The following is a 56,163-nucleotide window of genomic DNA, read 5'->3' as shown; positions in this document are numbered from 1 at the left end:
CGCGCTGATCCCGGGCATCCGTCCGGGCAAGGCCACCGCGGATTACGTCGACGGGGTGCTGACACGGCTCACCGCCGCCGGCGCCACCTACCTGGTGCTGGTATGCCTGCTGCCTGAATTCATGCGCACCGAGCTGGGGACCTCGTTCTACTTCGGCGGAACCTCGCTGCTGATCGTGGTGATCGTGGTGATGGACTTCATCGCGCAGATCCAGGCGCACCTGATGTCGCACCAGTACGAGAGCCTGCTCAAGAAGGCCAACCTGAAAGGGTCGCGCCCGGGACTGTCCGGCCGCTGACCTGGTGTCATCGAGGCCGTCCCGGTGACCGGGGCGGCCAACCGCGGGGCAGGATGCCCGGCGGAAACAGGCGGCCGGAGGCCGCGCCGGTCCGGGGTCGACACGCCCTGGGCCTTTGATGGGCGACTCGTGCTGCGGTCTCGTGCACGGGTGGGCCGGGTGATCCGCGCGCCAGAGTAGCGCGCGGGGCAGGGCGGGAAACCGCGACTGCCGCCCCGGACCCGTCGCCGGAGCATGGGCACACTCCCCATGCCGGGCCAGAGGCGCCTTGCGCCCTTGGCTTCCAAGCCAAACGAGACCCTGTTACAATTTCTTGTTCACTCCGCCGGAATTCCCGTTCCGGCCGACCAACCAGTTGGAGATCCGCGCATGGCGCGTATTGCAGGTGTCAATTTGCCTGCCCAGAAGCATGTCTGGGTCGGGCTTCAAAGCATCTACGGCATTGGCCGTACCCGTTCCAGGCAGGTCTGCGAAGCGGCCGGCGTCGATTCGTCGACCAAGATCCGCGACCTGTCCGAGCCGGAAGTCGAGCGCCTGCGTTCGGAAGTCGGCAAGTTCATCGTCGAGGGCGACTTGCGTCGCGAGATCGGCATCGCGATCAAGCGCCTGATGGACCTGGGTTCGTATCGCGGCCTGCGCCACCGCCGCGGCCTGCCGCTGCGCGGCCAGCGCACCCGGACCAATGCACGCACCCGCAAGGGTCCGCGCAAGGCCATCAGGAAGTAAGCGAGGATATTCGAGATGGCCAAGCCAGCAGCCAAGCAAAAGAAGAAGATCAAGCGCGTCGTCACCGACGGCATCGCGCATGTCCACGCTTCGTTCAACAACACCATCGTCACCATCACCGACCGCCAGGGCAATGCGCTGTCGTGGGCGACTTCGGGCGGCGCGGGCTTCCGCGGTTCGCGCAAGTCCACCCCGTTCGCCGCCCAGGTCGCCGCCGAGAAGGCCGGCAAGGCCGCGCTGGACTACGGCGTGAAATCGCTGGAAGTCCGCATCAAGGGTCCGGGTCCGGGCCGCGAGTCGGCCGTGCGTTCGTTGAACAACGTCGGCTACAAGATCACCAACATCATCGACGTGACGCCCATCCCGCACAACGGGTGCCGTCCGCCGAAGAAGCGCCGCGTCTAAGCGCACAGGAGCAGAAGAACAATGGCTCGTTATATCGGTCCCACCTGCAAGCTCGCGCGCCGCGAAGGCGCCGACCTGTCGCTCAAGTCCCCGGCCCGTGCGCTCGATTCCAAGTGCAAGCTGGAGCAGAAGCCCGGCCAGCACGGCCCCAACGTGCGTCGCGGCAAGCTGTCCGACTACGCCACCCAGCTGCGCGAGAAGCAGAAGGTCAAGCGTATCTACGGCCTGCTGGAGCGCCAGTTCCGCAACTACTACAAGAAGGCGTCCAACAAGAAGGGCAACACGGGTGAAAACCTGCTGCAGCTCCTCGAGACGCGCCTGGACAACGTGGTCTACCGCATGGGTTTCGCGGTGACGCGTCCGTCGGCCCGCCAGCTGGTCTCGCACCGCGGCGTCACCGTCAACGGCAAGCCGGTCAACCTGCCGTCCTACCAGGTCAAGGCAGGCGATGCCATCGCCTTGTCCGAGAAGGCGCAGAAGCAGCTCCGCGTGCAGGAGTCGTTGAACGTCGCGCAGACGATGGACCTGACCCCGTCGTGGGTCGAAGTCGACCAGAAGAAGTTCAGCGGCGTGTTCAAGGCGGTCCCCGACCGCGGTGACCTGCCGGCCGACATCAACGAAGCGCTGATCGTCGAGCTGTACTCGAAGTAGGCCTGACGGCGGCTTCGAGGTTCCGGCAACACCCAGGACACCCCCATCCACGGCCCGCGCCACCCCGCGGGCCACCCCTTGGCGACAAGGGGCTCCAAGCGCCCAGAGCCGCCGCGTCGACGGGCGCGGCGGACCAGCAGGAGAAGCAACGAACCATGACCGTTACCGCCAACCAAGTCCTGCGCCCCCGCGGCCCCCAGATCGAACGCCTCGCCGGCAACCGTGCCAAGGTCGTGATCGAGCCGCTCGAGCGCGGCTATGGCCACACCCTCGGCAACGCGCTGCGCCGCGTGCTGCTGTCGTCGATCCCGGGTTTCGCGATCACCGAGGTCGAGATCGACGGCGTGCTGCACGAGTACAGCACCATCGAAGGCCTGCAGGAAGACGTGCTCGAGGTGCTGCTCAACCTCAAGGACGTCGCCATCCGCATGGGCACGGGCGACAACTCGACGCTCAGCCTGAGCAAGCAGGGCCCGGGCGTCGTCACCGCCGCCGACATCAAGACCGACCACAACGTCGAGATCCTCAACGGCGACCATGTGATCTGCAACCTCACCAAGGACATGGCGATCAACATGCGCCTGAAGATCGAGCGCGGTTTCGGCTACCAGCCGGCCGCCGCCCGTCGTCGTCCCGATGAGGAAAACCGCGCGATCGGCCGGCTGATGCTGGACGCGTCGTTCTCGCCGGTGCGCCGCGTGGCGTACGACGTCGAGGCCGCCCGCGTCGAGCAGCGTACAGACCTCGACAAGCTGGTGCTCGACATCGAGACCAACGGTACCATCGACGCCGAGGAAGCCGTTCGCACCGCCGCCGACATCCTCACCGAACAGCTGTCGGTGTTCGGCGACTTCACCCACCGCGAGCGTGGTGGCCAGAAGGCGCAGGCCCCGGGCGTCGACCCGATCCTGCTGCGTCCGATCGACGACCTCGAGCTGACCGTGCGTTCGGCCAACTGCCTCAAGGCCGAGAGCATCTACTACATCGGCGACCTGATCCAGAAGACCGAAGTCGAGCTGCTGAAGACCCCGAACCTCGGCAAGAAGTCGCTAACCGAGATCAAGGAAGTCCTCGCGCAGCGCGGCCTGGCACTGGGCATGAAGCTGGAAAACTGGCCGCCGGCCGGTGTCTCCAACCACGGCATGCTTGGGTGAGGTAGCGCGGCTGCGAGCCATTGGCTCGCGCGCTGCCGAACGCCCGGGCAGGATGACCGGGCAGGGCTTTCCGGAGCCCGAGCTGTTTCGCCATGGATGGCAGCGACAAGCCTTGCAGCACAGCTTCAGCAGTCAGCAACACACGCCGACGGACCTGAAGGTCCGCGGCATCCCCGGCCCAGGGAATGGGCCGGACAGGGCCAGCGCAGTCCGACCGCCCTTGATCGAAGGGCACACGCCGGGAAGGCGACAGCGAACCACAGCCGCCACATCATTCAACATCAGGAACCAAGACCATGCGCCACCAGAAAGCCGGCCGCAAATTCAGCCGCACCAGCGCCCATCGCCAGGCGATGTTCACCAACATGGCCGCGTCGCTGATCAAGCACGAGCTGATCAAGACCACGCTGCCGAAGGCCAAGGAACTGCGCCGTGTCGCCGAGCCTCTGATCACACTGGCCAAGGTCGACAGCGTCGCCAACCGCCGCCTCGCCTTCTCGCGCCTGCGTGACAAGGAAGCCGTTGGCACGCTGTTCACCACGATCGGCCCGCGCTACCAGGCGCGCCCGGGTGGCTACCTGCGCATCCTCAAGTGCGGCTTCCGCAATGGCGACAACGCGCCGATGGCGTATGTCGAACTGGTCGATCGCCCGCAGGCGGCCGCCGAGTAATCCAGACGTCGCACCTGCTTCCACGCAGGCGTCCCGACGCACGCAGACCCCGGCCGATGGCCGGGGTTTCTGTTTGTGGCGACGACGCGGGATAATCCACGGATGTCCCGCCACGTCGATGCCGATGAATCCCTTGCGCTGGTCCTTCCGTAGCCGCTTCCTCGCGGGCGCCGCGACCTGCTTCGCGCTGGTCGGCTTTGCCATCTATTCGCAGCTGCAGTGGGGGCTGGAGCCATGCCCGCTGTGCATCTTCCAGCGCATCGCATTCGTGGCGCTGGGCGTCGTGTTCCTGGTCGGTGGCGTCTTCGCACCGTCGGGCCGCGGTGGGCGTGGCACCTGGGGCGTGCTGGCCTTCATTGCAGCCGCAGTCGGCATGGGCATCGCCGCGCGCCACGTCTGGATCCAGCTGTTCCCGCCGGATATCCCGTCCTGTGGCGCGCCGCTGTCGTTCCTGCGCGAAACGATGGGCACGCCCGACCTGATCCGCAAGGTACTCACAGGCACCGGCGATTGCGGCCTTGTCGACTGGACGTTCCTTGGCCTGTCGATGCCGGCGTGGAGCCTGGTGTGGTTCATCCTGCTGGGGGCGTGGGCACTGCTGGCGGGTTTCGGCAAGCGCCGCTGAGGATCGTTGCAGCCGAAATTGACGCGACGCAACAACCTGTCATCATGGCCCGGCAAACATGATGGCAACACGATGAACCAGCCCGACCGCAGCCTCCGTCCCGTCACCGTCGCGTCCGAATGGGCGCCGGACAGCTGGCGCGCGCGTCCGGCGCTGCAAATGCCCGCGTATCCGGACGACGCGGCGCTGGCCGAGGTGCAGGATGAGTTGCGCGCGTTGCCGCCACTGGTCACGTCGTGGGAAATCATGGCGCTCAAGCAGCAGCTGGCCGAGGCGCAGGAAGGCAAGCGCTTCCTGCTGCAGGGCGGCGACTGCGCGGAGAACTTCAGCGACTGTTCGTCGGAGGTGATCTCCAACCGGCTCAAGGTCTTGCTGCAGATGAGCCTGGTGCTGGTGCACGGGCTGCGCATCCCGGTGATCCGTGTCGGTCGTTTCGCCGGCCAGTACGCCAAGCCGCGCTCGGCCGATACCGAGGTGCGCGGCGACGTCACGCTGCCCAGCTACCGCGGTGATATCGTCAACCGCCCGGAGTTCACCGCCGACGCCCGCATTCCCGATCCGCGGCGCATGATCAAGGCGCATGCGCGTTCGGCGATGACGATGAATTTCGTTCGCTCGCTGATCGACGGCGGCTTCGCGGACCTGCACCATCCCGAGTACTGGGGCCTGGACTGGGTGGGCGATTCGCCGCTGGCCGAGGAATACCAGCGCATGGTGTCAGGCCTGGGCGACGCAGTGCGCTTCATGGAAACCCTGGTCGGTTCGCAGATCCACGACCTCAAGCGCGTGGATTTCTACACGTCCCACGAAGCGCTGCTGCTGCCCTACGAGGAAGCGCAGACCCGGCAGGTGCCGCGGCAGTGGGGCTGGTTCAACCTCAGCACGCACTTCCCGTGGATCGGCATGCGCACTGCGGCGCTGGATGGCGCGCACACCGAGTACTTCCGCGGCATCCGCAACCCGGTCGCGGTGAAGGTGGGGCCGTCGGTGACCCCCGACCAGTTGCTGCGACTGATCGACGTGTTGAATCCGGACGACGAGCCGGGCCGGCTGGGCCTGATCCATCGCATGGGCGCCGCGCACGTAGCCGACAAGCTGCCGCCGCTGCTCGACGCGGTGAAGCGTGAAGGCCGCCGCGTGCTGTGGATCTGCGATGCCATGCACGGCAACACCGAGTCGACCAGCAACGGCTACAAGACGCGCCGCTTCCACAACATCCGTAGCGAGATCGAACAGTCGTTCGACATCCACGCGGCGGCCGGCACGCGCCTGGGTGGCGTGCACCTGGAACTGACCGGCGAGGATGTCACCGAATGCACCGGCGGCGCGCGGGAACTCACCGATACCGACCTGGAGCGTGCGTATCGTTCGACGGTCGACCCGCGGCTCAACTACGAACAGTCGCTGGAGATCGCGATGGCCATCGTGCGCAAGCAGTCGCAGACCGGGGTTACTGCTTTGCGCTAGAGCGGTTCTGGTTAGGCTGCCTACGCACCGTCATTCCGGTTTGCGCCCCCTGGTTCGGAACGGACTCTCGATCCGCGCCATACCAAAGGCTTCCGCCTTTCGGTGGGTCACTTTTCACTTTTCGAATGGCGAAGCCGTTTTAGGGCAAGAGCGTTCCGCCCTGAAGGGCGGGTTACTTTCTTTGCTGGCACGCTGCGAAGCGAACGGCGAAGCCGGTCAAGAAAGTAACCAAAGAAATGCCTTTCCCCGACGGAGCTCACCGGTCGAGTCTGTCTCGACGGGATTTTTCGACAGGATATCCATGTCCTGTCGAAAAACGGCTGGCGTCCTGCCTGCCGCCCTCCGGGTCTTCCAGTAGCGTTGCTGCTCTACGTAGACCCACTGTCCAACAGCCGTCATCCCGGCGAAAGCCGGGACCCGGCGTCTTTCGCTTGTTGTGACGGAAGAGGCACTAGGTCCCGGCTTGCGCCGGAGTGATGGCTTCGGAGCCGTTACCGTCTGCGCCGTGCGATGTCGCGCGCCAGGATGGCGACGATCAGCAGGTTCAGCAGCAGCACGCCCCAGGTCAGCCAGTCGGGGTGGCGCCACAACGCATACAGTTCGAACGGGATGTAGGCCGCTGCGCCAAGGCAGCCCAGCCATGAGGCCCACACCCGGTGGTGCCAAAGTCCCCAGGCCTCGACCAGTCGCATCAGCCCATAGAGCACGATGACCAGGATGGCGACGTCCACGGTCTCCGTGGTGATCCGGTCCAGCAGGGACGGGCGTGCGCCGTCGGCATCCATCACATGCAGTGCCGCCATCGCATTGCCAACCGATGCCCGCAGCGACGCCGGGCCGACGATGGCGAGTGCCGTGGCGGCAGCCAGGGCGAGCAGCCCTTTTGCGGCCTCGAACAGCGCGATGGCGCGGATGCTGCGCGCGCCATCATTGACGACCGTCGTGGCCATGTCCTGCAACCCCGATCGGTGGGGTGGGATCAGGCCGCGCGGCTGGCGCGCTTGCGATCGCTTTCGGTCAGCAGCTTCTTGCGCAGCCGGATTTCCTTCGGCGTGATTTCGACCAGCTCGTCGTCGTCGATGAAGTCCAGCGCCTGCTCCAGCGAGAACTTGATCGCCGGGGTCAGCGCGATGGCGTCATCCTTGCCCGACGCACGCATGTTGGTCAGCGGCTTGGTCTTGATCGCGTTGACGGTCAGGTCGTTGTCCTTGGAGTGGATGCCGACCAGCTGGCCTTCGTACACATTGTCGCCTTCGGCGGCGAACAGCTTGCCGCGCTCCTGCAGCGGGCCCAGCGAGTACGCCGGCGTGGCGCCAGGCGCATTGGCGATCATCACACCGTTCTGGCGCTTGGCGATGGCGCCCTGTTCCTTCGGGCCGTAGTGGTCGAACACGTGGAACAGCAGGCCCGAACCCTGGGTCAGCGTCTTGAATTCGTTCTGGAAGCCGATCAGGCCCCGCGCCGGGATCATGTAATCCAGGCGCACGCGACCCTTGCCGTCGGGCTCCATGTTCTTGAGCTGGCCCTTGCGGATGCCCAGCTTCTCCATCACGCCGCCCTGGTGCACTTCCTCGACGTCGACGACGAGTTGTTCGATCGGCTCCATCAGCTGGCCGTCGATCTCCTTGATGATCACTTCCGGTCGCGATACCGCCAGTTCGAAGCCCTCGCGGCGCATGTTCTCGATCAGCACCGACAGGTGGAGCTCGCCGCGGCCGGAGACCAGGAACTTGTCGGCGTCCTCCAGCTGTTCGACCTTCAGCGCGACGTTGTGCACGGTTTCGCGCTCCAGCCGGTCCTTGATCTGGCGGCTGGTCAGGAACTTGCCGCCCGACAGGTCCTTGTTGCCGGCGAACGGCGAGTTGTTGACCTGGAAGGTCATCGAGATGGTGGGCTCGTCGACGGTCAGCGCCGGCAGCGCCTCGGGTGTGTCCAGCGCGCACACGGTGTCGGAGATGGTGAGTTCCTGGATGCCGGAGATGGCGACGATGTCGCCGGCTTCCGCGCTGTCCTGCTCGATGCGCTCCAGGCCCATGAAGCCCAGCACCTGCAGCACCTTGCCCTGGCGCTTCTTGCCCTCGCGGTCGATCACCGCGACCGGCATGTTCTTCTTCAGCGTGCCGCGCTGGATGCGGCCGATGCCGATCACGCCGACGAAGCTGTTGTAGTCCAGCTGGCTGATGCGCATCTGGAACGGACCGTCGGGGTCCACCTCGGGCTTGGGCGCGTGCTGCATGATCGCTTCGTACAGCGGGGTCATGTCGCCGTCGCGCACGTTCTCGTCAAGCGAGGCATAACCGTTGATCGCGGATGTGTACACGATCGGGAAGTCCATCTGCTCCGGCGTGGCGCCGAGGCGGTCGAACAGGTCCCAGACCTGCTCGACCACCCATTCCGGACGCGCGCCGGGACGGTCGATCTTGTTCACCACCACGATCGGCCTGAAGCCCATCGCGAACGCCTTCTGGGTCACGAAGCGCGTCTGCGGCATCGGGCCGTCCATCGCGTCCACCAGGATCAGCACCGTATCCACCATCGACAGCACGCGCTCCACCTCGCCGCCGAAGTCGGCGTGGCCGGGGGTATCGACGATGTTGATGCGGTTGCCTTGCCAGGTGATGGCGGTGTTCTTGGCCAGGATGGTGATGCCGCGCTCCTTTTCCTGGTCGTTGCTGTCCATCACGCGCTCGGCGAGGACGGTGCGCTCGTTCAGGGTGCCGGACTGCTTCAGCAGGCAATCGACGAGGGTGGTCTTGCCATGGTCGACGTGGGCGACGATGGCGATGTTGCGGAGGCGTTCGATGGACATGTGCACGGGGCTCGTGGAGGCCGCACCCGGTGCCGGAGGGGCAGGGCGCGGGGAAGCCGGAAGGGAAGCCCGCTATTATAGCCGGTCTACCGGCCCATCCGGGCACCTGGAGCTGAATCGCATGAGCCTGTTCGCCACTTTCGATACCACCCGCGGCCCCATCAAGGTCGAGCTGTTCGCCGACAAGGCGCCGCTGACGGTGGCCAACTTCGTCAACCTGGCCCGCCATGGCTTCTACGACGGGCTGGCGTTCCATCGCGTGATCGCCGACTTCATGATCCAGGGCGGCTGCCCGGAGGGCTCCGGCCGCGGTGGCCCGGGCTACCGCTTCGAGGACGAGACCAGCAATGGCGTCAAGCACGACCGCGGCGTGCTGTCGATGGCCAATGCCGGGCCCAACACCAACGGCAGCCAGTTCTTCATCACCCACATCAAGACCGACTGGCTGGACGGCAAGCACACCGTGTTCGGCAAGGTGGTGGAAGGCCTGGATGCGGTGGATGCCGTGCAGCAGGGCGATGCGATCAATTCGGTGCGCATCGAGGGTGATGCCGACGCCGCCCTTGCGGCGAAGGCCGACCGCGTCGCGGAGTGGAACCGCATCCTCGCGGCCTGATTGGCGCCCCTGGCGTGCGCGGCCGGGACGCCCGGCCGCGCACCGGCGCTGTGTTAAAATCGCCGCTCTTTTCCGGCCCTGCGCCGGACCCCCACACGCCGCCACGAGAGGTTCCGCGATGCCGCAACTCGCCCGCCGCATGGGCCGTGCCAAGCCCAGCGCCATCATGCTCGTCGCCGAAAAGGCGAAGCAGCTCAAGGCCGAGGGCCGCGACATCATCAGCTTCTCGATCGGCGTGCCGAACTTCCTGCCGGGCGCGCATGTGTACGAAGCGGCACGCGCTGCGCTGGACAAGGACTCCGGGCAGTACGGCAGCAACCGCGGCGCCGACGCGATGCTCGATGCCTTCCTCAAGCACGTGGAAGGCATCGGCCTGACCGGGTACGCCCGTGCCAACTGCGCCAGCGGCATCGGCGCCAAGCACGTGATCTACAACCTGTGCGAGGCGCTGCTGGACGAAGGCGACGGCTTCGCGTTCGCCACGCCGTACTGGACCAGCTACATCGACATCGGCGAAATCCTCGACGCCGACATCCAGTTGCTGCCGTGCCCGCCCGAACAGGACTACAAGCTCACGCCCGAGCAGCTCGACGCCGCGCTGGCGAAGAAGCCCAAGGTGTTCCTGTTCAACAACCCGTCCAACCCGACGGGCATGGTGTACACCAAGGACGAGATCGCCGCGCTGGCCGACGTGGTCGCGAAGCACCCGGACACGTGGATCATCACCGACGACATTTACAACCGCATGGTGTTCGATGGCGTCGGTTACCACAACTTCCTGCACGCGCGCCCCGAGTTGCGCGACCGCGTGATCTTCGTCGACTCGCTGTCGAAGACCTACGGCATGCCGGGCTGGCGCGTGGGCTTCATGGCCGGCCCGGAGGCAGTGGCCAAGGCGGTCACCACGCTCAACTCCAACCACATCACCAACATCCCCGAAGTGACCACCGCGGCCGCGGTCGCCGCGCTGACCGGCCCGCAGGACGTGCCCGAGCAGAAGAACGCCGAGTTCCAGGCCAAGCGCGACCAGGTGATGGCGGTGCTGGCGCAGATCCCGGGCGTGGTCTGCCCGAAGCCGCAGGGCGCGTTCTACGTGTTCCCCGACATCAGCGTGGCCTTCGGCAAGACGCATGGACCCACCGGCGCGAAGATCGCCAACGACGTGGACCTGTGCAATGCGTTGCTCGACGCCAAGGGCGTGGCCTGCGTGCCAGGCTCGGCGTTCGGCGAGCCGCGTGCGCTGCGGATCAGCTACACCTGCCCGACCGCGCAGCTGGCGCCGGGCATGGAACGCATCCGCGAGTTCTTCTCGGAACTGGGCTGAGCCCCGGCGATGCGTGCGCTGGTGTTGCTGGTGCTGCTCGCGCTGGTTGGCGGGTTCCTGCACCTGCGCGGACAGGCCGCGCCGGAACTGCATCCGGATGATCCACGCCATGCCACCGGCGACGATCGCATCGTGATGCTGGCCGCGGAATGGTGCGGCTATTGCCGCAAGCAGCAGAAGGATTTCGAACTGGCCAACGTGCGCTATCGCATCCTGGACGTTGACACGCCGGAAGGCGACCGCGCGATGCAGGCGATCGGCGCGCGCGGCGTTCCTACCACCGTCATCGGCCAGGACGTGGTGCGTGGCTACGACACCGCGGCGCTTTCGGAAAAACTGACCCCGCTGGGCTATCGCGTGTACTGAAGCGCGATGGCCCGGCACTCCCACGTTGCATGAGGAAAGATCGATGAAAGCTCCCGTACGAGTTGCCGTGACCGGCGCCGCAGGCCAGATCGGCTACGCCCTGTTGTTCCGCATCGCCTCGGGCGAAATGCTGGGCAAGGACCAGCCGGTGATCCTGCAACTGCTGGAACTGCCGCTGGACAAGGCCCAGGCCGCGCTGAAGGGCGTGATGATGGAGCTGGAGGATTGCGCGTTCCCGCTGCTGGCCGGCATGGTCGGCACCGACGATCCGGAAGTCGCGTTCAAGGACGCCGACGTGGCCCTGCTGGTCGGCGCGCGTCCGCGCGGCCCGGGCATGGAGCGCAAGGACCTGCTGCTGGAGAACGCCAAGATCTTCACCGCCCAGGGCGCGGCGCTGAACAAGGTGGCCAGCCGCGACGTGAAGGTGCTGGTGGTCGGCAACCCGGCCAACACCAATGCCTACATCGCGATGAAGTCGGCGCCGGACCTGCCGGCGAAGAACTTCACCGCCATGCTGCGCCTCGACCACAACCGCGCGCTGAGCCAGCTGGCCAACAAGGCCGGCGTGGCCGTGGGCGACATCGAGAAGCTGATCGTGTGGGGCAACCACAGCCCGACGATGTACCCCGACTACCGCTTCGCCACCGTGGGTGGCGCATCGCTCAAGGACCGCATCGGCGACGACGACTGGAACGCGAACGACTTCATCCCGAAGGTCGGCAAGCGCGGCGCGGCGATCATCGAGGCGCGCGGGCTGTCGTCGGCCGCGTCGGCCGCCAATGCCGCCATCGACCACGTGCGCGACTGGGTGCTGGGCAGCGACGGCAAGTGGGTGACGATGGGCATTCCGTCGGATGGTTCCTACGGCATTCCCGAAGGCGTGATCTTCGGCTTCCCGGTGATCACGAAGGACGGCGAATACACGATGGTCAAGGACTTGCCGGTCGACGATTTCAGCCAGAAGGCCATCGACAAGACGCTCGCCGAGCTGGAGGAAGAGCGCAGCGGCGTGTCGCACCTGCTCGGTTGATCGACGCGACGCGCATGATGAACGAAAAGGCCGGGATTCCCGGCCTTTTCTGTATCTGTAACGAAGTGTGGCGGGCGCCGCTCAGGGGCGCGGGTGCGCGGGATCGACGTCTCGCTTGAGCGTCCACACGATGTCGCGGCCTTCCGGATCGCGGCTGAGGTGGAAGTGCGCCGGCGCGCCGGTGACGATGCGCTTGTGCGCGATGCGGCCCTCGGCATCGGCGATGGGCACGAGGTAGAGGCCGCTGGCGTCGATGCTGTGGCGGGATGGACTGTCGGCCAGGTCGCCGACATCGCTGATCGTGCCGCCCTGTTCCGCCAGTGGATGGCGGAAGCCGACCATCACGTCCGCGCGCACCGGGGGCAGTCGATCCGACACCACGGTGCCGCCACGGATCGCAAGATCCGGCCAGACCGCGCCGTTTTCCGGCAGTTCGCGGTACACGCCGTGCGGTACGCCGGCGTGGCTGCCGCTGGCGATGCTGTCCAGGCCCGCGAGCATGGCGATGAAGGTGTGCTTGCGTAGCAACTGCTTCTGCGGATCGCCCTCGATGCCGCCGGCTTCCAGCAGCACCGTGCTGCTGCCCCAGTGCGTGGTCATGTCGCCGAACCCGCGCGGGTTGAAGGTTTCGTCCCAGCGCGCCAGGTGGCCAGACAGCGACGGTTCCAGCGCCGCACGGATCATGCCGGCGACTTCCATCGCGCGGCCACGTACCTCGTTCACGTCGTTCGCTTCGTTGTAGGCCGGTGCCAGCAGCGCCACGGCGACGCCGCGTTCGGAGTCGCCTGCGCGATACCCGGGCCGCTGGTCGTGCAGGTTGAAGCCGAAATCCGGTGCCAACGCGTCATGCAGGGCCTTGAGTGCCTGACCTTCGGGCGTGGCGAGGTCCCGCGCATCGCGGTTGACGTCCACGCCCTGCGCGTTGCGGCGCTGGAAGCGCGCGGCACCATCCGGATTCACGATCGGGAAGAAGTGCAGGGTGGTACGTTCGCGCAGGCGCTGCACGATGGGGTGGCGCGGGTGTTCGCCGAGGAAGCGGAACAGGTCGGCCAGCGCCATCGTCGCGGTGCTTTCATCACCGTGCATCTGCGACCACAGCAGCACGCGGGTCTTGCCGCGGCCCCAGGACACGTGGCGCAGCGGGCGCTCCTCGGCACTGCGGCCGATCTCGCGCATGGCGAAGCCGTTGCGCGACGACAGCAGGGGTGTGGCGATTTGCCACCAGTGTTCCGGTGCGAACGTGCGGTCTTCGAGGCCTGCGACCCGGAGGTCCGCATCGTACAGCGCTTCAACCTCGGCCAGCCACGCGGGCGCGGCGGGCACCGGAGTGGGTGTCGATGTCGTGGCGTGGGCGTCGTTGGCCGTGGCGGGCATGGACAGGGACAGCGCGAGGAAGGCGGCAAGCAGGAGGGTGGCGTGCATTGTGGCGGTTGTCATCCGTGGTTGTCGTGCAGGGTCGGCAGGGGTCGGCATGAAGTCAACCGATCGCGGATGTGGCTGCATCGCCTGCCTCCGGATCCGATGGCGTCTCCGGGGGCGTGCCGATGTAGCGCGCGCGTGGGCGGATCAGGCGTCCGAGTTCCTGCTGCTCCAGTGCGTGCGCCAGCCAGCCGGCCAGACGTCCGGCGGCGAACATCACCAGCGCGTGCGAGCCGGGCAGGCCGTGCACGAAGCACAGCGCCGCAAGCATCAAATCGATGTTCGGCCGTTGCCCGCTGGCATCGAAAGCGCCTTCGATCATCTCCTCGAGGCCGCGCATCGCGGCGGCATTCTGCGTCGCGCGCAGCATCGCCAGCAATTCGGTGGCGCGCGGGTCGCCATCGGGATACAGCGCGTGGCCGAAGCCCGGCAGGTCGTCGCCGCGACGCCAGCGTTCGGCGATGTGCTGCGCGGGCGAGGGGGCGTCGAGGGCATCGACGATCAGCGCGTGCGCACGCGCCGTCGCGCCGCCATGGCGCGGGCCGGACAATGCCGCCAGGCCCGTGCATGCGGTGGCGTGCAGGTGTGCGCCAGTGGACGCGACCACGCGCGCGGCGAAGGCGGAGACGTTCAGTTCGTGGTCGGCGCAGACGACCAACGCGGCGCGGACCAGGTCGGCGAAGCCGGCATCGCCGGGGCGCCAGCGCCGCGCCAGTACCTGGTGCACGGGGGCGTCGCTTGGCGTGGCGCCGACCAGCAGCGCTGCGTTCTGGCGCAACAAGGTTGCCGCCACGTCGCGCCGTACCGCGGGCGAGGCGTTGAAGGAATGGCGCACGTCCAACGCCAGCAGCGGGATCGACGCCATCGCGCGTTCGAGCGGTGGCAACTGCGTGTTGCCGGCCACGGCACGGACAGTCCCGGGCCACTCATCGGACACGGCGCTCGCGAATGGGTCGTCGCCGCCGCAGTCCCACAGCAGCCTCGCAGTGTCCTCCAGCGTCGCGCCTTCGCGCACCAGCGCCGTTGCCGAGCGGCCGCGGTACCACGGGCCATCGGGGCGGATCAGCGAGATCCGCGTTTCCATCACCGGCAGCCCGCGATCCAGGCTTTGCGCTGCGCCGCGCGCGGCCCCGCGGCCGGCACGCTTGCGCTGCACCAGCTTGTCGATGTCGGTGCGGCGATACACGCGGCTGCGGTGGTCGGCGCCCGGGCGTGACTGCACCAGCCCACGGCTCACGTAGGCGTAAAGGGTGGCCGGGCTGACGCCGAGCCGCTCGCAGGCATCGTTGGCGGGGATGAACTCGTCTTGCATGGCGACATATTGATTCAATCCATCAAGATTGATCAACAGGTCCGCCGGTGCGACATTAACCTCCGACCCCGGCGGAAGCGGCAGGATGCCCTGCCGACCCGCACGGGCAGGAGCCAAGCGACATGAGCCGTTCTTCCGCTGGCGCTGCCTTCCGCGCCGCCCTCGCCGCCGAATCGCCGCTGCAGGTGGTGGGCGCCATCAATGCCAACCATGCGTTGCTCGCCCGGCGTGCCGGCTACCGGGCGATCTACCTGTCCGGCGGCGGTGTCGCCGCGGGCTCGCTGGGCCTGCCGGACCTCGGCATCAACACGCTGGAAGACGTGCTGGTCGACGTGCGTCGCATCACCGACGTCTGCGACCTGCCGCTGCTGGTCGACATCGACACCGGCTTCGGACCGAGCGCATTCAACATCGAGCGCACGGTGAAGTCGCTGATCAAGGCCGGTGCCGCGGCCTGCCACATCGAAGACCAGGTGGGCGCCAAGCGCTGCGGCCATCGCCCGGGCAAGGAGATCGTGACCCAGGGCGAGATGGTCGATCGTGTCAAGGCTGCCGCCGATGCGAAGACCGACGCCGATTTTTTCCTGATTGCGCGCACCGATGCGATCCAGGTCGAAGGCGTGGACGCCGCGATCGAGCGCGCGATCGCCTGCGTCGAGGCCGGTGCCGACGGCATCTTCGCCGAGGCCGCCTACGACCTGCCCACCTACCGGCGTTTCGTCGACGCGGTGAAGGTGCCGGTGCTGGCCAACATCACCGAGTTCGGCAAGACGCCGCTGTTCACCCGCGATGAACTTGCCTCGGTGGGCGTGGCGATCCAGCTGTATCCGCTGTCGGCGTTCCGCGCGATGAACAAGGCGGCGGAGAACGTGTACGAAGCGATCCGCCGCGATGGCCACCAGCAGAATGTGGTCGACACCATGCAGACGCGCGAGGAACTGTACGAGCGCATCGGCTACCACGCCTTCGAACAGAAGCTCGACGCGTTGTTCGTGAAGGAATGAGGGAGCCTTGCCGCCCGTGCAGCGACCCGGACTGGTCGGCCGGCGGGCCGGACAGGGCGGTTGCCCCGTCCGGTGCCCTCCGGCGCGTGCTGGCGCGGCCTTGCGACCGCTTCATGCCAATCAACGCAGCCCGGCCGCCAGCGCGGCCATCGTTCCACGCGATTGCCTGATGCGGGCCCGAGGCGGCCCGCCCGACGTTTTCCAGGAGAACCACCCATGACCGAAACCACGCCCGCCACGCCCTTCAAGCCGAAGAAGTCGGTTGCCCTGTCCGGCACCGCCGCCGGCAACACCGCGCTGTGCACCGTCGGCCGCACCGGCAACGACCTGCACTACCGCGGCTACGACATCCTCGACTTCGCCACCACCAGCGAGTTCGAGGAGATCGCTCACCTGCTGGTGCACGGCAAGCTGCCCAACCGCGCCGAACTGGCCGCGTACAAGGCGAAGCTGAAGTCGCTGCGCGGCATCCCGGCGGCGGTCAAGGCCGCGCTGGAGGAACTGCCGCCGTCGGCGCACCCGATGGACGTGATGCGTACTGGCGTGTCGGTCCTGGGCTGCGTGTCGCCGGAAAAGGACGACCACAACCATCCCGGCGCGCGCGACATCGCCGACAAGCTGATGGCGTCGCTGGGCTCGATGCTGCTGTACTGGTACCACTGGAGTCACAACGGCCGCGCCATCGACGTGGAGACCGACGACGACTCCATCGGCGGCCACTTCCTGCACCTGCTGCATGGCGAACCGCCGCGCGAGAGCTGGGTGCGCGCCATGCATACCTCGCTGATCCTGTATGCCGAGCATGAATTCAATGCGTCCACGTTCACCGCGCGCGTGATCGCCGGTACCGGCAGCGACATGCATTCCTGCATCACCGGCGCCATCGGCGCGCTGCGCGGCCCCAAGCACGGCGGCGCCAACGAAGTCGCGTTCGAGGTGCAGAAACGCTACGACACGCCGGACGAGGCCGAAGCCGACATCAAGGCGCGGGTGGAGCGGAAGGAAGTGGTGATCGGCTTCGGCCATCCCGTGTACACCACCGGCGATCCGCGCAACGAGGTGATCAAGCAGGTGTCGAAGGACCTGTCGACCGAGCAGTCGAACATGAAGATGTACGCCATCGCCGAACGCCTGGAGTCGGTGATGTGGGACATCAAGAAGATGTTCCCCAACCTCGACTGGTTCAGCGCCGTCAGCTACCACATGATGGGCGTGCCGACGGCGATGTTCACGCCGCTGTTCGTGATTGCGCGGACCAGCGGCTGGAGTGCGCACGTCATCGAGCAGCGCATCGACGGCAAGATCATCCGTCCCAGCGCGAACTACACCGGGCCTGAAAACCTGGCGTTCGTTCCGATCGACCAGCGCGACTGACCTGCTTCACTCCCTCCCCCGCGAGCGGGGAGGGCCGGGGTGGGGGCCAGCCATCGCGTCGCTACACAACGCGCGCTGCGCGCGCGTCGCCATCCCAACCTTCCCCCCGCGTGCGGGGGAAGGGGCTTACTCCCTATTTCCGAGTCGCCAGCCATGAACAGCCAGCACCGCAAGCCGCTCCCCGGTACCGATCTCGACTGGTTCGACGCGCGTGCCGCCGTCGAAGCGCTGCGCCCGGGCGCGTGGGCCACGTTGCCGTATACCGCGCGCGTGCACGCCGAGAACATCGTGCGTCGCGCCGACGCGGCGAAAGTCGACGACTACCTCGGCCAGCTGGTCGAGCGTCGCCGCGACCTCGACTTCCCGTGGTTCCCTGCGCGCGTGGTCTGCCACGACATCCTGGGCCAGACGGCGCTGGTGGACCTCGCGGGGTTGCGCGATGCCATCGCCGCACAGGGAGGCGACCCGGCGCAGGTGAACCCGGTGGTGCCGGTGCAGCTGATCGTCGACCATTCGCTGGCGGTGGAATGCGGGGGCTACGACCCGGACGCGTTCACCCGGAACCGCGCGATCGAGGACCGGCGCAATGCCGATCGCTTCCACTTCATCGACTGGACCAGGCAGTCGTTCAAGAACGTCGACGTGATCCCGCCGGGCAACGGGATCATGCACCAGATCAACCTCGAGAAGATGTCGCCCGTGGTGTACGTGCAGGACGGGGTGGCGTTTCCCGATACCTGCGTCGGCACCGACAGCCACACGCCGCATGTCGATGCGCTGGGCGTGGTCGCCATCGGCGTGGGTGGGCTGGAGGCGGAGAACGTGATGCTGGGCCGCGCCTCGTGGATGCGCACGCCGGAAATGGTGGGCGTGGAGTTGTCGGGCAAGCCGGCGCCCGGCATCACCGCCACCGACATCGTGCTCGCGCTGACCGAGTTCCTGCGCGAGTCGAAGGTGGTGGGTGCCTACCTCGAATTCCGTGGCGAGGGCGCGGCGGCGTTGACCATCGGCGACCGCGCCACCATCTCGAACATGGCGCCGGAATACGGCGCCACCGCGGCGATGTTCTTCATCGACGACAACACGCTGGACTACCTGCGCCTGACCGGCCGCACCGACGAGCAGGTGGCGCTGGTCGAGACCTATGCGAAGGCCGCGGGCCTGTGGGCGGACGACCTGGCCGATGCGCAGTACGAGCGCACGCTGCATTTCGACCTGTCCACCGTGGTGCGCAACATGGCCGGGCCGTCGAACCCGCATCGCCGCCTGCCGACCAGCGCACTGGCCGAGCGCGGCATCGCCGATGCCGCCAAGCTGCAGGCGGGCAGGGACGAGCAGGCGCAGGGGCTGATGCCCGATGGCGCGGTGATCATCGCCGCCATCACCTCCTGCACCAACACCTCGAATCCGCGCAACGTCATCGCCGCCGGCCTCTTGGCGCGCAACGCAGTGGCCAAAGGCCTGGTGCGCAAGCCGTGGGTGAAGACCTCGCTGGCGCCGGGCTCGAAGGCGGTGCAGTTGTACCTGGAGGAATCGGGCCTGCTGCCGGACCTCGAACAGCTCGGCTTCGGCATCGTCGCCTTCGCCTGCACCACCTGCAACGGCATGAGCGGCGCGCTCGACCCGAAGATCCAGCAGGAGATCATCGAACGCGACCTGTACGCGACCGCCGTGCTGTCGGGCAACCGCAATTTCGACGGCCGCATCCATCCCTACGCCAAGCAGGCCTTCCTGGCGTCGCCGCCGCTGGTCATCGCGTATGCCATCGCGGGCACCGTGCGCTTCGACATCGAGAAGGATGCGCTGGGCTTCGATGCCGAGGGCAACCCGATCACGCTGAAGGATCTCTGGCCGGGCGATGAAGAGATCGACGCGGTGGTCAAGGCCAGCGTGAAGCCCGAGCAGTTCCGCCAGGTGTACGGCCCGATGTTCCAGCTGCGGGTGGAGTCCGGCGAACCGGTCGCGCCGCTGTACGACTGGCGCCCGCAGAGCACCTACATCCGTCGGCCGCCGTACTGGGAAGGCGCGCTGGCCGGGGAGCGCACGCTGCGCGGCCTGCGGCCGCTCGCGGTGCTGGGCGACAACATCACCACCGACCACCTGTCGCCTTCCAACGCGATCCTCGCGTCCAGTGCCGCGGGCGAATACCTGGCGAAGATGGGCCTGCCGGAAGAAGACTTCAATTCCTACGCCACCCATCGCGGCGACCACCTCACCGCGCAGCGCGCCACCTTCGCCAACCCGAAGCTGGTCAATGAAATGGCGGTGGTGGACTGCGCAGTGAAGCAGGGCTCGCTGGCGCGCATCGAGCCGGAAGGCAGGGTAGTGCGCATGTGGGAGGCCATCGAAACCTACATGGAGCGCAAGCAGCCGTTGATCATCATCGCCGGTGCCGATTACGGGCAGGGTAGTTCACGCGACTGGGCGGCCAAGGGCGTGCGCCTTGCAGGCGTGGAAGCCATCGTCGCCGAGGGTTTCGAACGCATCCACCGCACCAACCTGGTCGGCATGGGCGTGCTGCCGCTGGAGTTCAAGCCCGGCACCACGCGGCTGACGCTGGGCATCGACGGCACCGAGACCTTCGACGTGGTCGGCGAGCGCCACCCGCGCGCCGAACTGACGCTGGTGGTCCATCGCCGGAATGGCGAAGTGGTGGAGGTGCCGGTGACCTGCCGGCTGGATTCGGACGAGGATGTTTCGATCTACGAAGCGGGAGGCGTGCTGCAGCGTTTCGCACAGGACTTCCTGGAAACGTCGAAAGCGGCCTGAGCCGTTCGTCGTATCGGTACACCCAACCCGAAGGAGACCGATCATGTCCGACAATACCGCCCCCGGCACCGTCCGCCTGCACCGCGTGCTGCGCGCGCCGCCTGAGCGTGTCTATCGCGCCTTCCTGGACCCGGACGCGATGGTGAAGTGGCTGCCGCCGCACGGCTTCACCGGCAAGGTCCACGCGATGGATGCCCGCGTTGGCGGCGGCTACAGGATGTCGTTCACCAATTTCAGCACCGGGTCCAGCCATGCCTTCGGCGGCACCTACGTGGAGCTGGTGGACAACGAATTGCTGCGCTACACCGACCAGTTCGACAATCCCGGATTGCCGGGCCAGATGCAGGTGACGATTGCGTTGAAGAAGAGCGTTGCCGGCACTGAACTCAACGTGGTGCAGGAGGGTATTCCCGCCGCGATCCCGGTGGATTTCTGTTACCAGGGCTGGCAGGAGTCGCTCGAGCTGTTGGCAAGGCTGGTAGAGCCGGAAATCCCCGATGGAGCGTGAGTTCGGGTGATGGCGTCGAGAGAGTCGATGAGGGAGTCCGCGCGCGGGAACCGCACGAACGCAGCAGCGGCGCCACGTCTGCTGCTGATGGCCTTGCCTCCGCCGACATGGGTGGAGGGCACGCTGCGTCGCCTTGTCCAGTTGGAGGTGCCGCAGCGACTCGGAAGTCGCCTGTTCGTGCCGGAGAACTGGCATCAATCCTTCTCCGAGCGCATCTACTCGCCCAGTGCGCGGGACAAGGATGCCTTGTCGAAGCTGGGCAAGACGCTTTCCGCGCACGCATGCACCCTGCATTTCAACCGCGTGGAGGGGCCGCGTGCCGGGGCGGACAGGGCGCATTGCACCCTGCGTGCACGCGGAGTCCCCAAGGCGTTTTCATCGCTGCTCCGGCAGGTGCGGCAGGGTCTGGTGCACGCGGGCTACGAGGGCATCGCCACCGGGGTCACGCCGCACATGACCCTGAGTTACAACGCATCGGACGCTTTCGACACGCTCGCCCTCGATCCGCCGATTGCCTGGACCATCGACGAGCTCTGCCTGGTCGTTGGCGGTGGCGATCCGTATCGCTACGAAGTCATCGACCGGTGGCCGCTCCTGCCGGAGATCGATCCTCCCGTTGCGCAGCCCGGGTTGTTCTGACCCGCCACTCCATCCATCCGGAATTTTCGATGACGTCCAAACGCCAGCTCCGCATCCCCGCCACCTACATGCGTGGTGGCACGTCCAAGGGGGTCTTCTTCCGGCTCGAAGACCTGCCCGCGCAGGCACAGGCCCCCGGCCCCGTGCGCGATGCGCTGCTGTTGCGCGTCATCGGCTCGCCCGACCCGTATGGCAAGCACACCGATGGGATGGGCGGGGCGACCTCGAGCACCAGCAAGGTGGTGATCATTTCGCCGGCCACGCAACCCGGGCATGACGTGGACTACCTGTATGGCCAGGTGCCGATCAACGATGCCTTCATCGACTGGAGCGGCAACTGCGGCAACCTGTCTTCGGCGGTCGGGCCGTTCGCCATTGCCAACGGGTTCATCGACGCGGCACGCATTCCCGACAACGGCATCGTGACGGTGCGCATCTGGCAGGCCAACATCGGCAAGACGATTGTCGCGCATGTGCCCGTGGCTGGCGGCGAGGTGCAGGAAACCGGCGATTTCGAGCTCGATGGCGTGACGTTCCCGGCGGCGGAAGTGCAGCTGGAATTCATCGATCCCGCGGATGACGGCGAAGGCGAGGGGGGCGCAATGTTCCCGACCGGGAACCTGGTCGACGAACTGGACGTGCCAGGCGTGGGAACCTTCAAGGCCACGCTGATCAATGCCGGTGTGCCGGTGGTCTTCGTCGATGCCACGGCGCTTGGCTACGACGGCACCGAACTGCAGGGCGCGATCAACGAGGATGCCAACGCGCTCGGTACGCTGGAAGCCATCCGCGCGCACGGTGCGGTGCGCATGGGTCTGGTGGCTGACGTCGCAGCGGCGGCCAAGCGTCCGCTGACGCCGAAGGTTGCGTTCGTAGCGCCGCCCAAGGACTACGTGTCATCGAGTGGCAAGCCGGTGGCCGCAGCGAACATCGATCTGCTGGCGCGCGCCATGTCGATGGGCAAGTTGCACCACGCGATGATGGGCACCGCCTCGGTTGCCATCGCGACGGCGGCCGCAGTGCCGGGAACGCTGGTGAATGCAGCCGCCGGTGGCGGCACGCGCGAGGTGCTGGTCTTCGGCCATCCCTCCGGTACGCTGCGCGTGGGCGCGGACGTCGCGCAGGTGGATGGCAAGTGGGCGGTGACGAAGGCGGTGATGAGCCGTAGTGCGCGTGTGTTGATGGAAGGTGCGGTGCGCGTGCCGGGCGACGCCTTCTGATCGCCGCGCCGGCACGCACGCAGTGCGTTAGATGCCTTCGGCCTTGAGCGCGGCCTGCACGCCGGCATCGTTGCGCATGCGCTCGAAGTGCGCGGCCAGGTTCGAAAGGCCACCAAGGTCCACCTTCATGCCCTTCGCCCAGCGCGTGACCACGAACAGGTAGGGGTCGGCGATCGAGCGGTCGCCGACCAGCCAATCCTTGCCCGCGAGCTGCGTGTCGATGCGCTCGAAAAAGCCGCGGAGCTTCGCGCCTGCGGCCTCCTTCGTTTTCGCGGCCACATCTTCACCCAGCCACGCGGTGCTGCCGAAGTAGGGATGGAACGCGGGATGCACGTCGGCATTGAGCAAGGCAAGCCAGCGGTTCACTTCGGCGCGGCCTTCCGGCGTGCCATCACCGCCCAGCCTCGCATCGGGGAAGGCGTCGGCGAGATAGTTGAGGATGGCAGCGTTCTGCGTCAGTACCCAGCCATCGCGCTCGAACACCGGAACGGCGCCGGCGGGGTTGAGTGCCAGGAATTCAGGCGTGTTGCGCTGCTCGCGCGTGACCAGCACGGCCTCGAAGGGCTGGCCGATCCACTGCAGGGCAATGTGGTCGGCCAGCGAACAAGCGCCCGGGGAGGTGTAAAGCTTCATCGGTATCCGGCTCCAGTAGGGGAGCCGAATCATGCGCCGTCACGGGGCATGCGATGTGCCGTGCAATGAAACGGACCATGTCGTCCATGCGTCGACCGGCGCGCGCGCCATCAGCCCTCGCGTGGACGCAGCCTCTGCACCCGCAGGAAGGTGTGGTCGCCGATGGTCGCGACCTGGTAGGCATTGCGCCAGCTGGGTGCGGCGATGGCATGCGCCATGAAGTGGCTGGCGCCGGGCACGATCTCCTTGCGCTCGCCCGGTGGCAGGGCCCAGTTGCGCTCGGATTCGATGGCGATGCTGACCGCCTGCGCCCAGGCTTCGGTGTTGCCGAGGCGGGTGCGCGGCGACACGATGGTCGGCGCGAACTGCTTGCGCGCGGTCACCACGTCGCACATCGAGTCGCCCCACAGGCCGCTTTCCTCGCGGCGCAGCGCGACTTCGGCCACGGCCTGCTGGCCACGGGCGGACTGGTCGCGCGCTTCGAGGTAGACCGTGGCGCTCAGGCAGAGCGAATCGGCGGCTTGTGGTGGAAGGACGGAGGCCAACCACAGGATCCAGGCCAGTTGCATCGGGAAACTCCTTGCTGCGTTGCGCCCGCTTGGGTGCGCTCCGGTCCCCGTGCAGGGAGACGCGCCGAGCGTACTGAGGCGGACATGGCGTATTGGGGAGGGCGGCGGCTCTAGATGGCGCTTCGCCCGGGCACCGAAGCCGCGCGTGTCGCGGCCGGGCCGGTTCCCGCCAGATCTGGGGCGGGAAAAGTGCGCGCAAGGTAAGGGCGTCGGCCCCAACCGCGCCTGAATGCGCAATCAGAAATCCTTGATTGGATTGGAGTTTTTATTCTGAATGCGGCGCGTGGGCGCTGTAGCGTCAAGGACTTGCGGGCGTTTCCTAAAGCCCGGCAGCCAAGCGGGCGGCCTGTGCGATGGCACGCTTGGCATCCAGTTCTGCCGCGACATCGGCGCCGCCGATGAGGTGGACCGCGGTTCCGGTCGCCTCGAGTGCCGTCGCCAGCGCCCGGTTCGGCTCTTGGCCGGCACAGACCACCACATGGTCGACGGGAAGCAGCTGTTCGCTGCCATCGACGCGGATGCGCAGGCCGTCGTCATCCACGCCCAGGTATTCCACGCCACCCAGCATGCGCACCTGCTTCTGCTTCAGGGTGGCGCGGTGGATCCACCCGGTGGTCTTGCCAAGGCGCGCGCCCGGCCGTCCCGGGCTGCGCTGCAGCAGCCAGACTTCGCGCGCGGGCGGATGCACCTTGGGCGGTGCCAATCCCCCGGGCGCCCGATACGACGGGTCCACGCCCCATTCACGCATCCAGGCTTGGGGATCAAGGCTAGGCGAGGGGCCGTCGTGGACCAGGAATTCGGCAACGTCGAAACCGATGCCCCCCGCACCGATGATCGCCGCGCAACGTCCAGGCACCACGGTGCGACGCAGGACGTCGAGGTAGTTGATGACCTTCGGATGGTCGTGCCCCGGGAAATCCACCTGTCGCGGCACCACGCCCGTGGCCAGCACGACGTTGTCGAACCCCTGCAATTCAATCGGCGTGGCTTCGGTCGAAAGCTTCAGCTGCACGCCGGTTTCCACGATGCGATGGCCGAACCAGCGCAGGGTTTCGTGGAACTCCTCCTTGCCGGGGATCTTCTTGGCAAGGTTGAACTGGCCCCCGATCTCGGCGGCGGCGTCGAACAGCACGACCTCATGGCCACGTTCGGCCGCGACCGTCGCACACATCAGTCCCGCTGGTCCGGCGCCGACCACCGCGATCCGTTTCCTTGTCGCCGATGGCGGGTAGTTGAGCTCGGTCTCGGCGCAGGCACGCGGATTCACCAGGCAGCTGGCGCGCTTGTTCTCGAACACGTGGTCCAGGCACGCCTGGTTGCAGGCGATGCAGGTATTGATGGACTCGGGCTTGCCGGCCAACGCCTTTCGCACCCATTGCGGATCAGCCAGCAGTGGCCGCGCCATCGACACCATGTCGGCCTTGCCCTCGGCGAGGATGCGTTCGGCCACGTCGGGCATGTTGATGCGGTTGGTCGCCACCAGCGGCAGCGAGACATGTGGCTTGAGCTGCGCGGTGACATCGGCGAACGCGGCACGGGGCACGGAGGTGGCGATGGTGGGGATGCGCGCCTCATGCCAACCGATGCCGGTGTTGAGGATGGTTGCGCCAGCCGCCTCGATGGCTTTCGCCTGCGCAACGATGTCGTCCCAATCCGAGCCTTCCGGTACCAGCTCCAGCATCGACAGGCGATGGATGATGATGAAGTCCGGGCCGCAGGCATCGCGCACGCGGCGCACGATCTCGGTGGCGAAGCGCATGCGTTGTTCGACGCTGCCACCCCACTGGTCGGTGCGCCGATTGGTGCGGGCACTGAGGAACTGGTTAATCAGATAGCCCTCGGAGCCCATGACCTCGACGCCGTCGTAGCCGCCTTCGCGAGCCAGTCGCGCGGAGTGTGCGAAGGCGTCGATCGTGCGTTCGACGCCACGCGTGCCGAGCGCCCGGGGGGTGAAGGGATTGATCGGTGCCTTCAAGCGCGACGGCGCCACCGACAGCGGGTGGTAGGCGTACCGGCCGGCATGCAGCAGCTGCAGGCAGATCTTCGCGCCGTGCGCGTGTACGGCATCGGTGACCTGGCGATGCTTGCGCGCCTCCCACGGCCAGCCGAGCTTGCCGGCGAAGGGCTTCAGCCAGCCTTCGACATTCGGGGAAAAGCCCCCAGTGACGATGAGTCCGACGCCGCCGGCCGCCCGCTCGGCGAAATACGCGGCCAGCTTCGGGAAATCGCGCCGGCGGTCCTCGAGACCGGTATGAATCGACCCCATCAGCACCCGGTTGCGGATCGCGGTGAATCCCAGATCCAGGGGTGCCGACAAGTGGGGGTATGGAGTTGCGTGGGACGGGTGGGTTGGGTTCATTGTGGTCGGCGCTCGCTCGATACGCTTCCGTATGGATGAAGCATGCCTGTTATCTGTCGCGGCGGGAACCTTCCTTAACCCAGCCTTGCGCATTCATTGCGACACCACGAATTCTTGTCGCACCGAACGATGTTATGTTAGTGTTAACGCCGTCTTCACAGCGCGGACCCTAGTCTGCGCTCGGAAGGTGGGTACGAAGTGCCTGTCCTAGTCCCCGTACTGCATATCCATTCCATGTAAGGAGCTCTAAACATGAAGCACAAACTCCTCTGCGCTGCCCTGCTGGGTAGCCTGGGTCTGGCCGGAGCCGCCAACGCCCAGGAGTTCGACGATCGTTGGTACATCTCCGCCTCGACCGGGTACAACTTCCAAGACGGCGACCGTCGGACGAGCGACGCGGTTGTCGGCGGTCTCGGTCTGGGCAAGTTCGTCAGCCCCAATTGGTCCATCGAGGGCGAGCTGAATTACCAGAACCCGCGTTTCGACGAAAACATCTCTGGCGCAAACCGCGATCTGAACTGGAGCCAGTACGGTATCTCTCTGGATATGCGTCGCCACTTCATCAACGACGCGCGCGCCTGGAACCCTTACCTGCTGTTCGGTTTGGGATACCAGCGTTCGGAGGAAGAGTACGAGATCGCCAGTGCCGCCTCGCCGGCCGAGCGCAAGGATGGCAATCTGGCCGCCAAGATCGGTGCGGGTCTGCAGGGCACCTTCACCAATCGTGTCGCCGTGCGTGCGCAGCTCGCCTATCGCGTCGATTTCGACGACCAGAGCGTCGCCGCATCGACCGGCCCGGATTGGGGTGGCTACCCGCATTCGATGGAAGAGAGCTATTTCACCGACCTCGTGGCTTCCGTTGGCGTGCTGATCCCGTTGGGCCCGGCGCCGACCGCTCCGGTTGCCCCGCCGCCGCCGCCGCCGCCGGCTCCCGCCCCGCCGCCGCCGCCGCCGCCGGCTCCGATCACGATCGACCTGAATGGCGTGAACTTCGATTTCGACCGCGCCACCCTGCGTCCTGATGCAGTGGCCATCCTCAACGAGGCCGTCGAAATCCTGCGTCGCTACCCCGACCTGCGTGTCGAAGTGGCCGGTCACACCGACCTGTGCGGTGCCGAAGCCTACAACCAGGGTCTGTCCGAGCGTCGCGCCCGCGCCGTGTACGACTACCTGACCAGCAACGGCATCGCGTCCAGCCGTCTGTCCGGTCCGATCGGTTACGGCGAGAGCCGTCCGCTGGTTCCGACCGCGCAGACCCAGCCGGGCTGCCGCAACGAGACCAACCGCCGTACCGAGCTGAACGTCCAGCAGTAATCGACGTACACGCTTGTCGCTACACCACGAAGCCCGGCCTTGTGCCGGGCTTCGTGCTTTCGGGGGCGCGCCGGTGATGCCTGTCGATCGACCATGTGCACGCCGCGCTGGCGGTTGTGTCCCTCTGCGGCAATGCCGTGGCGGCTGCATGTTGAACCGCGCATCGCTTTCTAGATCGCCCCGATGGGCATGCGTCGGGGCGCGAGAAATCGGACCTGCTGGATGGCATCCTTTCGGTGCGCTGCTACACTCGCCCTACCCGTTCCAGATGAAGCAGACCACCATGATCCGTTCCACGCTGGCCGGCCTGGCCCTCTTCGCTGCTCTCCCCGCTTTCGCCTCGACGCCCCAATGCCAAGGCATCCCTGCGGCACAGGCACAGGTCGCGGGTGCGACCGTCCTGTCGCCCGTGGCCGTCGAGTTCGTTGCCGCGAACCCCCAGCTTGGTTCACAGCGCGGCGTGCTGGCTCCGGCATTCGACGACAGGCAGAGTCTCGAGAACGTGCTGCTGCGGATTCGCGCCGAAGGCTGTCGTGCCGCGGCGATGCAGGCCGCGCCCGTGGTGCACGCGGCCGCCGAGGGCTACGTCAAGAAGACCGAATTCGATAACACGCCGTACCGGTTCAACATGACCCAGAACGGCAAACGCATGACGGCGGACGATTTCGATGCATGGCTGCAGGCGAATGGCTACAGCGCGGGTCGCCGTGCGAGTGCAGCCGAGCCCGCCGAGGCGGAAGTGGCGGCGCCCCAGACCGAGCAGTGACCTTGCCGGCAGGTATCGCGCTGACGGCCCGCTTGCGCGGGCCGTTTGCTTTGGCGCGCGATGCCTTGCTGTCAGGCAATCGCGTCGGATGAGTCGCAAGGGCAAGCCAGCGGCACCACGCCACGGCATCGCGCGCGTGCTGTCCAAGCGTGGCCTGTGCTCGCGCAGCGAGGCAGAGCGGCTGGTGCGGGCGGGTCGGGTGCGGATCGATGGTCGCGTGGTGTCCGATCCCGAGTGCCCGCTCGATCTGGACCACCCCGGGGTCGAGGTTGATGGCGAGCCGGTGTTCGCCGCTGCGCATCGTTACCTGATGCTCAACAAGCCGCGGGGGCTGGTCACCACGGTGCGCGATGAGCGTGGTCGGGAGACGGTCTACCGATGCTTCGACGACGATCCTCCACTTGGCTGGATCTCGCCAGTGGGTCGCCTGGACAAGGCCAGCGAAGGCCTGCTGCTGTTTTCCAGCGACCCGGCATGGGCGGCACAGATCACTGATCCAAGGAGCGGACCGGCCAAGACCTACCACGTGCAGGTCGATACCTTGCCAGACGCCGCACTGCTGCAGCGGTTGCAGGCCGGAACGGAAGACAACGGCGAATGGCTCTCGGTGGCGGCTGCGCGCGTGCTGCGCCAGGGGCAGCGCAACGCGTGGCTGGAGCTATCGCTCGACGAAGGCCGCAATCGCCAGATCCGTCGGCTGCTGGCGGCGCTTGATATCAACGTGCTGCGGCTGGTGCGCGTTTCGATCGGGTCCGTCGGACTGGGCGACCTGCCCAAGGGTCAATGGCGCCCGCTCACCGCAGCCGAAATACAGGCGCTGTCGGGCGAGGCGCGCTAGCGCCGGTCAGCCTTTCACTACGCCTAGTTCGCGGCCGATGCGGATGAAGGCATCGATGGCGCGGTCAAGGTGCTCGCGGGTATGCGCGGCGCTCATCTGGGTGCGGATGCGGGCCTGGCCCTTGGGTACCACCGGGAAGAAGAAACCGATGGCATAGATGCCTTCCTCCAGCAGCCGCTGGGCGAAGCGCTGCGCGAGCGGGGCGTCGTACAGCATCACCGGGGCGATCGGATGTACGCCGGGCTTGATATCGAAGCCTGCGGCGGTCATTCGCTCGCGGAAGTACCTGGTGTTGTCCTGCAAGCGTTCGCGCAGGTCGCCTGCGGCATCGAGCATCTCGAACGCCTTGATCCCCGCGGCCACCACGTGTGGAGGCAGGGAATTGGAGAAGAGATACGGGCGCGAGCGCTGGCGCAACAGCTCGATCACCTCGGCGCCCGCCGTGGTGAAGCCGCCCAATGCGCCGCCCATGGCCTTGCCCAGGGTGCCGGTGATGATGTCGATGCGATCCAGCACGCCCTTGACTTCCGCCGAGCCGCGCCCGGTGGCGCCGAGGAAACCGGTGGCATGGCACTCGTCGATGTGTACCAGTGCGCCGTACTGCTTCGCCAGCGCGGTGATTTCGTCCAGCGGCGCGATGAAGCCATCCATCGAGAACACGCCATCGGTGGTGATCAGCTTGGTCCGGCAGCCCGCGGCCTCTGCGGCCTGCAGTTGCGCCTCCAGGTCGGCCATGTCGCAGTTGGCGTAGCGGAAGCGCTTGGCCTTGCACAGGCGCACGCCATCGATGATCGAGGCATGGTTCAGCGCGTCGGAGATGATGGCGTCGTTCTCGTCGAGCAGCGGTTCGAACAGGCCGCCATTGGCGTCGAAGCAGGCGGCATAGAGGATGGTGTCGTCCTTGCCGAAGAAGCCGGAGATGGTTTTCTCCAGCTGCTTGTGCAGGTCCTGCGTGCCGCAGATGAAGCGCACCGACGCCATGCCGAAGCCATGCGTGTCCAATGCGTCCTTCGCGGAGGCGATGATGTCGGGGTGGTCGGCGAGTCCGAGGTAGTTGTTCGCACAGAAGTTCAGCACGGTGCGGCCATCGGCCAGCGTGACCTCGGCCGACTGCGGACTGGTGATGATGCGCTCGGACTTGAACAGTCCGGCGTCGCGGATCTCGTCGAGCGTAGTGGCGTAGCGTTGGGTCAAGGACATGTCGATTCCCGTAGGGCGGGTCTCGACCCGCCAAGGAGATAGTGCGGCGGGGAGGACCCGCCCCGAGTCAATCCCGGAACGTCAGTTCCAGGACAGCACCACCTTGCCGGACTTGCCCGATTCCATCAGGTCGAAGCCCTTCTGGAAGTCATCGGCAGGCAACTGGTGGCTGAGCACCTTGTGCAGCGGGAAACCCGAGAGCACGAGCTGCGTCATCTTGTACCAGGTCTCGTACATGCGGCGGCCGTAGATGCCCTGCACGGTGAGGCCCTTGAAGATGATGCGGTCCCAGTCGATGCCGGCGCCCTTTGGCAGGATGCCGAGCAGGGCGACCTTGCCGCCGTTGTACATCGCGCCCAGCATGTCGTTGAAGGCATGCGGGTTGCCGCTCATCTCCAGCCCCACGTCGAAGCCTTCCAGGTGCAGGTCGGCCATCACGTCCTTCAGCGGGGTCTTGCTGACGTTGACCACGCGCGTGGCGCCCATGTCGGCAGCCAGCTTGAGGCGGTAATCGTTGACGTCGGTGACAACCACGTTGCGCGCGCCGATGTGCTTGCAGATGCCCGCGGCCATCACGCCGATCGGCCCGGCGCCGGTGATCAGCACGTCCTCGCCGACCACGTCGAACTCCAGCGCGCAGTGTGCGGCATTGCCATAGGGGTCGAAGAACGCGGCCAGCTCGCTCGGGATCTGGTCCGGGATCGGCCACAGGTTGGTGGCCGGCATGACGATGTATTCGGCGAAGGCGCCATCGCGATTCACGCCGATGCCGACGGTATTGGGGCACAGGTGCTGCTTGCCGGCGCGGCAGTTGCGGCAGTGTCCGCACACGATGTGGCCTTCGGCCGACACGCGCTGGCCGATCTCGTAGCCGGTGACCCCGGGGCCGATCTCGGCGATGCGACCGACGAACTCATGGCCGATGACCAGGCCTGGCTTGATCGTGCGCTGGCTCCACTCGTCCCACAGGTAGATGTGCAGGTCGGTGCCGCAGATGGCGGTCTTCTCCAGCTTGATCAGCACTTCGTTGGGGCCGGGGGCGGGGACCGGCACTTCTTCCATCCAGATGCCCTTGGCGGCTTCGCGCTTCACCAGCGCCTTCATCATTCGGCCCATCGGGATGCCCGTCTCGTCGCGTCAAAGAGGCTTCGATTATACGCCGGGGGTGCATTTCGCCCCTCCACGCCGGAGGCTGGTGGGCATGACCATGGTCATGGTCGGTGCAGTGGCGGGCTGGATACACTCGGCGCCATCGCCACACCGGAACCCCGACGCATGCGCCTTCGCCATTCCGCCACTGCCATTGCCATCGCCGCCCTGGGCTGCGGTGCCGCCCACGCCGTCGAGGGCATGTGGGTGCCGCAGCAGCTGCCCGAGATCTCCGCGCCGCTGAAAAAGGCCGGGCTGAAGCTCGACCCGCAGCAACTGGCCGACCTGACCGGCGATCCGCTCGGCGCGGTGGTGTCCCTTGGTGGATGCACCGCCAGCTTCGTCTCGCCACAGGGCCTGGTCGCCACCAACCACCATTGTGCGTATGGCGCCATCCAGCTGAACTCCACGCCCGAGAACAACCTGATGCGCGACGGTTTCAACGCGCCGACCCATGCCGAAGAGCTGAGTGCCGGGCCGAATGCGCGCATCTACGTGCTCGAAACCATCGACGACGTGACCGAGGCCGTGCACGGCGCCATGGCCGCGGCTGGCGACGCGCTGGCCCGCGCGCAGGCACTGGATGCCATCGAGAAACAACTCATCGCCGATTGCGAAGCCGAGGCAGGTTATCGCTGCCGCCTGTACAGCTTCCTCGGCGGCAATGATTACCGCCTGTTCCGCAACATGGAAATCAGCGACGTGCGGCTGGCGTATGCGCCGCCCGGCAGCGTGGGCAGCTACGGCGGCGAGATCGACAACTGGATGTGGCCGCGGCATACCGGCGACTTCGCCTTCTACCGCGCCTACGTCGGTCCCGATGGCAAGCCCGCGGCCTTTGCGGAAGACAACGTGCCGTACCAACCGCGCCACTGGCTGAAGATCGCCGATCGTCCGCTGGGCCCCGGCGATTTCGTGATGGCGGCGGGCTACCCGGGCCGGACAAGCCGCTATGCGCTGGCCGGTGAGTTCGACGAAACCGAGCAGTGGACCTATCCCGTCATCAGTCGGCATTACAAGGCGCTGATTGCCCTGGTGGATGCCGCGGGCAAGGCCGATCCGGACATCGAGGTGAAATACGCCAGCACCATGCGCGGCTGGGAAAACACCGCGAAGAACTACGACGGCCAGCTGGAAGGCTTCTCACGCGTGGGCGCCTCCGCGCGCAAGCACGAGGAAGAAGCCGCGGTGCTGGCCTGGCTGGCGGGGCGGGGCGACGAGGGCGCTGCGGCACGTGAGGCGCATGCGGCGCTGGTGGCCTTGAACGAGGGCGAGCGCGACACCCGCGAGCGCGACCTGGCGTTCCGGATGTTCAACGGCACCGGCGCTGTGTCCACCGCGATCCGCCTGTACCGCCTGTCCATCGAGCGCGAGAAACCCGATGCCGAGCGCGAGCAGGGCTACCAGGAGCGCGACCTGCCCACCATCGAAGGCAGCCTCAAGCAGATGGACCGACGCTATGTCGCGGCGATGGACCGCGAACTGCAGCGCTACTGGCTGAACGCGTATGTGCAGGTGCCGGAAGCGCAGCGGCTGGCGACCTTCGATGCATGGCTGGACGGACACGATGCCGAGGCGGTCTCGCGCGCGCTCGACCGGCTGGGGGATACCCAGATGGTCGATGCCGGCCAGCGCATGCACTGGTTCACCGCCGATCGCAAGGCATTCGAGGCCAGCCGCGACCCGGCGATCCGCTACGCGGTGGCGATGATGCCGACGCTGCTGGAGATGGAGCAGGCGCAGAAAACCCGTGCCGGAGAGCGTCTGGCGGCGCTGCCGGTGTACCTGCGCGCGGTGGCCGATTACCGGGCCAGCCAGGGCGGGTTCGTCTATCCGGATGCCAATTCGTCGCTGCGCATCACGTTCGGCAACGTCAAGCCGTACACCAAGCTCGACGGCAGCGTGCAGCAGCCGTTCACCGGCGTGGAGGGCGTGGTGCAGAAGGCGACCGGCGAGGAACCCTTCGATGCGCCGCAGGCGTTGCTGGATGCCGTGGCCGAAAGGCGTTTCGGTGGCCTTGTCGATCGTCGCCTGCGTACCGTACCGGTGAATTTCCTGTCGGACCTGGACGTGACCGGCGGCAACTCCGGTTCGCCCGTGCTGGACGCGCACGGGCGCCTCGTTGGACTGTTGTTCGACATGAATTGGGAGTCGGTCAGTTCGAACTGGGTGTTCGATCCCGACATGACCCGCACCATTTCCGTGGACCAGCGCTACATGCGCTGGATCATGCAGGAGGTGTATCCGGCGCCGCAGCTGCTGGAAGAACTCGGCGTGCCGGCCGCGCGCTGAGGTGATATTGCGGCCTGCCGGTGCGGGCCGCCTTCGCTTAGACTGTCGCGCGTCCCGCCACGCCGGGACGCTCCCCCGTCCGGAACGCCCCGCATGAGAATCCTGCTTGCCCGCCATGGTGAAACGCCGTGGAATGCCGAAGGCCGCTACCAGGGGCAGGAGGACATCCCGCTGTCGCCGGTGGGCGAGAAGCAGGCGCGACTGTTGGGTGAACGCCTGCACGACGTGCGCATCGACCGTGCGATCAGCTCGCCGCTCGGGCGCGCGTATCGCACCGCGCAACTGGCGCTGGGCGAGCTGCGCGCAGAGATGCTGACCACCGACGCGGGCCTGATGGAAATCGCGCACGGGACCTGGGAAGGCCTGCTCGCCAGCGAGATCGGCGCGCGCGATCCCGACCTGCTGCGCGAGTGGCGCGAATCGCCCGACACCGTGCAGATGCCGGGCGGCGAATCGCTGCACCAGGTGTACACGCGTGCCTGGCAGGCACTGGCCTGGGCCTGCGAAGGCCTGGGGCCGCAGGACACGCTGCTGGTGGTGGCACACGATGCGGTGAACCGCGTGATCCTCTGCCGCGTGCTGGGCATCCCGTTCTCGCGGTTGTGGACCTTCCGCCAGGCACCGACCACGCTGAACCTGCTGGAAGGCGACGACATCGATCGCCTCGAGGTGGTCCGCCTCAACGATTGCGCACACCACACCGCGTTCTTCGGCGAGGCCGTGCACCGCGCGCTGTAGGGCGGGTCTCGACCCGCCTTCACGTCGATCCTCCGCGCCCGTACTCCAACAACGCGGGACACGCACGCGAAGGTCCGTAACCATCGTAGTGGCGGGTCTAGACCCGCCCTACAATCCGCGCATGCCGAAGACATTGGACCAGTGGCTGGCCTACATCGAGCGCCAGCATCCGCGCCCTGTCGAGATGGGGCTTGATCGCGTGCGCGAGGTCGCGGCGCGCATGGCGCTGGCGCGGCCCGCAGCGCATGTCGTCACCGTGGCCGGCACCAATGGCAAGGGCTCGACCGTCGCCTTCGTCGAGGCGATCGCGCGTGCGGCCGGGCTGCGCACCGGCGCCTACACCTCGCCGCACCTGCTGCGTTACAACGAGCGCGTGCGCATCGACGGCCGTGATGCCGACGACGGTGCGTTGGTCGGGGCCTTCGCCGCCGTCGAGTCCGCGCGTGGCCAGACGCCGCTGACCTACTTCGAGTTCGGCACGCTGGCGGCGCTGTGGCTGTTCCAGCGCAGCCAACTCGACCTCGCCATCCTCGAGGTCGGCCTTGGGGGCCGGCTGGATGCGACCAACGTGGTGGATGCCGATGTGGCCGTGGTCACCACGGTCGACCTGGACCACCAGGACTGGCTGGGCGACGATCGCGAGGCCATCGGTTTCGAAAAGGCGGGCATCGCCCGCGCATGGAAGCCACTGGTGCTGGGCGATGACGACCCGCCGGCCAGCGTGCTGCGACATGCGTACGCGATCGGCGCGTCGGCGATCCGCGCCGGCAGCGATTTCTTCTTCGAGTCCGTGGATGGTGCGCACTGGCGCTGGCGCGAGTTGAACTTCGACATGATGCTGCCAATGCCCGCGCTGGCGGCGCCGGTGCAACTGCGAAATGCCGCCACCGCCATCGCGGCATTGCGCGCGCTGGACGTGGAACTGCCGCAAGACGCCTTCGCGCGGGGCGTACCGGCGGCGCAGGTGCAAGGCCGCCTGCAGCGTTTCGGGGTCGGTGGCATCGACGTGCTGGTGGACGTGGGCCACAACCCGCAGGCCGCCGGCGCGTTGGCGGCATGGTTGCGCGCGGTGCCGGTGGCGGGACGCACCCATGCGGTGTACGCGGCACTGGCCGACAAGGATGTCGTCGCCGTGGTCGAGGCCGTTGCCGGTGGCGTCGACCAATGGTGGCTGGCGGGCAGTACCGATGCCGGTGCGCGTGGGCTGGAGGCAGGCGTGCTGGCGCGACGCCTGGCCGGCACGCCAGCGGCTGCCGCGCGAGTCCAGGACCACGTGGCGCAGGCCCTGCCTGAGGCCATGGCGCAGGCGCAGGCGGGCGATCGCGTGCTGGTGTTCGGCTCGTTCCACGCCGCGGTCGAAGCACTGCGCGTGCTGGCACCCGGTTAAGCCTCGTCAGGCAAGCGGTGGAAGCCGGGGCGTATAATTCGCACCGCCCCCGTTCCCCGTGCCCGGCCCGATGGATCCACGACTCAAACAGCGCCTGATCGGCGCGGCCGTGCTGGTCGCGCTGGCGGTGATCTTCCTGCCGATGCTGGTCAAGGGGCCTGCGCCGGACAGCGGCGTCTCCGACCTGTCGCTGCGCGTGCCCGATGCCCCCACGTCCGGCTTCCGTACCGTCGACCTGCCGCTGGTCACGCCCGCGCAGGCACCGGAGTCCGGCGCGCTCGGCACGCCGGATGCGCTGGGTGGCGACGCGCTGCCCACGGTCGACACGGCCACGGCGTCGCAGGATGGCGATGTCGCCGAGGCCGATGGCGTGCCGCTGCCGGCCACCGTGGCCGGTGGCGACTACGTGGTGCACTACGCGTCGTTCGCCACCGAGGCCGACGCACAAGCCGTGCTGCGCGTCCTGCGCGAAGCGGCACTCGATGGCTATGCCGAGGCGTATACGCTCAATGGCCGCAGTGCGCAGCGGGTGCGCCTGGGACCGTATGCAACGCGCGCCGAGGCGGAAACCGTGCGCCTGCGCGCGGCCAGCGTGCGCAGCGACGTGTCGCCGCGCGTGGTGGCGCTGGATGCCGCCGACCGTGCCACGCCTGCATCCGCGGCCAGTCCTGCGCCTGCGACGCCTGCCGCGGTGACCGCGCCGCCGCCGGCCGCAACGCCTGCACAGCCGACCCCGCCGCCGGCGCAAGCGGCGACACCACCGCGTACCGAACCTGCACCAACACCCGCACGACCGCCTGTTGCGCCGCCGCCGGCCGCCGCGCCGGGCGTTGGCTTCGTGGTCCAGCTGGGCGCCTTCAGCAAGGCCGAGGATGCCACCGTGCTGCGCGATCGCCTGCGCGCGCAGGGCATCACCGCGTTCACCGATACCGTCGACACCGACAAGGGGCGGCTGACTCGGGTGAAGGCCGGGCCGGTCGTCGACCGCGCCGAGGCCGAGCGGCTGAAGTCGCAGGTCAAGGCGCGTGTCGGTATCGACGGGCTGGTCCGCCAGCATCCCTGAGCCCTCGCGCTCCCCTTCCCAGCGGAAACACACCCCATGTGCGGCATCGTCGGCATCGTAGGCACCACCGAGGTCGCGGCAGCGCTGTACGACGGCCTGACCGTCCTCCAGCACCGCGGCCAGGACGCTGCAGGCATCGCCACCGCCAACGGCACCCAGCTGCGGGTACAAAAGGGCAACGGCCTGGTGCGGGACGTGTTCAACGCCAAGGCGATGTCGCTTCTCGAAGGCCGCGTCGGCATCGCGCACTGCCGCTATCCCACCGCCGGCAGCGAGGGCAGCGACGAGGCCCAGCCGTTCTACGTCAACTCGCCCTACGGCATCGCGCTGGCGCACAACGGCAACCTGATCAACACGGATGCGCTGCGCCGCGAGGTGTTCGAGCAGGACCGTCGCAACATCAACACGCATTCCGACTCGGAAGTGCTGCTCAACGTGTTCGCGCACGAGCTGGACAAGAGCCGCACGCTCACCCCGGAGGCGGCGTTCCGCGCCATCGAGGGCGTCGCGCGTCGCTCGCGCGGCGGCTATGCGGTGGTGGCGACGGTGCTGGGCCTGGGCCTGGTGGCGTTCCGCGATCCGCACGGCATCCGTCCGCTGGTGCTGGGCAAGCGCGAGACCGAGGCCGGGAACGAGTACGCCGTGGCGTCGGAATCGGTGGCTTTGGACATCCTGGGCTTCGAGCGCATGCGCGACATCGCGCCGGGCGAGGGCGTGGTGATCACCGCGCGCGGCGAACTGCACACGCGCCAGTGCGCGGAGCCGGAAGCGCATTCGCCATGCATCTTCGAGTACGTGTACTTCGCGCGTCCCGACTCCATGATCGAGAACATCTCGGTGCACAAGGCGCGCATGCGCATGGGCGTGACCCTGGGCGAGAAGATCCTGCGCCTGCGCCCGGACCACGACATCGACACCGTCATCCCGATCCCCGACACCTCGCGCGACGCCGCGCTGGAGATCGCCAACGTGTTGGGCGTGAAGTACCGCGAGGGCTTCATCAAGAACCGCTACGTCGGCCGCACCTTCATCATGCCAGGGCAGGGCGAGCGGGTGAAATCGGTGAAGCGCAAGCTCAACCCGATCCCGCTGGAATTCCGCAACCGCGTGGTGCTGCTGGTGGACGATTCCATCGTCCGCGGCACCACCTCGCAGCAGATCGTGCAGATGGCGCGCGATGCCGGTGCGCGCAAGGTGTACCTGGCCTCCGCGGCGCCGCCGGTGCGGCACCCGAACATCTACGGCATCGACATGCCCACGCCCGAGGAGCTGATCGCGCATGGGCGTACGGAAGAAGAAGTCGAGCGCATGATCGGCTGCGACTGGCTGGTCTACCAGGACCTGTCCGACCTCGAGGCCGCCGTCGCCGGGCCGAAGTTCCCGGGCATGAAGTTCGATACCTCGTGCTTCAGCGGCGAGTACGTGACCGGCGTGGAACCGGGGTATTTCGAAGGCATCAAGCAGTCGCGTTCGGATGACGCCAAGCGCCAGCGTCGCCTCGCGCTCTGATCGCGGCGCGGCGATGCCGACGCTGTTCGACGCCGCGCGCGAGTGCCTCGATGCGGCGTCCATTGAAGACAAGATCGCGCTGACGCATCGCCATGCGGCGGCCTTCCTGCGCGGTGAGCTGGCCATCCCCGCCGGTGGGTCGGAGCCCGAGCCGATCCGAATGCCCGGTCGACCAACGCGTCCCGCGCTGGTGCACCCGCGCGAGCTGCCGCGGCGAGGATTCGGCAGCACGGAGGGCAGGGCGGCGTTCGTCCATTCCATCGCGCACATCGAGCTCAACGCGGTGGACCTGGCGTGGGATGCGGCGTACCGCTTCCGTGGCTTGCCGCATGCGTTCTACCTTGACTGGGTACGCATCGCCGACGACGAGGCACGGCACTTCACGCTGCTGCTCGCCCGGTTGCGCGCGCTGGGCCACGACTACGGCGATTTCGACGCCCACAATGGCCTGTGGGAAATGTGCGAGAAGACCGCGCACGATGGCCTTGCGCGCATGGCACTGGTGCCGCGCGTGCTGGAAGCGCGCGGGCTGGACGTGACGCCCGGGATGATCATGAAGCTGCGCGCGCTGGGTGACGAGGACACGGTTCAGATCCTCGAGGTGATCCTGCGCGAGGAAGTGGCGCACGTCGCCGCCGGCAGCCGTTGGTTCCGCTGGTACTGTGAACAGCGCGGCATCGCGCCCGAGCCGAAGTTCCGCGAGTTGCTGTCCGAGTACGCGCGCGCGGTACTGCACGGGCCGTTCAACGTCGAGGCGCGCAGTGCAGCAGGCTTCAGCGAGGAAGAGTTGGCCGCGTTGATGGAATCCGCCGGCCGCGTGTAGGAGCGGGCCATGCCCGCGATCGGCGCGCCCGCGACTTTTCGGTTCTTCTCCCGATCCGGGAACAGCGGGGACACCCGGAGGCGCCTGCCGGTGCCACGCCGGGTCGCGGCCCGATATCCGCTTGGTCGGCATGGCCCCGGCAGGCACCTCAGCAGGAAGGCCAGTGCAAGAACAAGCTGTTTCGCTCTTCCATCGTAAGGGCGATGGTCTGTCCGCGCAGGTCCGATGTCACCGCAACCAGGCGGATATCGGGCCGCGACTTGCGGTGGCATCGGACCTGCGCCTGCACGGACCGGGATCGGGAGCGGAATCCGTTTTTCCCGGTCCCGCCCATGGGCGCTCCTACAATGAAAACAGGCGAAACCCGTCCGCATCCACGCGCAGTACCGAGCCCTGCTCATACCAGTCGCCCAGCACGATGCGGCGACGTTCGCGTCCATCCACGTCGAGCGCGTGGATCGCCGGGCGGTGCGTGTGGCCGTGGATCATGGTGTTCACGCCATAACGGGTGAAGTATTCGTCGACCGTGGAAGCGGCGACATCGGTGATGGTTTCCATCGTGCCGGCATCTCGCAACTCGCCCTGCCGTGCCTGGCTGGCGGCGCGCGCCTGGGCGGCAAACGCGATGCGTGCTTCCAGAGGCTGCGCCAGGAAGCGCGCCTGCCAGCCGGGGTCGCGGGTCTGTGCGCGGAATTGCTGGTAGGCGGCGTCGTCGGTGCAAAGCAGGTCGCCGTGCGTCAGCAGCACGGGATTGCCGTGCAGCAGCACCACGGCGGGGTCGGGCAGGACCGTGATGCCGGCGCGGCGCGCGTAGTCGTTGGCCAGCAGGAAGTCGCGGTTGCCGCGCTGGAAATACACCGATATGCCGACGGCGGACATGGCGTGCAGGCTTTCGGCAACCGCGGCGCCGGTGTCCGACGGATCGTCGTCGCCCACCCAGGCCTCGAACAGGTCGCCGAGGATGTACAGCGCATCGGCGTTGCGCGCCTCGCCGGCGAGGAATTCGAGGAACAGGCGCGTGGCCTGCGGACGCACCGGGTCGAGGTGCAGGTCCGAAACGAAAAGCGTGGTCATGGCCTGATTGTAGGGCGGGTCTCGACCCGCCTGCACCCACATCGTCCAACGAACGACGGGCCGAGGCCCGGCCTACGTTAAAATCCCGCCTTTCCCTTGCAGTCCCTTCGCCATGTCCTGCCGTACCCGCTTCGCCCCCAGCCCCACCGGTTACCTGCACATCGGCGGTGCGCGCACCGCGCTGTACTGCTGGCTGGAAGCGCGGCACCGAGGAGGCGAATTCGTGCTGCGCATCGAGGACACCGATCGTGAGCGGAGCACGCAGGCAGCGATCGACGCGATCCTCGATGCAATGGCATGGCTGGGACTGGACTACGACGAAGGCCCGGTCTACCAGACGCATCGCCTCGACCGCTATCGCGAGATGGCGGAGCGACTGGTGGCGGAAGGCAAGGCCTACTACGCCTACGAGTCGAAGGAAGAACTCGATGCCATGCGCGAAGCCGCCATGGCCAAGGGCGACAAGCCGCGCTACAACGGCGCCTACCGTGACCGCAATGAACCGAAGCGTGACGACCCGAACCGCGTCATCCGGTTCAGGAACCCCATCGACGGCGTGGTGGCGTGGGACGACAAGGTCAAGGGCCGCATCGAGATCGCCAACAGCGAGCTCGACGACCTGGTGATCTTCCGCCCGGACGGCTACGCCACCTACAACTTCGCCGTGGTGGTGGACGACATCGACATGCGCATCACCGACGTGGTGCGCGGCGACGACCACGTCAACAACACCCCGCGACAGATCAACCTGTACGAAGCGCTGGGTGCGCCTGTGCCCGCGTTCGCGCATTTGCCGATGATCCTCGACGAGCAGGGCGCGAAGCTGTCCAAGCGCACCGGTGCCGCCGACGTGATGCAGTACCGCGATGCCGGCTACCTGCCGCACGCGCTGCTCAACTACCTGGTTCGGTTGGGCTGGTCGCATGGCGACCAGGAGATCTTCAGCATCGCCGAGATGCAGCAGTTGTTCGCGTTGAAGGACGTGAACGCGAAGGCCTCGCGGCTGGATCCGGCCAAGCTGGGCTGGCTCAACCAACAGTACCTGAAGAACGACGACCCGGCTGCCGTTGCGACGCATCTGGAATGGCACCTGCTGCAGGCCGGTTACGACCTGCCGAAGGGTCCCGCGCCTGCCGACATCGTGCTGGCGCTGCGCGACCGGGTGCAGACGCTGAAGGAAATGGCCGAGCGTGCCGCCATCTGGTTCGGGCCGCTGGCGCATTACGACGAAGCCGCCGTCGCGAAGCACCTCAAGGCCGGCGCCGATGCGCCGCTGCGCGAGGCGCGCGAACGCTTGGCCGCGCTGGCCGACTGGAGCGCCGAGGCGGTCGGCGAAGCGCTGCACGCCACCGCCGAAGCGTTGGGACTGGGCATGGGCAAGGTGGCGCAGCCGTTGCGGGTGGCGATCACCGGCACCCAGGTGAGCCCCGACATCTCGCATACCGTCTACCTGGCCGGGCGCGACGAGGCGCTGGCCCGCATCGACGCGGCCATTGCCAGGGTGCCGGCCGGCGACTCGGGTTGAGACCGGCGGCCTTCGGCACCATCATGTGGACATGAGCAAGCACGACCACGCCTGCACCGACCCGCACCACCACGTGCATGACGCGAAGGGCTTCGTGCGCGCGGTCGAAAAGGCCTGCGCCGAGCGGGGCCTGCGGCTGACGCCGATCCGAGCGCGTGTGCTGGGCCTGATCGCCGAGGCCGGCAAGCCGGTCAAGGCCTACGATCTGCTGGACAGGGTGCGCAGCGGCAAGGGCGCGGGTGCGGACGCGCCGCCCACGGTCTACCGCGCGCTGGATTTCCTGCTGGCCAACGGCTTCATCCACAAGCTGCAGTCGGTCAACGCCTTCGTCGCCTGCCACCATCCCAACAGCGACCAGCATTCGGTGCCGTTCCTGATCTGCGACCGCTGCCACAACGCGGTGGAGCTGGAGGACGAGCAGGTGGTGGCATCGCTCGACGAACGCGCACGCGCGCTGGGTTTCGTGCCGCAGGCGCAGACGCTTGAAGTGCACGGCCTGTGCGCGGCGTGCGCGGCAAACGAGCCTGACTGAATCCGTGGGGGAGGGCCCTACACGGCCTGTGGCGCGGCAGCCGTCTTGCGCGGCGAGCCTTCCCGGATCGGCAGGTTGAACGCAGCAGCCAGCAGCGCCAGCACGATGTCGGCGTACCACATCCACGTGTAGTCGCCGAGCCGCTCGATCGCCAGGCCACCCAGCCATGCGCCGAAGAAGCCGCCCACCTGGTGCGAGAGCAAGGCGAAGCCGAACAGGGTGGCGAGGTAGCGCGGTCCGAACAGCTTGCCGATGATGCCGGCGGTGGGCGGCACCGTGGCCAGCCAGGTCGCGCCCAACCCGGCCGCGAACAGGTAGAACGTCGTGGGCGTGGGCGGCGACAGCAGGTACACCACGATCAACGCGGCGCGGCTGGCATACATCAGCGCCAGCAGCGACTTCATCCGGTAGTGCTGCCCCAGCCAGCCCACCGCCAGGCTGCCGGCGATGTTGCACAACCCGATCACTGCGAGCGAGATCGCCGACACGCTGCCGGGCAGGCCGCATAGCGCGATTTCCGTCGGCAGGTGGGTGACCAGGAAAGCGATGTGGAAGCCGCAGGTGAAGAAGCCGATGTGCAGGCACCAGTAGCTTCGGTCGCGGATCGCGATCCGCAACTGCTCGCCGAGCGTGATGCCCCCGACGGGCGCCGCGACGACAGCTGCGGCGTTGGGCGCGGTATCGCCCTGTACCTGCCTGCGTCGCAGCGGCCATGCCAGCGGTAGCGTGGCGAGGGCGGCCAGGGCCATCGTCCACATCGCCGCCATCCATCCGAACCCGCTGATCACCGCCTGCGTGAGCGGCGCGAACGCGAACTGGCCGGCCGAACCGCCGGCATTGATCACGCCGGCCGCCATCGAGCGCTTCTCCGCGGGAATCGCGCTTGCCGTCGCGCCGATCAGCACCGAGAAGCTGCCCGCACCCGCACCGGCGGCCGCAAGCACGCCCAGCGTCATTGCCAGGCCCCAGCCGCCCTGGAACATCGGCGCCAGCGCCATGCCGGTGAACAGCAACAGCCCGCCCACGACCAGTACGCGGCCGCTGCCGCGCTGGTCCGCCCAAGCGCCGAAGGCGGGCTGCACCGCGCCCCAGACCAGTTGGCCGATGGCGAGCGCAAAACTGATACTCGCAATGCCCAGCCCCGTGTCCAGTGCGATCGGCTGCACGTAAAGGCCCAGCGACTGGCGGATGCCCATGGTGATGAGCAACATCGCCGTCGCGGCAAGCACCAGCGGCCAGTAGCGGGGCGCGGCGGTCACGGTACCGAGGCCAATCGTTCGAGCGCGGCGTCGAGATCGCCGTGCAGTCGCTGCAGCGCGTCCTGTCCCACGATATCGCCTGTGCTCTCCTGCGCCTCGCGCCACAGAGGAAGGGCGCGAGCGATGATGCGTTGGCCAACCGCCGTCACGACGATCCGTTTCTGCCGGGCATCCTCACCCGTCGCCATGCGAATCCAGCCCTTTGCAGCGACGTGCTTGAGGTCGCGGCTGAGCGTGCTGCGCTCCATGCCCAGCTCGGTGGCGAGCGAGCCGATGGTGTGTGGCGCATGACTGGCCCGGCGCAGGATCGACAGCTGGTTCACGTTGAGTCCGGCCGGCGCAAGCGCCGCGTCGTAGCGCTGCGACAGCAGCCGGCTGAACTTGCGCAGGCGGAAGCAGGTGCAGGTGGAAACGAAGTGCGGCGAGGAAGGCATTGGATACGGACGCCCGGAATAAGCATGTATATACATGCTTTTGGGGCCGGCGCATAGCGCTGCGGCAAGGGGCCTGCTGGGCATCGTGACGACAGGGATGTGGTTGGAGGCGACAGCTGGGCCCGGCACTGCCGGCCCGGGATTCCGGGGCCGGCAATGACCAATGGCACGCGTAGTGATATATTATTTCATTACAGTTGCTCGCCAGCCCGCGCTGGCCCGTTCCCTCGACTACCGGATTCCCATGGCATCTCCCACGTTTTCCCGTCATCCCCTTGGTATCGCCGTCGGCTTCGTGCTGCTCGGCGCCGTGTCTGCCGCCCCCGTGGCCGCCTACGAGACTGCGACTGAAGCCGACGCCGACGCGCAGTCGCCCAGCCGCGTCGTCCAGCTCGACTCGGTCCGCGTCGTCGCCATCGGCGAAGACCCCAACAACATCGCCGTGCCTTACAGCGTGATCGACGGCGAGGACCTGGTGGCGCGCGGCGTCGGCACGCTCGGCGAGGCGATCGACCATCTGCCCGGCGTGCGCGCCGATACCTTCGGCGCGGGTTCCAGCCGGCCCGTGATCCGTGGCCAAGTGGGCCCGCGCGTGCGCATCCTGTCCGACAGCGCGTCGATCCTCGATGCCTCCGACATCTCTCCCGACCATGCGGTCACGGTCGACCCGCTGCTGGGCGAGCGCATCGAGGTGCTGCGCGGCCCGGCGACGTTGCTGTACGGCGGCGGCGCGATCGGCGGCGTGGTCAACGTGCTCGACAACAAGGTGCCCACGGCGCTGCCGACCGACGGCTTCGACGGTCGCCTGGTCGTGCGAGGCAATACGGTTGCCAACGAGCAGGCATTCGGTGGCTCGGTGACCACGCAGGTCGGGTCCAACCTGGTGCTGCACGCCCAGGCGTCGCATCGCGACGTCGACGACTATCGTTTCGGCCGGTCCGGCCGCCGGGCGTTCGACCACCACGACGATCACGACGATGACCACGATCATGACCACGATCATGACCACGACCATGACCATGATGACGATCATTCGCATGGCTCCCGCGTCGATGGCACGTTCGCCACCACGCGCAATGCCAGCGTGGGCATGTCCTGGGTGACCGATCGCGGCTACGTGGGACTGGCGTATTCCTATCGCGATGATGACTACGGTTTGCCGGGGCACAGCCACGAGTACGAGGACTGCCACCCGCACGGCAGCGCGTTGCACTGCGGCGGCCATGACCACGACCACGACCACGACCATGACCACGAGGATGAGCATGGCGTGCCGGTGATCGACCTGGTCAGCAAGCGCTTCGACCTGCGTGGCGAGTATGCCGATCCGTTCGCCGGTTTCAGCCGCATCCGCTTCCGCGGCAGCCACACCGACTATCGACACCACGAGATCGAGGATGGCGATATCACCACCACCTTCACCAACAAGGGCTACGAGACCCGCGTGGAGCTTGAGCACGTGCCGCTGGGCAACTGGACCGGCGTGATCGGCGTGCAGCATGCCGACACCACGTTCAAGGCCGACGGTCTCGAGGCGTTCATGCCGGAGGTGGACACGCGCAGCACCGGCGTGTTCCTGGTCGAGCATTTCGAGCCCAGCGAACAGTGGCATTTCGAACTGGGTGCACGCCATGAATGGCTGCGGCATCGCCCGGTCAATGACAGCCGCGGCCGGCCTGCGTACGACGATACCGCCACTTCGTATTCCGCGGCGGCGATCTGGACCTTCATGCCCGACACCAGCCTGACCTTCTCGGCCTCGCACTCCGAACGCATGCCGCATGCGCAGGAGCTGTACGCCCGCGGTGTGCACCTGGCCACCAGCACGTACGAGTGCGGGCTGGTGCCGCACCCACTGACCTGCGGTGGTACCGAGAACAACGCCGAGTACGGCAAGGAATCGTCGCGCAACTACGAGCTGCTGCTGCGTCGGCACATGGGTGACGTGACCTACAGCATCGGCGCGTTCGCCAACAACATCGACGACTACATCTTCGCGCGCACGCTGGACCAGTACGAGGACTTCCGCCTGATCAAGTACAGCCAGCGCGATGCCGAGTTCCGTGGCGTCGAAGCGGAGGTAACCCTGCGCCTGACCGACGCGTTGTCGTTCACGGTGTTCGGCGACCGGGTCAATGCGCGCTTCAGCGACGGCGAGCGCGTGCCGCGCATCCCGGCCTCGCGCTTCGGCGGCCGGGTCAACGTGGGCGTGGGTGCCTTCGATGGCGAGCTGGAGCTGTACCACGTGGCGCGGCAGGACGACATCGCCGAGTTCGAGACCGTCACCCCCGGACACGACATGCTCAACCTGACGTTGAACTATCGCCTGGCCGATGCGCGCACCCGCCTGTTCCTGCGCGGCTCCAACCTGCTGGACCAGGAAGTCTGGAACCACACATCGTTCCTTGCCGACACGGTGCCGCTGCCGGGGCGCAACCTCACGTTCGGCGTGAGTTACACGTTCTGACGGGTTCCCCGGGATGTCGCTGTATGAACGCGTGACCGAGCTCCACGGCCATCGGCCGTGGGGCTCGGTGCTGGATGCAGGCACGGGGCAGTCATCGATGCGATGGCTGCTGGGCTTGGACACGGAGCGCTGGACGGCGGTGACGGGTTCGCCGCTGATGGCGGACAAGACCCGGGCCGAGATCGGCGACCGCATGCGCGGCGACGACCGGCTGGTGGTCGGCAACTGGCTGGACCCGGCCCTGCTGGAGGCCGAGCGTTACGACACGGTGGTCGCCGACTACCTGCTGGGCGCGATCGAAGGCTTCGCACCGTACTGGCAGGAGCAGCTGTTCGCGCGACTGCGCCCGCTGGTGGGCAAGCGGCTGTACGTGGTGGGCCTGGAGCCCTACGTGCACGGGGTGCCGGACGAGCCCGAGGGCTACCTGGTCAACCGCATCGGCCGCCTGCGCGATGCCTGTCTGCTGATGGCGGGCGACCAGCCGTATCGCGAGTACCCGCTGGACTGGACGCTGGAACGACTGCAGCAGTCCGGTTTCCGCGTGGTGGATGCCGAACGCATCCCCATCCGCTACGGGGCCCGCTTCATCAACAGCCAGCTCGACATGTGTACCCGGGCGCTCGCCAAGCTGGAGGACCGGGCGTTGGCGGTGGCCCTGCTGGCCCACGTCGAAGCCCTGCGACGCCGCTGCCTGGCGGCCATCACCCAGCATGGCGGCCTGCGCCACGGACATGACTACATCGTCGTGGCGGAGCCGACCTGAACCGGATGCCGCGGCGACCCTCTTCACGGGGACGACCACGCGGATTGATGTTATAATGTTTCAAATAAAGCCGCGCCCACGGACCGACATGGCTTCTCCTCCCTCCGCTTTGAAACAGGCCGACCGCATTGGATTCGCGGCATCGTTCCTGTGTGCCATCCATTGCGCGCTGCTGCCGCTGGCGCTGGCGTTGTTGCCTGCGCTGGGGCTGAAGGTCGGTGGCTGGATCGACATCGACCAGGCCTTCGTGGTGTTCGCCACGCTGCTGGGTGCGACCACCCTGACCCTGGGCTGGCGTCGGCATCGCGTGTTCCATGCCTGGATGCTGCTGGTGCCGGGCCTGTTGCTGGTGTGGGCGGGCGCATTCACGCACCTGCACGACCACGGGGTGTTGCACGCCGTCGTGATGACCGCTGGTGGCCTGCTGCTGGCCGCGGCGCACCTGGTGAACCTGCGGCTGACGCACGCGTCCACCGGCCGCCGCTGAACGGGGCGACGCGGCCCGCGTGCTAGGATGCGCGGCCTGTGGATGGGCCTGGGGCCGCATCCGCACCGAACGATATCCACGAACGCATCCAGGAGCACCAACGATGGGCAAGGGCGACGTCAAGACCGCCAAGGGCAAGCGCTACAACGCCAGTTACGGCAATGCGCGCAAGAAGGCGACCACCAAGGCCGCGGGCAACGCCGCCGCGCCGGTGGCGAAGAAGGCCACCAAGGCCGTGACCAAGGCGCCTGCGAAGAAGGCGGTGAAGAAGGTCGCGAAGGCCGACTGACCGGCCTGCGGGCGGCACATACGAAAACCCCGCGGAAACGCGGGGTTTTTGTTTGCAAGGTGGTGGCGGTCAGCGCGCCTCGGCGCCGTCTTCCACCGCGTGCCACACGCGCAGCAGGTTTTCGCCCAGCAGCTTGCGGATGTCGGCATCGGAATAGCCGCGCGCCTGCAGGCCGGCGACGAGGTTCGGGAAATCCGCCACGCTGCGCAGGCCTTCGGCGAGTTCGCCGCCGACGCCATCGAAGTCCGAGCCGATGCCCAGGTGGTCGATGCCGACCAGCTGCACGCCATAGTCGATCTGGTCGAGCACCGAGGACAGCGGCGTTTCCGTCGGCGCGGGGTTCTCGCGGTTGAAGGCTTCCTCGAAGGCGGCGCGGTCCTCGGGTGGCTCGCCGGCGGCGACGCGCGCGGCGTTGCGCTGGTCGAATTCGGCGCGAGCACGGAAGCGCGCCTGCAACACCTCGGCGGCGCGCGGATCGACGAAGGCCGTGCCGAACGGAATCTGGATCACGCCACCGCCCGCGGCCACCGCCTTGGCCAGTTCGTCGCTGATGTTGCGCTCGAACCCGGGCGTGAAGTGCCGGAACGCGGAGTGGCTGGCGATCACCGGCGTGGTGCTGAGCGCGATCACCTGTTCCGCCGCGGCATCGGAGATATGCGACACGTCCACGATGATGCCCAGGCGGTTCATTTCCGCCACCACCTCGCGGCCAAACCCGCTCAGGCCGTTCCACTTCCGCTCGACGCCATAGGACGAGTCGCTGAGGCGGTTCGCCGCGCTGTGCGCCAGGGTGATGTAGCGGATGCCGCGGTCGAAGAACACCTGCAGTTGCGACAGGTCGCCTTCCAGCGGACCGGCATTCTCCATGGTGAGCGGCAGCAGCACGCGACCGCCCTGGCGCAGGCGCTCGATATCGCGCGGCGAGGTGAGGATGGCGAACTTGTCTGGATGGCGCTGCACCAGCGCTTCGACCGAGTCGATCTGCGCATGTGCCGCCTGCCGGGCGGTACCGTTGTCGTCCTGGCGCGCGGAGGTGTAGATCGCCATCCACGCCACGTCCAGGCCGCCTTCGCGCGCACGCGGGTAGTCGAACTCGCGGTCGGGCGCTTCAACGCCCAGGTCGGCCCAGCGGCTGGACAGGATGCCGGGCGCATCGATGTGGGTGTCGACGATGATCGCGTCGCGCGCCAACGCGCGTGCGGCATCGGTGGCGTCCTGGGCGGCGACCGGGGTCGAGGCGAGCATCACGGACAGCAGGCAGGGCAGCAGGCAGGTGCGCATCGGTTCTCCGGCAGTCGGGGCAGGGTGTGTTGCGGCGGCATCAGGATACCTTGCGGCCGCCGGCATACACGGCGCGTGCCAGCGGACCGCCCAGCCAGTAGCACAGTTCCGCAGGTTGGCCGATGTTCCAGTGCACGAAATCCGCGCGCTGCCCGACGCGCAACGTGCCGCGATCGGCCAGCGCCAGTGCGCGCGCGGCGTGCACGGTGGTGCCGCGCAGCGCCTCCTCGGGTGTCAGTCGGAAATGCGTGCAGGCCAGTTGCATGGCCTGGCGCAGCGAGAGCAGCGGCGAGGTGCCGGGATTGCAGTCGGTGGCCACCGCCATCGGCACGCCCTGCGCACGGAACTCGTCGAGCGGGGGCAGGGTGGTTTCGCGCAGCACGTGGAACGCGCCCGGCAGCAGCACCGCGACCGTGCCGGCGGCCGCCATCGCGCGCACGCCTTCGGCCGAGGTGTATTCCACGTGGTCGGCGGAGAGTCCACCGAATTCGGCGACCAGTGCCGCGCCGCCGCCATCGCTGAGCTGGTCGGCATGCAGCTTCACCGGCAGGTCGAGCGCCTTGGCGGCTTCGAACACGCGCCTGGATTGCGCATGGCTGAAGCCGATCCGTTCGCAGAAGGCATCGACGGCATCGACGAGTCCCTCTGCGTGCAGGCGCGGCAGCCACTCGACCACCGCATCGATGTACTGGTCTGGGCGTCCTGCGTACTCCGGCGGCAGCGCATGCGCGCCGAGGAAGGTCGTGCGCACGCCGATGCCGAGCGTGTCGCCGATGCGGCGTGCGACGCGCAGCATCTTGCGTTCGTTTTCGTAGTCCAGCCCGTAACCGGACTTGATTTCCAGCGTGGCCGCGCCATCGGCCAGCAGTGCACGGGCGCGTGGCAGCGACTGCGCCAGCAGCGCGTCCTCGCTGGCCTCGCGCGTGGCACGCACGGTGGAGACGATGCCACCGCCGTGGCGCGCGATCTCTTCGTAGCTCGCGCCCTGCAGGCGCTGCTCGAACTCTCCGGCGCGGTCGCCGGCGAACACCACGTGCGTGTGGCAGTCCACCAGGCCGGGGGTGATCCAGCCGCCGCCGGCGTCGACCACCTCGACCGCGCGTTGCCGTGCGTCGTCCGGCAGGTCGGCGCGTGCGCCGACCCACGCGATGCGGCCGTCGCGCCAGGCCAGCGCGCCGTCACCGATCGCGCCGTAGCCCGCTTCGCCCTCCAGCGTGGCCAGCGAGGCGCCCAGGACCAGGCCGTCCCAGCGTTCAGTCACCACCGCCCCCATCGCCGCCACCGTCATCGAAGTTGCTTTCGGGCTGTCGCCGATGGCCATCGGCGCCGAAGGCGCCCGCACCCGTCGCATCGTTGCCACGGCTGCGCCGCGCACCCGGGCCCTTCAGCCGCTCCCGCGAGACGAGGACGACCACGACCACGGCGATCAACACCACCACCACGCCCGCGAATGTGTTGAACATGCGAATCGGCCCTGTGAACGACGGGATCGGCACGGTAGCCTAGCGCATCCACGCTGGAAGCCGTTGCCGATGCCCGTGTCCCGCCCCGCCGCGATCGAATCCGTCCCCGCCGGCTGGCGCCTGCCGGGCATCGCCAACCTGCATTCGCACGCGTTCCAGCGCGCCATGGCCGGGCTGGCGGAGCGGCAGACGCATCCTTCCGACTCCTTCTGGACCTGGCGCGAGACCATGTACCGCATGGCGGCGCGCTTCGATCCGGAATCGCTGCATGCCGTGGCCGCGCAGCTGTACGTGGAGATGCTGGAGGCCGGCTACACCTCGGTCTGCGAGTTCCACTACCTGCACCACGCACCGGACGGCGCGCCCTACGCCAACCCCACTGCGATGTCCGATGCGCTGGTGGCGGCGGCGCGCGACACCGGTATCCGCCTGGCCCTGCTGCCTGTGCTCTACATGACGGGTGGCTTCGACGGACGCGCGCTGAACGAGCGGCAGAAGCGCTTCGGCCACGATGTGGACGCGTACCTGCGCCTGTTCGAGGCACTGCACGCGCGGCAGGACGACCAGCTGCGTGTCGGCTGCGCGCTGCACAGCCTGCGTGCGGTGCCCGCGGACGCGATGCGCGCCGTGCTGGCGGCTTTGCCGGACGACGCGCGCATCCACATCCACGTGGCCGAACAGGTGGGCGAAGTGCAGGACTGCATCGCCATGCGCGACCTGCGCCCGGTGGAGTGGCTGTTGCAGCATGCCGACGTGGACGCGCGCTGGACCCTGGTGCACGCCACCCATCTCAACGACTGGGAGGTGGCCGGCATCGCAAAGTCCGGCGCGACCGTCGCGATCTGCCCCACCACCGAGGCCAACCTCGGCGATGGCTTGTTCCGGCTGCGCGATTACCTCGGGGCCAGGGGCGCGTGGGGCATCGGGTCGGATTCGCACATCTCGGTGTCGCCGGTCGAGGAACTGCGCTGGCTGGAGTATGGGCAGCGCCTGCATACGCGCCACCGCAACATCGCCGTCAGCGCGGCTTCGCCCAGCGTGGGCAGCACATTGCTGGACGGCGTGCTGGCGAGTGCGGCCGCGTCTACCGGGTTCGACGACGTGGACGACAGCATCGTGCTCGATGCATCTGCGCCGCAACTGGTCGGTGCAACAGCGGAGGACATCGCCGATCGCTGGATCTTCAGCGGCAACCGCAACCTGGTGCGCGAAGTGCGCGTGGCGGGCAAGCGCCTCGTGGTGGACGGTGTGCATGTCGATCGCGATGCCGTGGCAGAACGCTATGCCACGGTGATGCAGGGATTGCTGGCCAGCTTGTAGGGGCGTTGCCGCCGTACGCCTGCAGGCGTGTACCAACTGTTGTCCAGCAAAGTCGCTGGGTCCCGGCGTGCGCCGGGATGACGGGTTTTCACAGCCATTATTCGTGATGGCAATGTCGTGGCGGATGCCGAGTCGCCGCGCCCTTCGGCCGCGCCCGGAACCGTCGTCCCCGCGCAGGCGGGGACACAAGGACGTTGCTTCCTGGAACGCGCGCTGCATGTTCGCTCGCGCGCGTTTCGCGCGAGATCGTGACCCATCGACAGGCCTGCCACGCGTCACAAACCCCGCTTGGCCTCCGACAGGTAGGATGTCTCCACCATCGACCGAGGAATTCGCATGCACATCCTCCCGACGGCAATCGCCGCCGCCATCGCACTCTCGTCACTCGCAGGGCACGCCCGCGCCGACGATGCCCTGCAGGCCATCGTCGACCAGCGCCTGGCCGGCGACCGCACCGGCGCCTGCATGGCGGTGGCCGTCATCGACAGGGACGTGGTGTCGCGGACCTATCGCTGTGCCGACCCGAAGGATGCCGCGCGCATCGACGCAGACACTGCCTTCGAGATCGGCTCGGTCAGCAAGACCATGACGGCGGTGCTGCTGGCCGACCTGATCGAACGTGGCGAGGCGTCGCTGGACGATCCGCTGGCCGACTACCTGCCGGAAGGCACCGCCGTGCCGACGCATGATGGCGCGCCGATCCTGCTGCGCCACGTGGTCACGCATACCAGCGGCCTGCCGGCGCTGCCGGCGCGCATGCAGACGCCTGCGACGGACGTCGCCAACCCGTACGCGAGGCTGACGGAAGAGGACCTGCTGGCCTCGTTGGGCGAGGCGACGCTTAACGTGGCTCCGGGCGAACGTTTCGAGTACTCGAACTTCGCATCGATGGTGCTGTCGTACGTCGTCGCCCACCGCGCGGGCGTGGACTTCGAGACACTGCTCAAGCAGCGCCTGTTCGCGCCGCTCGGCATGGACAAGGCCTTCGTCAATTCCGCGCCCGAGGGCGTGCGTCCTGCGCAGGGGCATTCGCCCAACACGCAGGCCACGTCGGCATGGAACTTCGCCACCAATCTCGCCGGCGTGGGCGGCGTGCGCGCCACGCTCGACGACATGGTGCGTTACGTGCAGGGCAACCTCGGCCTGGTGGAAACCGCGATCACGCCAGCGCTCGTGCGTGCGCAGCAGCCGGTCAGCGAACAGCCGCCGATGGCGATGAACTGGATGCTGATGCCGGTCGCAGGGCGTACCGTACACGTGCACGAAGGCGGCACCGGTGGATTCTCCGCCTTCGTCTCGGTGGATCGCGAGCGCCAGCGCGGCGTGGTGATCCTGTCCGACACCACGTGGAACTCCATCGGCAGCCTCGGCAGCCTGGGGCTGCACCTGGTCGACGCGTCGCTGCCACTGGGCAAGCCGCGCAAGCTGGCATCGCCGCCGCAGGACCTGCTGGATGCACTGGAGGGCGAGTACCGCATGCCGCCGTTCCCGCAGGTGTCGCTGCGCCAGCGCGATGGCGTGCTGCATGGGCAGGTCGCCGGGCAGCCTGAGTTCGCGATGGCGTACGACGATGCCGGTGATTTCTTCCCGACCGTGGTGGATGCCATCCTGCGTCCGCAACGCAAGGCCAGCGGCGAGTACGGCTTCCAGTGGATGCAGATGGGCGGTGTGTTCGCGGCCACGCGGATCACGCAGGAGGGCAATGCGACGCCTGCGCCGCAGCTGGATGACGCAGCGCTGGCCGGATATGCCGGCGACTACCCGCTGATGCCCAATTTCGTGCTGTCCGTGCGCGCGCGTGACGGCAGGTTGCACGCGCAGGCGACCGGGCAGGGCGAGTTCCCGCTGGACGCGACCGGCAAGGACACGTTCGAGGCCGCGGCATTCGGTATCGAGATCGTATTCAAGCGTGGCGACCATGGCGAAGTGGCATCGCTCGACCTGCACCAGGGCGGGCATGTGTTGTCGGGGAAGCGGGAGTAGTGCGGGCCCGGGGTGCCTGGCGCCTTCCGTTGCATTGCAATCGATGACGTCGCCGGCCGCCGGGTACCGCGTTCGTCAATGCACGGATGAACCATGCAGGCATCGATCACCTGGCTTGCTGCCAGGTCCGGCCTTACGCACGCCCGAACAGATCGAACTCCGGCGGCAGTGCGCCTTCCAGCTTGAGCAGGAACTGCTTGGTCGGCAGCCCGCCGCCGAATCCGGTGAGCGACCCGTCGGCGCCGATCACGCGATGGCAGGGCAGCACGATCGGCAACGGGTTGCGCCCATTCGCCGCCCCCACCGCGCGCGTGGCGGTCGGCTTGCCGACCCGTGCGGCGAGTTGCGCGTAGCTGACGGTTTCGCCGTAGGGGATGCGCGCCAGCGACCACCACACGCTGCGCTGGAACGCCGTGCCGCGCGGGGCCAGCGGCAGGTCGAACGCGCGGCGCTTGCCCGCGAAGTATTCGTCCAGCTGCCTGCGTGCCATGCGCAACACGGCGTGCTCGCCGGGCTGCCAGTCGTCGCCGCGGCGCACCGGGTGGCGGTTGTCGGGGAATTCGAGCGCGTGCAGTCCATCGTCGGACGCGGCGAGGAACAGGCGTCCGACCGGGCTGTCGACGAAGGTGGTGTGTGTGGTCATGCCTTGGCCCTCCGCGGGCTGCGTTGGCGCGTGGATGTCGCGGGTTTGCCGATGTCGTTCGATGCCAGCGCAGCGTCGCGCCAGAGATGGATGACGGCGTAGCCGCGCCACGGGCGCCATGCCTCGGCATGTGTCCGCAGTGCCTTTGCACCGGGTCGCTCGCCATCGCGCGCCAGCTGCTTCTGCAGCACCAGGTCTTCTGCCGGCAATGCATCGGGATGGCCCAGCGCGCGCAGCGCGATGTACTGCGCGGTCCAAGGGCCGATGCCGGGCAGGGCGCTCCAGCGCGCGACGTTGTCGTCCAGCGTGCGGTCGGCGCGGAAATCGACCACGCCATCGACCAGCGCACGCGCCATCGTGCGTACCGTCGCCGCGCGCGCTGCGGTCAGTCCGATGCCGGCGAAGTCCGCGTCCGCCAGCGTGTCCGCAGTCGGGAAGAGATGGCGCAATCCGAGCGCTGCAAAGGCATCGGGTAGCGGCGTGCCGAAGCGCTCGGCGAGTCGCGTGGTGATCGTGCGCGCCGCGGCGACGCTGACCTGCTGGCCGACCACCGCGCGGACCGCGATCTCGAAGCCGTCCCAGCCGCTGGGCAGGCGCAGGCCAGGTCGCTTGCGCACCAGCGGGCGCAGGCGTGCATCGCGCGCAAGCACGTCGCCGATGCTGCGCGGATCGGCATCGAGGTCGAACATGCGGCGCACGCGTTCCACCACGTCCAGCAGCGCAGCCGGTGCGATGCCATGCAGTTCCAGCGACAGCGCGTGTTCCCCGGGCCGGGCAGACGCGCGCAGCCAGCCCGGCGACGCGCCATCGCCGACTACGCGCAGGTAGCTGCGGTCGTCGACGATTTCCACGCCCGGCAGCGCGCGACCGCGCAGGAAATCCAGCATCGCGGCGAAGTCGTACGGTGGCCGGTAGTGCAGGCGCAGCGACAGCGTGGCGCCGCCGCTGGCCGGCTCGCGCTTGCGCAGGTCGCGCGGTGCCATGCCGTAGGCGTCGAGGAAGGTGGTGTTGAACCGGCGCAGGCTGCCGAAGCCTGCCGCCAGCGCCACCTCGGTGATCGGCAGCGCGGTTTCGGTCAGCAGTTGCTTGGCGAACAGCAGGCGACGCGTGCCGTGCACGCCGATCGGTGGTGCGCCCAACCGGTCGACGAACAGCCGGCGCAACTGGCGTTCGCCAACGTGCACGCGCGCGGCCAGTGCCGACAGCGGCTGCCCGGCCAGGAAGCCCTGGTCGATCAGTTTCAGTGCGCGCGCCACGGTTTCGTCGCCGCGCCGCCACGCGCCATCGGCCGGCGACAGCTCCGGCCGGCAGCGCAGGCAGGGCCGATAGCCGGCGGCTTCGGCCGCCGCGGCGTTGGCGTAGTAGTGCACGTTGCGCGGCCTGGGCGCGGGCGCGGGGCAGGTCGGGCGGCAGTAGATGCCGGTGCTCGACACCGCGGTGAAGAACAGCCCGTCGAAACGCGCATCGCGGCTCAGCCGCGCCTGCTCGCAGGTGGCGGCGTCGGGCAGTGCGGGCGCGGTGTCGGGGGTGGGCATGGGCGCAGTCTAGCGCCGCGCCGGGCGCCGGACTGGCCGTTTTCGGACATCAATGCGCCGGCGTGCGCAGCGCGTCGCGCA

53 protein-coding genes (2 of these 53 cut by a window edge) are annotated in these 56,163 nt (G+C 67.7%); 35 read left to right on the top strand and 18 right to left on the bottom strand.

Annotation, left to right across the window (positions count from 1 at the left end):
- From secY to E2F46_RS08085, 8 genes are all read left to right on the top strand, one after another.
- Positions 1-298, top strand: the 3' end of a protein-coding gene (secY, locus tag E2F46_RS08120) for a preprotein translocase subunit SecY (protein WP_133321607.1). It extends 1,040 nt beyond the left edge of the window; the window shows 298 of its 1,338 coding nt (coding positions 1,041-1,338); its start codon lies beyond the left edge, outside the window; the stop codon is at positions 296-298.
- Between the two features lie 369 nt (positions 299-667).
- Positions 668-1,024, top strand: coding sequence for a 30S ribosomal protein S13 (gene rpsM, locus E2F46_RS08115; RefSeq protein WP_133321606.1), 357 nt, complete (start codon positions 668-670; stop codon positions 1,022-1,024).
- A gap of 15 nt (positions 1,025-1,039) precedes the next feature.
- Positions 1,040-1,429 carry a 30S ribosomal protein S11 gene (rpsK, locus tag E2F46_RS08110; protein ID WP_133321569.1) on the top strand — a complete coding sequence of 130 codons (390 nt, stop codon included), beginning with the start codon at positions 1,040-1,042 and terminating at the stop codon, positions 1,427-1,429.
- 21 nt (positions 1,430-1,450) lie between these two features.
- Positions 1,451-2,080 carry a 30S ribosomal protein S4 gene (gene rpsD / locus E2F46_RS08105; protein ID WP_133321568.1) on the top strand — a complete coding sequence of 210 codons (630 nt, stop codon included), beginning with the start codon at positions 1,451-1,453 and terminating at the stop codon, positions 2,078-2,080.
- Between the two features lie 155 nt (positions 2,081-2,235).
- Positions 2,236-3,234, top strand: coding sequence for a DNA-directed RNA polymerase subunit alpha (locus E2F46_RS08100; protein WP_133321567.1), 999 nt, complete (start codon positions 2,236-2,238; stop codon positions 3,232-3,234).
- Positions 3,235-3,530: 296 nt separating this feature from the next.
- Positions 3,531-3,905: a 50S ribosomal protein L17 gene (gene rplQ, locus E2F46_RS08095; protein WP_133321566.1), complete on the top strand. Its 375-nt coding sequence runs from the start codon at positions 3,531-3,533 to the stop codon at positions 3,903-3,905.
- Between the two features lie 124 nt (positions 3,906-4,029).
- Positions 4,030-4,530, top strand: coding sequence for a disulfide bond formation protein B (locus E2F46_RS08090; protein WP_133321565.1), 501 nt, complete (start codon positions 4,030-4,032; stop codon positions 4,528-4,530).
- A gap of 72 nt (positions 4,531-4,602) precedes the next feature.
- Positions 4,603-5,997: a class II 3-deoxy-7-phosphoheptulonate synthase gene (locus E2F46_RS08085; protein ID WP_133321564.1), complete on the top strand. Its 1,395-nt coding sequence runs from the start codon at positions 4,603-4,605 to the stop codon at positions 5,995-5,997.
- 491 nt (positions 5,998-6,488) lie between these two features.
- Here E2F46_RS08085 and E2F46_RS08080 read toward each other — a convergent pair whose 3' ends face one another.
- Positions 6,489-6,947, bottom strand: coding sequence for a DUF2127 domain-containing protein (locus E2F46_RS08080; RefSeq protein WP_133321563.1), 459 nt, complete (start codon positions 6,945-6,947; stop codon positions 6,489-6,491).
- Between the two features lie 29 nt (positions 6,948-6,976).
- Positions 6,977-8,806, bottom strand: coding sequence for a translational GTPase TypA (gene typA, locus E2F46_RS08075; RefSeq protein WP_133321562.1), 1,830 nt, complete (start codon positions 8,804-8,806; stop codon positions 6,977-6,979).
- A 121-nt stretch (positions 8,807-8,927) separates the two neighbouring features.
- Between typA and E2F46_RS08070 the strand changes: the two genes are divergently transcribed.
- The 4 genes from E2F46_RS08070 (at position 8,928) to E2F46_RS08055 (ending at position 12,142) form a co-directional block, all read left to right on the top strand.
- Entirely contained in the window at positions 8,928-9,422 is a 495-nt protein-coding gene (locus tag E2F46_RS08070) for a peptidylprolyl isomerase (protein ID WP_133321561.1), read from the top strand.
- Between the two features lie 118 nt (positions 9,423-9,540).
- On the top strand, positions 9,541-10,746 hold the full coding sequence (locus tag E2F46_RS08065) for an aminotransferase class I/II-fold pyridoxal phosphate-dependent enzyme (RefSeq protein WP_133321560.1): 1,206 nt from the start codon (positions 9,541-9,543) through the stop codon (positions 10,744-10,746).
- 9 nt (positions 10,747-10,755) lie between these two features.
- Positions 10,756-11,112, top strand: coding sequence for a glutaredoxin family protein (locus E2F46_RS08060; protein ID WP_133321559.1), 357 nt, complete (start codon positions 10,756-10,758; stop codon positions 11,110-11,112).
- 43 nt (positions 11,113-11,155) lie between these two features.
- A complete protein-coding gene (locus tag E2F46_RS08055) occupies positions 11,156-12,142 on the top strand; it encodes a malate dehydrogenase (RefSeq protein WP_133321558.1) in 987 nt (328 codons plus the stop codon).
- Between the two features lie 81 nt (positions 12,143-12,223).
- Here E2F46_RS08055 and E2F46_RS08050 read toward each other — a convergent pair whose 3' ends face one another.
- On the bottom strand, positions 12,224-13,564 hold the full coding sequence (locus E2F46_RS08050; protein ID WP_165967398.1) for a M14 family zinc carboxypeptidase: 1,341 nt from the start codon (positions 13,562-13,564) through the stop codon (positions 12,224-12,226).
- Between the two features lie 55 nt (positions 13,565-13,619).
- Entirely contained in the window at positions 13,620-14,873 is a 1,254-nt protein-coding gene (locus E2F46_RS08045) for a citrate synthase family protein (RefSeq protein WP_133321556.1), read from the bottom strand.
- A 122-nt stretch (positions 14,874-14,995) separates the two neighbouring features.
- Here E2F46_RS08045 and prpB point away from each other — a divergent pair, with 122 nt between their 5' ends.
- From prpB to prpF, 6 genes are all read left to right on the top strand, one after another.
- Positions 14,996-15,877 carry a methylisocitrate lyase gene (gene prpB / locus E2F46_RS08040; RefSeq protein WP_133321555.1) on the top strand — a complete coding sequence of 294 codons (882 nt, stop codon included), beginning with the start codon at positions 14,996-14,998 and terminating at the stop codon, positions 15,875-15,877.
- A gap of 216 nt (positions 15,878-16,093) precedes the next feature.
- On the top strand, positions 16,094-17,251 hold the full coding sequence (gene prpC, locus E2F46_RS08035; RefSeq protein ID WP_133321554.1) for a bifunctional 2-methylcitrate synthase/citrate synthase: 1,158 nt from the start codon (positions 16,094-16,096) through the stop codon (positions 17,249-17,251).
- A 153-nt stretch (positions 17,252-17,404) separates the two neighbouring features.
- Positions 17,405-20,020, top strand: coding sequence for a Fe/S-dependent 2-methylisocitrate dehydratase AcnD (gene acnD / locus E2F46_RS08030; protein ID WP_133321553.1), 2,616 nt, complete (start codon positions 17,405-17,407; stop codon positions 20,018-20,020).
- A 43-nt stretch (positions 20,021-20,063) separates the two neighbouring features.
- Positions 20,064-20,528, top strand: coding sequence for an SRPBCC family protein (locus E2F46_RS08025; RefSeq protein WP_133321552.1), 465 nt, complete (start codon positions 20,064-20,066; stop codon positions 20,526-20,528).
- A gap of 87 nt (positions 20,529-20,615) precedes the next feature.
- The gene (locus E2F46_RS08020) at positions 20,616-21,167 is read left to right on the top strand and encodes a 2'-5' RNA ligase family protein (RefSeq protein WP_133321551.1); all 552 of its coding nucleotides are present in this window, start codon (positions 20,616-20,618) and stop codon (positions 21,165-21,167) included.
- A gap of 29 nt (positions 21,168-21,196) precedes the next feature.
- Complete coding sequence (gene prpF / locus E2F46_RS08015) at positions 21,197-22,387, top strand: 2-methylaconitate cis-trans isomerase PrpF (RefSeq protein WP_133321550.1); 1,191 nt, start codon at positions 21,197-21,199, stop codon at positions 22,385-22,387.
- A 27-nt stretch (positions 22,388-22,414) separates the two neighbouring features.
- Here prpF and E2F46_RS08010 read toward each other — a convergent pair whose 3' ends face one another.
- From E2F46_RS08010 to E2F46_RS08000, 3 genes are all read right to left on the bottom strand, one after another.
- Positions 22,415-23,020 carry a glutathione S-transferase family protein gene (locus E2F46_RS08010; RefSeq protein WP_133321549.1) on the bottom strand — a complete coding sequence of 202 codons (606 nt, stop codon included), beginning with the start codon at positions 23,018-23,020 and terminating at the stop codon, positions 22,415-22,417.
- A gap of 110 nt (positions 23,021-23,130) precedes the next feature.
- The gene (locus E2F46_RS08005) at positions 23,131-23,589 is read right to left on the bottom strand and encodes a cell wall hydrolase (protein ID WP_133321548.1); all 459 of its coding nucleotides are present in this window, start codon (positions 23,587-23,589) and stop codon (positions 23,131-23,133) included.
- A 319-nt stretch (positions 23,590-23,908) separates the two neighbouring features.
- The gene (locus E2F46_RS08000) at positions 23,909-25,948 is read right to left on the bottom strand and encodes an NADPH-dependent 2,4-dienoyl-CoA reductase (RefSeq protein WP_133321547.1); all 2,040 of its coding nucleotides are present in this window, start codon (positions 25,946-25,948) and stop codon (positions 23,909-23,911) included.
- A gap of 252 nt (positions 25,949-26,200) precedes the next feature.
- Here E2F46_RS08000 and E2F46_RS07995 point away from each other — a divergent pair, with 252 nt between their 5' ends.
- The 3 genes from E2F46_RS07995 to E2F46_RS07985 all read left to right on the top strand — a co-directional run bounded on the left by E2F46_RS07995 (position 26,201) and on the right by E2F46_RS07985 (position 28,866).
- On the top strand, positions 26,201-27,262 hold the full coding sequence (locus E2F46_RS07995; RefSeq protein ID WP_133321546.1) for an OmpA family protein: 1,062 nt from the start codon (positions 26,201-26,203) through the stop codon (positions 27,260-27,262).
- A 268-nt stretch (positions 27,263-27,530) separates the two neighbouring features.
- On the top strand, positions 27,531-28,028 hold the full coding sequence (locus tag E2F46_RS07990) for a hypothetical protein (RefSeq protein ID WP_243720350.1): 498 nt from the start codon (positions 27,531-27,533) through the stop codon (positions 28,026-28,028).
- 88 nt (positions 28,029-28,116) lie between these two features.
- Positions 28,117-28,866 carry a pseudouridine synthase gene (locus E2F46_RS07985; RefSeq protein WP_165967397.1) on the top strand — a complete coding sequence of 250 codons (750 nt, stop codon included), beginning with the start codon at positions 28,117-28,119 and terminating at the stop codon, positions 28,864-28,866.
- Positions 28,867-28,872: 6 nt separating this feature from the next.
- On the opposite strand, the gene kbl is transcribed toward E2F46_RS07985, so the two are convergent.
- Entirely contained in the window at positions 28,873-30,066 is a 1,194-nt protein-coding gene (gene kbl, locus E2F46_RS07980) for a glycine C-acetyltransferase (protein ID WP_133321544.1), read from the bottom strand.
- Between the two features lie 81 nt (positions 30,067-30,147).
- The gene (tdh, locus tag E2F46_RS07975) at positions 30,148-31,182 is read right to left on the bottom strand and encodes an L-threonine 3-dehydrogenase (protein ID WP_207949550.1); all 1,035 of its coding nucleotides are present in this window, start codon (positions 31,180-31,182) and stop codon (positions 30,148-30,150) included.
- Positions 31,183-31,341: 159 nt separating this feature from the next.
- On the opposite strand from tdh, the gene E2F46_RS07970 reads away from it, so the two are divergent.
- From E2F46_RS07970 to E2F46_RS07945, 6 genes are all read left to right on the top strand, one after another.
- Positions 31,342-33,507: a S46 family peptidase gene (locus E2F46_RS07970; protein WP_133321543.1), complete on the top strand. Its 2,166-nt coding sequence runs from the start codon at positions 31,342-31,344 to the stop codon at positions 33,505-33,507.
- A 93-nt stretch (positions 33,508-33,600) separates the two neighbouring features.
- On the top strand, positions 33,601-34,245 hold the full coding sequence (locus E2F46_RS07965) for a histidine phosphatase family protein (RefSeq protein ID WP_133321542.1): 645 nt from the start codon (positions 33,601-33,603) through the stop codon (positions 34,243-34,245).
- A gap of 121 nt (positions 34,246-34,366) precedes the next feature.
- Positions 34,367-35,632, top strand: a complete 1,266-nt coding sequence (gene folC / locus E2F46_RS07960) for a bifunctional tetrahydrofolate synthase/dihydrofolate synthase (RefSeq protein WP_133321541.1) — start codon at positions 34,367-34,369, stop codon at positions 35,630-35,632.
- Positions 35,633-35,702: 70 nt separating this feature from the next.
- Positions 35,703-36,695 carry an SPOR domain-containing protein gene (locus tag E2F46_RS07955; RefSeq protein ID WP_133321540.1) on the top strand — a complete coding sequence of 331 codons (993 nt, stop codon included), beginning with the start codon at positions 35,703-35,705 and terminating at the stop codon, positions 36,693-36,695.
- Positions 36,696-36,731: 36 nt separating this feature from the next.
- Positions 36,732-38,204: an amidophosphoribosyltransferase gene (gene purF, locus E2F46_RS07950; RefSeq protein ID WP_133321539.1), complete on the top strand. Its 1,473-nt coding sequence runs from the start codon at positions 36,732-36,734 to the stop codon at positions 38,202-38,204.
- A complete protein-coding gene (locus E2F46_RS07945; protein WP_133321538.1) occupies positions 38,170-39,027 on the top strand; it encodes a ferritin-like domain-containing protein in 858 nt (285 codons plus the stop codon). Before purF ends, E2F46_RS07945 begins: the two co-directional genes overlap by 35 nt.
- A 342-nt stretch (positions 39,028-39,369) precedes the next feature.
- Here E2F46_RS07945 and lpxH read toward each other — a convergent pair whose 3' ends face one another.
- Positions 39,370-40,101 carry a UDP-2,3-diacylglucosamine diphosphatase gene (lpxH, locus tag E2F46_RS07940; RefSeq protein WP_133321537.1) on the bottom strand — a complete coding sequence of 244 codons (732 nt, stop codon included), beginning with the start codon at positions 40,099-40,101 and terminating at the stop codon, positions 39,370-39,372.
- A gap of 112 nt (positions 40,102-40,213) precedes the next feature.
- On the opposite strand from lpxH, the gene gltX reads away from it, so the two are divergent.
- Together gltX and E2F46_RS07930 are read left to right on the top strand one after the other, a co-directional pair.
- Positions 40,214-41,626 (top strand): glutamate--tRNA ligase, encoded by a 1,413-nt coding sequence (gene gltX / locus E2F46_RS07935; protein ID WP_133321536.1) that lies wholly within the window; start codon positions 40,214-40,216, stop codon positions 41,624-41,626.
- Positions 41,627-41,657: 31 nt separating this feature from the next.
- Positions 41,658-42,158, top strand: a complete 501-nt coding sequence (locus tag E2F46_RS07930; RefSeq protein ID WP_133321535.1) for a transcriptional repressor — start codon at positions 41,658-41,660, stop codon at positions 42,156-42,158.
- A gap of 17 nt (positions 42,159-42,175) precedes the next feature.
- On the opposite strand, the gene E2F46_RS07925 is transcribed toward E2F46_RS07930, so the two are convergent.
- Both E2F46_RS07925 and E2F46_RS07920 read right to left on the bottom strand, forming a co-directional pair.
- Positions 42,176-43,369 (bottom strand): MFS transporter, encoded by a 1,194-nt coding sequence (locus E2F46_RS07925; protein WP_133321603.1) that lies wholly within the window; start codon positions 43,367-43,369, stop codon positions 42,176-42,178.
- A gap of 44 nt (positions 43,370-43,413) precedes the next feature.
- Positions 43,414-43,851 carry a MarR family winged helix-turn-helix transcriptional regulator gene (locus tag E2F46_RS07920; RefSeq protein ID WP_133321534.1) on the bottom strand — a complete coding sequence of 146 codons (438 nt, stop codon included), beginning with the start codon at positions 43,849-43,851 and terminating at the stop codon, positions 43,414-43,416.
- A gap of 244 nt (positions 43,852-44,095) precedes the next feature.
- Between E2F46_RS07920 and E2F46_RS07915 the strand changes: the two genes are divergently transcribed.
- From E2F46_RS07915 to E2F46_RS07900, 4 genes are all read left to right on the top strand, one after another.
- Positions 44,096-46,318, top strand: coding sequence for a TonB-dependent receptor domain-containing protein (locus tag E2F46_RS07915; protein ID WP_133321533.1), 2,223 nt, complete (start codon positions 44,096-44,098; stop codon positions 46,316-46,318).
- Between the two features lie 13 nt (positions 46,319-46,331).
- Complete coding sequence (locus E2F46_RS07910) at positions 46,332-47,081, top strand: class I SAM-dependent methyltransferase (protein WP_133321532.1); 750 nt, start codon at positions 46,332-46,334, stop codon at positions 47,079-47,081.
- A gap of 88 nt (positions 47,082-47,169) precedes the next feature.
- Complete coding sequence (locus tag E2F46_RS07905) at positions 47,170-47,568, top strand: MerC domain-containing protein (protein WP_133321531.1); 399 nt, start codon at positions 47,170-47,172, stop codon at positions 47,566-47,568.
- Positions 47,569-47,671: 103 nt separating this feature from the next.
- Positions 47,672-47,857, top strand: coding sequence for a 30S ribosomal protein THX (locus tag E2F46_RS07900; protein WP_133321530.1), 186 nt, complete (start codon positions 47,672-47,674; stop codon positions 47,855-47,857).
- Between the two features lie 69 nt (positions 47,858-47,926).
- Here the strand turns inward: E2F46_RS07900 and E2F46_RS07895 are convergent, their stop codons facing one another.
- Genes E2F46_RS07895 through E2F46_RS07885 form a run of 3 tightly spaced genes read right to left on the bottom strand, consistent with a single transcriptional unit; the run spans position 47,927 to position 50,601 of the window.
- A complete protein-coding gene (locus tag E2F46_RS07895) occupies positions 47,927-49,138 on the bottom strand; it encodes a dipeptidase (RefSeq protein ID WP_133321529.1) in 1,212 nt (403 codons plus the stop codon).
- A 40-nt stretch (positions 49,139-49,178) separates the two neighbouring features.
- The gene (gene hutI / locus E2F46_RS07890) at positions 49,179-50,411 is read right to left on the bottom strand and encodes an imidazolonepropionase (RefSeq protein ID WP_133321602.1); all 1,233 of its coding nucleotides are present in this window, start codon (positions 50,409-50,411) and stop codon (positions 49,179-49,181) included.
- Positions 50,392-50,601, bottom strand: coding sequence for a hypothetical protein (locus E2F46_RS07885; protein ID WP_133321528.1), 210 nt, complete (start codon positions 50,599-50,601; stop codon positions 50,392-50,394). Before E2F46_RS07885 ends, hutI begins: the two co-directional genes overlap by 20 nt.
- A gap of 69 nt (positions 50,602-50,670) precedes the next feature.
- Here E2F46_RS07885 and E2F46_RS07880 point away from each other — a divergent pair, with 69 nt between their 5' ends.
- Complete coding sequence (locus E2F46_RS07880; RefSeq protein WP_133321527.1) at positions 50,671-51,921, top strand: formimidoylglutamate deiminase; 1,251 nt, start codon at positions 50,671-50,673, stop codon at positions 51,919-51,921.
- Positions 51,922-52,257: 336 nt separating this feature from the next.
- Positions 52,258-53,904 carry a serine hydrolase gene (locus tag E2F46_RS07875; RefSeq protein WP_133321526.1) on the top strand — a complete coding sequence of 549 codons (1,647 nt, stop codon included), beginning with the start codon at positions 52,258-52,260 and terminating at the stop codon, positions 53,902-53,904.
- Positions 53,905-54,037: 133 nt separating this feature from the next.
- Here the strand turns inward: E2F46_RS07875 and E2F46_RS07870 are convergent, their stop codons facing one another.
- The 3 genes in view from E2F46_RS07870 to E2F46_RS07860 are tightly spaced (at most 49 nt apart) and all read right to left on the bottom strand, a layout consistent with a single transcriptional unit that may run on beyond the window.
- A complete protein-coding gene (locus E2F46_RS07870; RefSeq protein ID WP_133321525.1) occupies positions 54,038-54,547 on the bottom strand; it encodes a methylated-DNA--[protein]-cysteine S-methyltransferase in 510 nt (169 codons plus the stop codon).
- Positions 54,544-56,082, bottom strand: coding sequence for a DNA-3-methyladenine glycosylase 2 family protein (locus tag E2F46_RS07865; RefSeq protein WP_133321524.1), 1,539 nt, complete (start codon positions 56,080-56,082; stop codon positions 54,544-54,546). The genes E2F46_RS07870 and E2F46_RS07865 overlap by 4 nt, the downstream gene beginning before the upstream one ends.
- 49 nt (positions 56,083-56,131) lie before the next feature.
- A protein-coding gene (locus E2F46_RS07860; protein WP_133321523.1) for an alkaline phosphatase family protein crosses the window boundary here: on the bottom strand, positions 56,132-56,163 show its final stretch. 1,222 nt of this gene lie beyond the right edge of the window; 32 of the gene's 1,254 nt are visible here — the last part of the coding sequence; the start codon falls outside the window, past its right edge; its stop codon occupies positions 56,132-56,134.

The organism is Luteimonas aestuarii (assembly GCF_004357985.1).
In the GTDB taxonomy this organism is placed as follows: Bacteria; Pseudomonadota; Gammaproteobacteria; order Xanthomonadales; family Xanthomonadaceae; genus Luteimonas; species Luteimonas aestuarii.
The sequence above is the reverse complement of the archived record's forward strand: the minus strand, read 5'-3'. Positions and strand labels throughout refer to the sequence as shown.

Coding starts and splice junctions, on each gene's coding strand:
- rpsM (WP_133321606.1), top strand. CDS start 668: ATGGCGCGTATTGCAGGTGTCAATTTGCCTGCCCAGAAGCATGTCTGG.
- rpsK (WP_133321569.1), top strand. CDS start 1,040: ATGGCCAAGCCAGCAGCCAAGCAAAAGAAGAAGATCAAGCGCGTCGTC.
- rpsD (WP_133321568.1), top strand. CDS start 1,451: ATGGCTCGTTATATCGGTCCCACCTGCAAGCTCGCGCGCCGCGAAGGC.
- E2F46_RS08100 (WP_133321567.1), top strand. CDS start 2,236: ATGACCGTTACCGCCAACCAAGTCCTGCGCCCCCGCGGCCCCCAGATC.
- rplQ (WP_133321566.1), top strand. CDS start 3,531: ATGCGCCACCAGAAAGCCGGCCGCAAATTCAGCCGCACCAGCGCCCAT.
- E2F46_RS08090 (WP_133321565.1), top strand. CDS start 4,030: ATGAATCCCTTGCGCTGGTCCTTCCGTAGCCGCTTCCTCGCGGGCGCC.
- E2F46_RS08085 (WP_133321564.1), top strand. CDS start 4,603: ATGAACCAGCCCGACCGCAGCCTCCGTCCCGTCACCGTCGCGTCCGAA.
- E2F46_RS08080 (WP_133321563.1), bottom strand. CDS start 6,947: ATGGCCACGACGGTCGTCAATGATGGCGCGCGCAGCATCCGCGCCATC.
- typA (WP_133321562.1), bottom strand. CDS start 8,806: ATGTCCATCGAACGCCTCCGCAACATCGCCATCGTCGCCCACGTCGAC.
- E2F46_RS08070 (WP_133321561.1), top strand. CDS start 8,928: ATGAGCCTGTTCGCCACTTTCGATACCACCCGCGGCCCCATCAAGGTC.
- E2F46_RS08065 (WP_133321560.1), top strand. CDS start 9,541: ATGCCGCAACTCGCCCGCCGCATGGGCCGTGCCAAGCCCAGCGCCATC.
- E2F46_RS08060 (WP_133321559.1), top strand. CDS start 10,756: ATGCGTGCGCTGGTGTTGCTGGTGCTGCTCGCGCTGGTTGGCGGGTTC.
- E2F46_RS08055 (WP_133321558.1), top strand. CDS start 11,156: ATGAAAGCTCCCGTACGAGTTGCCGTGACCGGCGCCGCAGGCCAGATC.
- E2F46_RS08050 (WP_165967398.1), bottom strand. CDS start 13,564: ATGCACGCCACCCTCCTGCTTGCCGCCTTCCTCGCGCTGTCCCTGTCC.
- E2F46_RS08045 (WP_133321556.1), bottom strand. CDS start 14,873: ATGCAAGACGAGTTCATCCCCGCCAACGATGCCTGCGAGCGGCTCGGC.
- prpB (WP_133321555.1), top strand. CDS start 14,996: ATGAGCCGTTCTTCCGCTGGCGCTGCCTTCCGCGCCGCCCTCGCCGCC.
- prpC (WP_133321554.1), top strand. CDS start 16,094: ATGACCGAAACCACGCCCGCCACGCCCTTCAAGCCGAAGAAGTCGGTT.
- acnD (WP_133321553.1), top strand. CDS start 17,405: ATGAACAGCCAGCACCGCAAGCCGCTCCCCGGTACCGATCTCGACTGG.
- E2F46_RS08025 (WP_133321552.1), top strand. CDS start 20,064: ATGTCCGACAATACCGCCCCCGGCACCGTCCGCCTGCACCGCGTGCTG.
- E2F46_RS08020 (WP_133321551.1), top strand. CDS start 20,616: ATGGCCTTGCCTCCGCCGACATGGGTGGAGGGCACGCTGCGTCGCCTT.
- prpF (WP_133321550.1), top strand. CDS start 21,197: ATGACGTCCAAACGCCAGCTCCGCATCCCCGCCACCTACATGCGTGGT.
- E2F46_RS08010 (WP_133321549.1), bottom strand. CDS start 23,020: ATGAAGCTTTACACCTCCCCGGGCGCTTGTTCGCTGGCCGACCACATT.
- E2F46_RS08005 (WP_133321548.1), bottom strand. CDS start 23,589: ATGCAACTGGCCTGGATCCTGTGGTTGGCCTCCGTCCTTCCACCACAA.
- E2F46_RS08000 (WP_133321547.1), bottom strand. CDS start 25,948: ATGAACCCAACCCACCCGTCCCACGCAACTCCATACCCCCACTTGTCG.
- E2F46_RS07995 (WP_133321546.1), top strand. CDS start 26,201: ATGAAGCACAAACTCCTCTGCGCTGCCCTGCTGGGTAGCCTGGGTCTG.
- E2F46_RS07990 (WP_243720350.1), top strand. CDS start 27,531: ATGAAGCAGACCACCATGATCCGTTCCACGCTGGCCGGCCTGGCCCTC.
- E2F46_RS07985 (WP_165967397.1), top strand. CDS start 28,117: ATGAGTCGCAAGGGCAAGCCAGCGGCACCACGCCACGGCATCGCGCGC.
- kbl (WP_133321544.1), bottom strand. CDS start 30,066: ATGTCCTTGACCCAACGCTACGCCACTACGCTCGACGAGATCCGCGAC.
- tdh (WP_207949550.1), bottom strand. CDS start 31,182: ATGGGCCGAATGATGAAGGCGCTGGTGAAGCGCGAAGCCGCCAAGGGC.
- E2F46_RS07970 (WP_133321543.1), top strand. CDS start 31,342: ATGCGCCTTCGCCATTCCGCCACTGCCATTGCCATCGCCGCCCTGGGC.
- E2F46_RS07965 (WP_133321542.1), top strand. CDS start 33,601: ATGAGAATCCTGCTTGCCCGCCATGGTGAAACGCCGTGGAATGCCGAA.
- folC (WP_133321541.1), top strand. CDS start 34,367: ATGCCGAAGACATTGGACCAGTGGCTGGCCTACATCGAGCGCCAGCAT.
- E2F46_RS07955 (WP_133321540.1), top strand. CDS start 35,703: ATGGATCCACGACTCAAACAGCGCCTGATCGGCGCGGCCGTGCTGGTC.
- purF (WP_133321539.1), top strand. CDS start 36,732: ATGTGCGGCATCGTCGGCATCGTAGGCACCACCGAGGTCGCGGCAGCG.
- E2F46_RS07945 (WP_133321538.1), top strand. CDS start 38,170: ATGACGCCAAGCGCCAGCGTCGCCTCGCGCTCTGATCGCGGCGCGGCG.
- lpxH (WP_133321537.1), bottom strand. CDS start 40,101: ATGACCACGCTTTTCGTTTCGGACCTGCACCTCGACCCGGTGCGTCCG.
- gltX (WP_133321536.1), top strand. CDS start 40,214: ATGTCCTGCCGTACCCGCTTCGCCCCCAGCCCCACCGGTTACCTGCAC.
- E2F46_RS07930 (WP_133321535.1), top strand. CDS start 41,658: ATGAGCAAGCACGACCACGCCTGCACCGACCCGCACCACCACGTGCAT.
- E2F46_RS07925 (WP_133321603.1), bottom strand. CDS start 43,369: ATGTTGCTCATCACCATGGGCATCCGCCAGTCGCTGGGCCTTTACGTG.
- E2F46_RS07920 (WP_133321534.1), bottom strand. CDS start 43,851: ATGCCTTCCTCGCCGCACTTCGTTTCCACCTGCACCTGCTTCCGCCTG.
- E2F46_RS07915 (WP_133321533.1), top strand. CDS start 44,096: ATGGCATCTCCCACGTTTTCCCGTCATCCCCTTGGTATCGCCGTCGGC.
- E2F46_RS07910 (WP_133321532.1), top strand. CDS start 46,332: ATGTCGCTGTATGAACGCGTGACCGAGCTCCACGGCCATCGGCCGTGG.
- E2F46_RS07905 (WP_133321531.1), top strand. CDS start 47,170: ATGGCTTCTCCTCCCTCCGCTTTGAAACAGGCCGACCGCATTGGATTC.
- E2F46_RS07900 (WP_133321530.1), top strand. CDS start 47,672: ATGGGCAAGGGCGACGTCAAGACCGCCAAGGGCAAGCGCTACAACGCC.
- E2F46_RS07895 (WP_133321529.1), bottom strand. CDS start 49,138: ATGCGCACCTGCCTGCTGCCCTGCCTGCTGTCCGTGATGCTCGCCTCG.
- hutI (WP_133321602.1), bottom strand. CDS start 50,411: ATGGGGGCGGTGGTGACTGAACGCTGGGACGGCCTGGTCCTGGGCGCC.
- E2F46_RS07885 (WP_133321528.1), bottom strand. CDS start 50,601: ATGTTCAACACATTCGCGGGCGTGGTGGTGGTGTTGATCGCCGTGGTC.
- E2F46_RS07880 (WP_133321527.1), top strand. CDS start 50,671: ATGCCCGTGTCCCGCCCCGCCGCGATCGAATCCGTCCCCGCCGGCTGG.
- E2F46_RS07875 (WP_133321526.1), top strand. CDS start 52,258: ATGCACATCCTCCCGACGGCAATCGCCGCCGCCATCGCACTCTCGTCA.
- E2F46_RS07870 (WP_133321525.1), bottom strand. CDS start 54,547: ATGACCACACACACCACCTTCGTCGACAGCCCGGTCGGACGCCTGTTC.
- E2F46_RS07865 (WP_133321524.1), bottom strand. CDS start 56,082: ATGCCCACCCCCGACACCGCGCCCGCACTGCCCGACGCCGCCACCTGC.